A 57,671-nucleotide genomic window follows, 5' to 3' on the forward strand; every position below is an offset into this window, starting at 1 on the left:
AATATTAATTTGGCTAACATTAAAGATAGTAAAATCTTTAAAAGCATCAACCAAAAAAAATATTAAATTTTGAAAAGCAACAATTCTATTATTAAAACGGCAAAGCAGACCATTGAAATGGAAAGTCAGGCTATTTTAAATTTATCCAAATTGGTCAATGATGATTTTGCTGATGCTGTAAACCTTATATACCAGTCAAAAGGACGCGTAATCATTACCGGTATAGGAAAAAGTGCTGTTATTGCAACCAAAATTGTTGCAACTTTAAATTCCACAGGAACACCGGCCATTTTTATGCATGCAGCAGATGCCATTCACGGTGATTTAGGACTTATTCTTGAAGATGATGTGGTTATTTTTATCTCAAAAAGTGGCAATACCCCAGAAATAAAAGTGTTGGTGCCATTTATAAAAAGTTCAAAGAACAAAATGATTGCCATTACGGGCAATAAGGATTCGTATTTAGGTCAACAAGTAGATTATGTACTGAATGCGTATGTAGAAAAAGAGGCTTGCCCAAACAACCTGGCTCCTACCACAAGTACAACGGCACAGTTGGTAATAGGTGATGCACTGGCCGTTTGTTTATTGGAATTACGAGGTTTTTCAAGTACAGATTTTGCCAAATACCATCCCGGTGGCGCCTTGGGGAAAAAATTGTACTTGAGAGTTCACGATTTGTCTTCGGTGAACCAAAAACCACAGGTCACCGCAGATACATCCATAAAACAGGTCATTGTTGAAATCACCGAAAAAATGCTAGGTGTTACTGCAGTGGTTGAAAATGACAAAATAATCGGTATCATTACGGATGGTGATTTACGTAGAATGTTAAGTAAAGTGGATAATATTTCCACACTTACTGCAAAAGATATCATGAGTGCAAACCCAAAACGTATTGATGCCAATGCTATGGCCATTGATGCCATGGACATTATGGAATCACATGAGATTTCACAACTTTTGGTTGAAGAAGATGGAAAATACGCTGGCGTAGTTCATTTACACGATTTAATAAAAGAAGGTATTATATAATGGCAAAGAAAAAGAAGAATATCAGTGAGATGTCATTCTTGGATCATCTTGAGGAATTGAGATGGCACTTAATTAAATCGGTTGTAGCTATCACCATAGCGGCTACAGGAGCATTTATTGCTAAAGGATTTATTTTTGATGTACTGATTTTTGGGCCTTCAAAAGCAAGTTTTATCACTTACGAATTGTTGTGCAAAGCTTCAAAATACTTAGGCATGGAAAACTTTTGTTTTACTGAACTGCCTTTTGAAATCCAGAGTAGAACCATGTCCGGACAGTTTTCTGCTCATATCTGGACAGCTATAACTTCCGGATTTGTGATTGCGTTTCCATATGTACTATATCAATTATGGAAATTTATCAGCCCAGGCTTGCATGAAAATGAACGCAAACATTCCAGAGGATTTATCATTGTTTCTTCATTATTGTTTTTTATTGGCGTGCTGTTTGGATATTATGTGATATGCCCGTTATCCATCAACTTTCTTGGCACCTATCAAGTCAGTAGTGAAGTCCATAATGATTTTGATTTAAGTAGCTATATTGGTCTCATTAGGTCTTCGGTTTTAGCTTCAGGCTTAGTGTTTGAATTACCAATAATCATTTACTTTTTGACCAAAATAGGTCTGGTAACCCCTGAATTTTTGAGAACGTATAGAAAATATGCCTTGATAGTGGTTTTGGTTGTTTCTGCAGTTATTACACCACCAGATGTTGCCAGTCAAGTTATTGTGGCCATTCCAATTCTCATCTTATATGAAGCAAGTATTCTTATTTCAAGAATTGTAATTAGAAACCAAAAACGAAGAGAAAAAAAGCATGTCTGATATAGTTAGCGAATTTAATGAGTATCGTTCAAAAATGAACGATAAAATACTGTCTGATAATAACAAAATCATCAAACGTATTTTCAATTTAGATACCAATGCATATACAGAAGGCGCTTTGGATACCAAAACCAAAGAACTTTTAGGACTTGTTGCCTCTGCCGTACTGCGCTGTGATGACTGTATAAAGTACCATTTGGAAACCAGTTATAAATTAGGCTTGACCAAAGACCAAGTTGTTGAAGCATTAAGTATAGCTACCTTGGTGGGTGGCACCATAGTAATTCCTCATTTACGTCGGGCCTATGAGTTTTGGGATGCTTTGGAACAACAGGATTAAACCAATATTAAAAGATTGTTTTAAAATAGTCTATAGTAATTTACTATTTTTAGCGTTCATTATATAACATATGATTTTAAGAGCCGAAAATTTAATGAAGTCCTACAGTGGGCGTAAAGTTGTAAAAAACGTTTCCCTTGAAGTCAATCAAGGAGAGATTGTAGGTTTGCTTGGCCCAAATGGTGCTGGAAAAACAACCAGCTTTTATATGATTGTAGGCTTGATAAAACCCAATGGCGGCAATATATTCCTTGATAAAACCGAAATCACCAAATACCCCATGTACAAACGTGCGCAAAATGGTATTGGCTATTTGGCTCAAGAAGCATCCGTATTTAGAAAATTGAGTATTGAAGACAATATTTTAAGCGTTCTGCAGATGACCAAGCTGAGCAAAAAAGAGCAGCATGAAAAAATGGAATCGCTTATTGAGGAATTTGGATTGAGCCATATTAGAAAAAACCGTGGTGATTTACTTTCGGGAGGCGAACGCAGACGAACAGAAATAGCACGTGCCCTAGCAACCGACCCTAGTTTCATTTTGCTGGATGAGCCCTTTGCTGGTGTTGACCCAGTAGCTGTTGAAGATATTCAAAGGATTGTAGCCCAATTGACCAAAAAAAATATTGGCATCTTAATAACAGACCACAACGTTCAAGAAACCTTGGCTATTACAGACAGAACCTACTTAATGTTTGAAGGCAGTATTTTAAAAGCCGGTATTCCTGAAGAATTGGCCAATGATGAGTTGGTTAGAAAAGTCTATTTAGGTCAGAATTTTGAACTTCGCAAAAAGAAGATTAGACAATAATATAATCTTCCTATATTATTTTAATTGCACACTATCTAGTAATGACATACTTACATACACTAAAATAATGAGTGGGATGGCTGCAAACTGAAATACAATTAAAAACAGCACACACAATATGATAAACACATATCGTGTGGCGTTGGCTTTGAATCCCCAATCCTTAAACTTCAGGGCAAACAATTTAATGTTTGAATTCAATAGATAACAACTCAATAGTGTTAAACCAATTAAAAACCATTGATTCAAAATAATAGCATTCATCGCATCGCTGTTTTGAAATTCAATAATCAATGGCAATGAAATAATCAATAATGTATTTGCGGGTGTAGGAAGCCCTTTAAAATAGCTTTGTTGGTCTTCGTCAATATTAAATCTAGCAAGCCTAAAGGCAGACGCCAATATAATAAAAAAACCCATAAACGGAATGATTGAAAAAGGTATGCCTTCAAAATGTAATACGACATTCCACTCATCGGCCATGGATTGATACCCAGGGTCATGAATAGACAAAGACAATAGTTTAAACATAAAAATTCCAGGGACCACGCCACTGGTCACCATGTCAGCCAACGAATCAAGCTGAACACCCAATTCACCCTGAACATTAAATTTTCTGGCAAAAAAACCATCAAAAAAATCAAAAAATATTCCTAGAAAAACAAAAACAGAAGCCGCCACAAAATTATTGTTAACAGCAAAAATAATGGCGATACTTCCACAGAATAAATTTAAGAGCGTGAGTGTATTTGGGATATATTTCTTCATGTATTGATATTTGAATACTGTAAAAATAACAAACAATTTCCGTCTAATGCCAAATGAATTTTAAAATGATTGATAATAAATTTGAATTATATTTTCTTTAGATGAAACAGAAAATATAAGCATAGCCATAGTTATGGTTTTATTTTATGCTGAAAAATAAAGGAAATAGAAACAGATTTAATTAATCATTTTGAGGTTTATTTGGTATAAAACAAGTATCAAACAATATCTGTTCTTATTTCAAGTTTATAGCTAATAAATTATGTGCATATTTGTAAAAAATTTACAATTGAAAAGGGTCATTACCATTTTAATTTGCATTATAACCTCAACGGTGTTTTCGCAGACCGTGCGCAAATACTCCAATGAGTTTATGAATATTGGGGTTGATGCCGCAGCTTTAGGAATGAGCAGTGCGGTTACCGCCCAAACCGCTGATGTAAACTCTGGGTATTGGAATCCTGCCGGATTACTGAACCTTGAAGATAACCAGCTGGCCTTGATGCACTCCAGTTACTTTGCCAGTATTGCCAATTATGATTATGCTGCCTACGCTATGCCATTAGATGATAGAAGTGCTGTGGGTATTTCTTTGATCCGTTTTGCGGTTGATGATATTTTAAACACCACCCAACTTATAGATGACCAAGGAAACATTAATTATGACAGAATCAGTCTGTTCTCAACTGCCGATTACGGACTCACGTTTTCATACGCCAGAAAACTACCGGTTGAAGGGCTTAATTACGGTGTAAACGCTAAAGTGATTAGGCGCATTATTGGAAATTTTGCATCGTCATGGGGGTTTGGTTTAGATTTAGGTGTTCAATTTGAAAGCAGCAACAACTGGAAGTTTGGCGTGATGGCACGGGATATTACCACCACTTTTAATGCTTGGAGTATCAACAAGGATGAATTTGCAAAAGTACAGAATGCGGTAGAAGGACAAAACCAAGAACTGCCCGAAACTACCGAGATTACCATACCAAAGTTACAGATTGGGATTTCAAAAAAAATGACCTTCCATTATGACTATACTCTGGAAACAGCTCTGAACTTAAATGTGCGTTTTGAGCAGAACAATGATGTCTTTTCATCATCGTTTGCTAGTGTAAATCCTGCTTTGGGGTTTGAGTTTGGCTATATTGATATGGTTTATTTGCGCACGGGCGTTGGCAATTTCCAAAATGAACTACAAATTGACAATACCGAGCAATTGACGTTTCAGCCCAGTTTTGGCGTTGGTTTTAAATATAACGGTATCCAGATAGATTACGCCTTTACCGATATAGGTGACCAAAGTGTGGCCTTATATTCCAATGTGTTTTCATTAAAATTGGATTTTAGTATTTTTAGATAATTTATACAATATTCGTGCAAAAAAAACTACTTATCATTTTAAGTCTTTTGGTTGTTATAACAGCAAAGGCACAAACCTATACCTTGTCACATAACGCTACTGTCAGTGTTCTTACCATTGATCCTGGAAAGGATTTAAATGATGCTTTTGGGCATAACGCCTTCAGAATAAAAGATCCTTCCAGAAATCTGGATGCCGTATTTGATTATGGCCGTTTTGATTTTGAGGCACCTCACTTTTACTTGAATTTTGCCAGGGGCAAATTAAATTATTCCATTGGGAGCAGTCGCTTTTATGATTTTATAGATTTTTACAAATGGCAAAACAGAACGGTAAGGGAGCAAGTTTTGAACATAAACCAGGATGATAAACAAAAGCTTTTTAACTATTTGGTCAACAACCTAAAACCCGAAAACAAGTTCTATTTATACGATTTCTTTTATGATAATTGTGCCACCAAAATCAGGGATGTTCTAGAAACCACCTCAAATGAAAACATACAATTCAATACGCCTGAAGGGTTAAAAGCGCAAACATTCAGGCACCTTATTCAAGACAACCTGAACAGGAATTCATGGGGAAGTCTAGGTATTGATTTGGCTTTGGGTTCGGTCATCGATAAAACAGCAACACCTTATGAACACATGTTTTTGCCAAAATATATATTTGAATTCTTTGCAAATGCAACTTTTTCCAATTCTGGTGAAAAATTGGTGAAAGAAACCCATGTACTTTATAAAAAAACTAAAACTAAAGCAGACAATACTTTTTTAACCAGTCCTTTAGCTATTTTTGGTCTAATTGGTTTAATAATCCTTTTAGTTACTTACAATGATTATAAAAAACAACGAAGAACCAATTGGTTGGATGTCATTTTATTCAGCTTAACCGGAATCATAGGTGTTATGATCCTTTTGCTTTGGTTTGCAACCGACCACAAAGCGACGCATCAAAATTACAATTTGCTTTGGGCTTTTGCGCTAAACATCCTAGTTTTACGTCAACTGTTCAGAAAACAAGTCAAAGCTTGGTTTATTAAATATCTTAAGTTTTTGGTGATTATGCTATGCCTGTTAACACTGCATTGGATTATTGGCATTCAAGAATTTGCCATAGGATTGATTCCATTCTTAATAGCTTTGTTAATAAGATATATTTATTTAATAGGATATTTTAACAAAAAACTATTGTCCTCTAAAATAGAACATGGTGGTTAAGGTTTTTATAAGAATGTTGATGTCCATAAAAAAACCTCGGTGCTTGATATAGTACAAATCATACTGCAACTTCAATAAACTATCATCAATTGATGATCCGTAGCGTGTTTTAACTTGAGCCCACCCGGTTAATCCTGGTTTAATAATATGCCGTGTTTCATAAAAAGGTAATATTTTTGATAATTCCTTGACAAAAACAGGACGTTCTGGTCTAGGACCAATTAAGCTCATCTCACCTTTTAAAATATTGATGAATTGAGGAATTTCATCCAATCTGGTATGTCTTAAAAACCGCCCAAAAGAGGTGATTCTAATATCATTTTTTTTAGCCCATACGGCACCATTGGTTTCGGCATTTTTTATCATGGTTCTGTACTTGATCATTTTAAATAGAGCACCATTTTTTCCAACCCGTTCTTGTATATAAAAAAGAGGCCCTCGGTTTGCCATAAGATTACCTATTAAGATAAATGGCAGTAATAACAATCCTATCAAAATACCAATAAGAGAAATCACAATATCAAAAATACGGTGAAAAAACAAATACATTTTGTTGTGGTTGCTTCTACTAAATGGAAAGTATTTGTAAAAATCCCTACCAACAAATTGTACGGGAATCCGTTGTGTCATATCTTCATATACTTGCGTGTATTCCTTTATTGGAAATCCAGATTCCAATAAGGTGATTAAATCATTGTAAATTTCTGAGGTAATGCTTTCAGAATTATAACTGGCCACAACAATTTCTGAGATGCCTTTTTCCTTAATAATTGCATGAATATCTTGAGGTCTGTATTGCTCAACACCTGAAAATTCAACAGACTGATGTTGATCGCCCTCACAATTTATAAACCCAACAATTTTATAATTAGGGTCAGAATCCTTAAACGCATGAACAATGGATGCTATATTTGTGGTTTCCCCAACCAAGAGCACTTGTTTGTAAAACCGGGGCGACGCTATGAACGTTATGTAGGACCAACGCCATATAAAGATGGCCAACAGAATGGCAAAATAAAAAAATAGGATTTGCAATCGGTTATCAGGCAGAACTGGGGTGTAGAACGGTGTTAAAAAATAAAATAAAGCCGTTACTGAAACTGTAAGTACTATACTGGGAATAATCTTATCTAACTTACTGGATTTCTGCAGGTCATATAATTCAAAAATGGTCCCAAAGATTGTCAAGTAAACAACCAATACAAAAACCCATGTCCAATTTTCCTTATTGATAGTAAAATAATCAAAAGCAAAAATCATACTCACCAAGTACAACAAAGCAAGTGTAAACGTAATATCAAAAATACGAAGCAAGACTTTACGCTCAGAAATATTGAAGTGAATACTGTTATTAGACATTTTAAATGAATGTTTGAGAGGCTATAAAGATACTAAGTAAATTGGTATGAGATACATAATTATTGCAATAGTGTTGACCACTTGTGCTTAACAACATCCCAATCATACTGTTCAACTTTTTTTCTGGCGTTGATTGCCAATTCATTTGCGAAATTTGGATGGTCTATTAATTGTTTAATAGCTTTAACAAATTCGTTTTCAGAGTTGGGTGCAACCAAAATACCATCTGTCTCATGTGCTATTAAAAATGGCATTCCACCAACATTGGTTGAAATTACAGGCAATCCCAACGCCATAGCCTCAATAACACTTACAGGCATATTATCAAAATTAGTAGTATTGATAAATATATTGTAATTAACCGCTAAGTTTGTCCATTCTGCTTTTGACAATTGCCCAGTAAAGATCACATCAAAACCTAATGCTTTAGCTTCTTGTTTTGTAGTTTCTAAAGAACCGTCCTTATCTGGCCCAACCATACAAAGTGATGCACGGACACTTTGGTCTTTGAATACTTTTAAAATTTTTATGGCCAAAAGCGGATTGTATATTTTAGAAAAGGACCGCACCCACAGCAAATTTATAGAATCAAATACTTTAGTCTGATAGGGATATTGATTGATTTGAATAGCATTTGGTATACAAAACACATTTGAAAATCCTCTCTTATTAAATTCAAACTGGATGTATCGTGACGGTGCTACATTGTTATGGGCATGAGCAAAAACACACTGACTCATCTTTGGATTTTGATCTAATCGGTTGGGCAAATTACCACCATGTAATATCGGTATATATTTCAATTTCAAAAATCTACACAATTGACTTACTCCAAAAGCATACAAAAAATTCATGGTACTATAGACATCAATTAATACATAATCTATCTGATTTCTATACTTTAGTACAGCCATGAACATATCTAAAAACCTTAAAATTTTATTGGATTTAGACGAAGCATAATACATCTTGTGGCCTTCTGCTTCCAATAGAGGACCAAGTACATCAATTGAGGATGCTGTAAATCCTTTATTGACTAATTTGTTTCCTATGTACAGAAGTGTTTTCATATGAAATATTTAACAAACAAAGCCCATAAATAAAGGCTGGTGCCGCTATTCGCATGGCAGAATGATTAATTGTGAACAGCCAAAACAAGTAAAACGAGTAAAAAAATAGGTTTGTTTTATTGTTTAATCTAAAAACCAAAGGTGTTATCAATAATATCAAAAATGCTAATACCCCCAAAAGTCCATGTTCTGCAAAAATCCGGCTAATTTCATTATGAGAGGCAGCCACTACACCTGTTTCATCTAAGCGTTCTTCTTTCACTTTGCCAACGCCTATTCCTAAAAACGGATTGTCAATAAATTCAGCAAACTCAAATTCAACCAAATCAGTTCTACCTGTGGTTACATCGTCTTTCTCTCTTCCGGCTGCATCTTGATTGGCATAGCGCTTATCTATAAAACCTCCCGTTTTTACTGAGCTTATAAACCATGTAATGGCTATAAGCCCCAAAAAGACCAACAAATACCCTTTTAATTTAAGTTTTGTTTTAAGGTTAACTTTTAGATAATATAGAGCTATAAAAACCAAAATCATAAGCAAGGCTGTAAGTACACCACCTCTACTAAAGGTAATAATAGCCCTAAAAACAAATAAACCCAATAAAATCAAATCAGAAACCTTTATAAAAAAAGAGGTTTTATACATAAAAAAACGAACCGTTAAGATAAAAATACCGATTCCCAGAACTGTTGCTACTTGATTGGGTCCAAACCCTCCAGATGTTGCAAAATTAGACTCTGTTCCCGTAATAACAGATTCTAAATTTGGTGTATATAAAAACAAATAGCCCAACATGCTAACTAGTGGCCATAAAAAAGCATCCAAAACAGTTTGTATCTGTCTAAAGCTAATAGTGCGCTTATAGCAAAAAATAGCCGAAATGCCCAAACACACAGGTCCACTTAAATTAAAAGCGATAGCCTTTCTGATATTGGTATCAAACCCCATATCAGCAACCGCTACAAAAATACCGGGTATTAAAAGCAATAAATACAATACATAAACCAATGATTTATTGCTAAAGCTATTACTAACAAGACCCATACAAATAAACACAATCACCAAATATTTACTGGCCTCATAAAATATAGTCCCGCCGTTCATCCTCAAAAAAACTTCAACACCCACTATGTAGGCACAAGCAACCAATACGTAAAAAGACTTTCTTTTTTTAGAAACCATTAGTATTTTATAACTAAAAAAAGCAATTATGAAAAAAAAATATAAAGTAGCAAGTGGTTTAAATACAAAAATAGCTGCGCCCAAAACCAGATGAAAAACCAAGAGTTTATAGTACAAAGGCCATTTCATTTTAAATGCTGATTATAAATTTTAATTAGTTCTTCCATAATTTTGTTTTCAGAAAAGGATGTTGTAACCTTAAACTGAAGCCGCTTTCCAGTTTCACGCATCAATGCTTCATCATTTATGTATACTTGAAAGGCATCAACAAGTGCATTACTGTTTTCTGATGGAATTAATTGTCCCAAGTCACTATTGGAAACAACCTGCTTACAATCTCCAACATTGGTCACTATAACAGGCAATCCTGCCAAGCCATATTCTAGCAACGCCAAAGGTAAGCCTTCTGATTTTGATGACAACACCCCTATTGTGCTTTGGGTGAGAATATGATGGATATCTGAACTACTTCCATAAATAAAAACATGATTTTCTAAACGATGTTTGACAATATAGGCTTTTATTGTGTCTGAATAATCATCATTAAAATCCTTACCAACCAAATGCAAGCTCCAATGAGGATTTACATGATGAATTTGTTTAAAAGCTTTTAACAATGTAAAATGATCTTTTTGAGGCCTTAAGTTCGCCAGACACACTGTCCGTTTACCTTCTTGTCCCTTTAAGATTAATTTTGACGAAGTAGAATCCTTAACAGGAAAATTTGGCAAATAACTAATTGATTTTGCATACAAGTGTAATTTTGCCCATTTTTCTAATGTCGTATTTACACATAAAACCCTATCAAAAAATCTTGAACAGTATTTCAAAACCAACTTGGGACGTTCATGTAAAAACTCACTATTGCCATAATGATCATGCCAAACCAATACTATTCTAGGATTCAATATTTTTATAAGAGTTCCTAAAAAAAAAGACGAGCTATGGGCATGAATGATATCGATATCATTATTCTTCACAAACTGGTTAAGTGTTTTGATAGCCTTGAAATCCAAAGTTGATTTTTTCTTTAAAAACAAATACGTCACAGTCGTAGACAAACTTTCTTTTAATAAACCCTCCTCTCTGGTAGCGCACAGAAATGAACCATCAATCCGAGATGATAACGCGTTTGCATAATTGACCGCTACCCGTTCGGCACCACCAGCATGTAATGAGTCTATTAATTGCAAAACCTTCATAGTCACTTCAAGAGTTTATAAATTTCAGATTCAAAAACATCTAAAGTATAATTTTGGGACCAATTAGACGCATGCTTTGACATTAATTCCAATGTTTCAATATTGTTTATAGCTGTTTTAATTTGAAGGACAGCTTTATTTAAATCCGCATCAATTAAAATGCCTCGCTTTCCATAATCAAGCATAAAAGGTATACAGGATATTCTGGTGGAAATAGGAATGGCTCCAAAAAACATTGCTTCTGCAATAGCTTTGGGCCAACCTTCAGATTTTGATGGCAACAATGCAAAGTGGGCCTTTTTAAAGGCCTCTTTAACCGTTTCTTTTGATTGGTTTCCATGAAAAAAAAACACCTGTTCAAGATTGTGTTTGGTGACATACTGTTGTAATTCTTCTCTCAAAATGCCATCACCATAGATATCCAATCTCACTTTTAATCCCTCATCATGTAAAGCTTCAACAACTTGAATAGCCAACAACGGTCGCTTACCATTTACCAAACTACCTGTAAAAACAAATCGCAATTCCCCAGTATAATCCCGTGTTATAGCACTTTCTTTTTCAGAATTGTAATAACTCGCCGTAAAAAATGGTTTGATGTTCTTTGTTTGGTGTTCCCAATGGCCATATACCAAAACCTGCATGTTCTTGGTTAAAAATGTATGGCTCAATATCCACTTTTGCAATCTATAACTCCATGGCTGTTTGGCATTAGGATCCCAATTACCGGCATATTTGGCTGTTTTTGTTTTCTTTGGAAATAATATCTGAATGAAACATCCTAACAAACCCATGTTCCCAGGGCATCGCAAATGGATATGGTCGGCAGTTTTACAGGCTTTAAAAATTGTATAACATATTTTTGGAAGCTTAAATAAAGAGCGGATTATTTTTTTAAATGAGGTAAACTCAATGGAAGGGGTTTTTGAAATGGATATCGTTTCATGATGATATGCCGAATCTATTTGGGAAATAGAATCTGAAACCAGAGGCGCAACAATGTGAACGGTATCGACATATTTTAACCACACATTCATTTCATTGACATACGGAGCATAGGCAAAATATTGATTGCCTTGACTTTTATGCAACACATGTGTTATGATTAAAAATTTCATCGTTCTATCTTAGGCGCATTAAAGATAATGGAAAACCAACCAACAAGCCGACCTAAACCTTCTGTTAAAGCTTCTGTTCGTTTTGTAGTGGTCACTATATTTAGTAGTCGTATTTTAGTAAGTAAGATGATTGTAGCATGCCACTTAAATCGGGCTTTTAACGATGGATTGGAATATTTTACACGCCAAACATACCAACCATTTCTAACCACCATTTTACCATATAAAAAATTGTTAGGTCGTCCAGATTCCTCATGATAGTGAGCTAATTGAGCCTTTGTATTGATATATAACTTCCCCATTTTGGCTAGCCGTAATGAGAAATCAGCATCTTCATACAATCCGTATCCCGCAAAATAAGTAGAAAATTTCATCGTATCAAAAACGCTTATTTTATAGGAAGATACGCCTCCCATGAGTTGCTCAACTTGATAGGTTTTACCAGAAGGAGGCAAAAAACTAATGGAGCGCCCATGCGAAAAGGTTGGCATAAAACCTGGTTCAGCATCAGGCAACAAACCAAAAAATCGTCTAATTTTAAATCTCGATGGCTCGTTACGCATCCATCCATCATAATAAAACTTTGATGGATTATTCTTGTTATCGGACAATTCCCATACCACTTCATTTGTAATATAACCGCCAACCGCCAAGGCATCTGAATATTCTGAATAAGTTTTTATTAAGTTTTCAAAATAATAAGTGTCCAAAACAATATCGTCATCCAAAAAACAAATGATGTCACATGCTTTTGGAACTAGATTCAAGCCAAAATTGCGTTGCTTGGTAAGTCCTCTTTCATGGTCATCAACTTTATAATACTTTAAGTTTTCAAATGGATTATCGTTTAGAACGGCTTTAGTATCATCATTAGTTGAACCATCTATTATTAAAATCTCATTGGGATACAACGTTTGGTTTTCAACAGATTGCAACAACTTTAAAAGCGGATTTGGCCGCATATAAGTGCATACAACAAGTGCAAATGGCTTATGCATGATTCATCTTTTTATTTATAAAGAGATCATGAATTTTCAAAAAAAACATGTCTCTTCTCAAATGCGTCTCCCAAAGCATTCTATTAGCTTTTTGAATGGCTTCAAATGATTCTTCTGATTTTGAATTGTGGAAATTTAATATTTGCTGCTCAAAAGACACGTTGCTACTTTCAACTAATATAACACAATGTTCGCTCCAATCAATTAAGCCTTCCAACGGTAATCTACAATCTGTATCCAAAAGTATCGGAATTCTACCAACAGCCAAAGTTTCATAAAAACGAACGGAAAAATTCCCTACGCCACGGCTACAAAATGTATAAGCATTTTTAAACATATTGTTATAAAATTCTTTTGTTGATTGATGCCTTTCAATGTCATTTTTTACACCATCCCTATAATTATTCCTTAAAATAAAATTGGTTTTTAAGAGCCTACTCTTTTGTAATACAGACAAATACTTTTTACGTTTTATACTTGAAGGATAAAAGGATTGGAAATCAGCAATAATTAGTCCAAATGCCTTTTTAAACTTATATTTTAAATGATTAATTGATTCACTAATATATTTTTTTAATCCATCTTGAGCATGACCAACAAAACCAATAGTTGGCGCATTTCCTTTTTTTACTGTTGAAAATCCGCTTTTTAAATAATCTAAATAAGGGTCATTAATAAAAGATGGTAGAATAAATGTGTTTTGTGTGTGTTTGCTCTTAAAACCACCTAACCTAAAGGTATAACTATTCCTTATATAATTTGTAAAACCATAATCACCAGCTGTATAAATCCAAATAGGTTTATTGTGAATTTTTGATAGTTTTTGAAGCTTTTTCAAAGCTAATTTAAATTTTAAAAACTTAGCATAGTCAATTGGTAATATAATAAAATCACTTTTTAAAACATCATCAACTAATAGATAATGGTCTGCTAAGATTTCGCTATTTAAAAAGTACAAATCAAACAATAAAGGAAAAACATCTCGACGATATTTTTCTGTCAAAAAAGTTTTATCTGTAAAAAGGTTAAGCATTATTCTTCATTAATTTTTCACTCCAATATTCACTTTGTTTCCATTGTTTTTGCATAAGCTTAAAATAAGCTATCGGATTTTTAACTTTTTGCTTTTTATAGAATTTTAGAAACAAAGTATATTTATAACCAACTGTTTGAAAGGTATTATAGTGCTTTTTTATAAAAACCATTAATGTTGGTGATGGTTTTGGTTGTATACTCTCTGTTTCCCATCTTGTCATATGCTTGGTTCTAAATCCACCAATTGGTGCTTTTAAATGTGTTATCCTAATTGTTGGAATAAAAATAATATCAGCTCCTACTTTTCTTAATTGCATTCCAAAATCTGAATCTTCACCATAACCAAATTCAAAGCTAGTATCAAAAACAACTTTATCAAGAAAAGACGTTTTTACGATGCTAGAACCTGAACCAAATATATCGGTTTGGCTTACATAAAAATATGATTGTTTTTCATGAGGTTGCAAGCAAAGTAAATTCAAATTTTCCACACCTAAAACTTCAATGGTTTTAAAAATATTTTCAATAAGATTTGGTTCAATTCTTATATCGTCATCTGCAAAAAAACACCAATCACTATCGACAAATTTTAGTGCCATATTTCGAGCTTTACATACACCTGTGCTTTTTAAAAACTTGTGAATAATATTAAAAGGCCATGATTGGTTTTGTAAATAATCTAATTCAGATTTACTTCCTTTATCTGGATTTTGTTCAATGATAATGACATTATTTGGCAATAATGTTTGTTTTTCTAAATCCTTCAAGACATTGAATAAATGCTCTTTTCTACCAATAGTTGGAATTATAACATCTATTGTTTTATTAGTTATTGTAGGTTTAGTTGATGCAAATCTCAAAGGATCGAGATAAACTTTCTTTTTATTTCTTTTATAAAACAAAGCATTTAAAAAAGGAAAAACTGGCAATTGCTTTTCAAAAAGAATATAACATACAAATAAGTTGAATACCCAAACAGACTTATAATGCTGTTTCACAAACTTAAAAAGTAACAAAACTGAAGATCTTTCAATTGTTTTTTGCTCGGCATTCTGTTTTAAAAATTTTGGATTTGAATAACAAAACAAACCCAAAGGCATATTGTGTTTGGCTAAAGAAGTTAAAAAATAATCTGGATTTTTGTTGGAAGAAACTGTTTCTATAATTCTATTAAAAGTTTCTGTAAAAATACCACCAACATCTGTGCTCATTAACCAAGTTGGAAAGCTTACATCTCGAGAAACATTAGTAAAAGGCGTTTGTTCTACATAACCTATTCTAGAAGAAATACAATAATTTCCAGTAACAGAATATGATGCCATAATACATTTATGATAAAAAAAAGATTCTATTTCATTGTAATCCAATAGAGCTTTATAATCTCTTTTTACCCAAACCAATAACTCATCCGGATAAGTTATCGATACTTCTTTTAAAACAGAAATTATGGATTCATTAGGGTTGAAATCAATAGTAATATTATTAGTTACTAAACAAACTTCATCTACAGTAATACCATTATGCACCAATAAAATCATTTCAAAATAGAATTATAATATGCAATGTTTATGTCAGCAATTTTATTAATATCAAAAGTTTTTTCAACTTTTTTTCGAGCCTCTCTACCTATCTTTTCACACAAAAGTTCATCATTTAAAAGTTCTAAAACCCTCTGTGCATATAACTCAATATTGGCTGGATGCACCAAATAACCATTGATGCCATCATCTATCAACTCTTGTGCCCAACCAATACTGGTATTGACTACGGGTTTTTGCAGTGCCATAGACTCTATGGTTACCATACCTAAAGTTTCTGCAAATGATGGAAATACACAGACATGCGCTTTTTTAATATGTTCTTTTACTTGCGAATAAGGTATCTTTCCTAAATAATCCACATTGGTTTTTGCTGTTTCAGAAAACTCTTGTGCCATCAATTTATAAGTAGATGTATTACCTGTTTTGATATCAGGTGCATCACCACCAATTAAAATAAGTTTTGATTCTGGATTTTCTTCCACGATTTTATTGAATATTTTAGCCAACTCAAAAACACCTTTTTTCCTTATTATGGTACCAATGTAAAGTATGGTGTTTCTGTTATAAACTTCTGGAAACTCATTTACAAAGCTCTCCAATTGCAAACCATAATGAATGGTTCTTATTTTATCATTATGTACACCGAAAATTTTTCTGGTTTCCTCCCCTGCAAAGGTTGTTGGTGCAATGTAAGCTGATGCACTTTTTAATGCCAGCTTTTCAAAGAAAAAATTTTTAACCTTTTGTTGTCTGTTTTCCAACTTACAGAAATAAGCATCACTACCATGAAAACGAATAACCAATGGTACTTTAAATTTCATAAAAGCTGTAATTCCTGTCCAGTCTGGAGCTTCCAAAACATCAATATGATTTTTAGCAACTACTTCATTTACATAGTTTTGAATATGTTTTCTGTAAAAATACCAAGTAAATAATTTATATCTTTTCTTTTTAATTAAATGAATTTCAACGCCTTCATAGCAAAAAACAGCATCTTCATTTTGATGGTATACAAATACTGAAACGCCAATACCTTTTTTCTTTAAAGTAATGGCTAAATTTTTAATACTAGTACCTATACCAGCCGCATGGGATATTTTGGGATGAGGATATTCTGATGTGATGAAAGCTATTTTCATTAATCCAAAATCTTATCGATGGTTTCCCAAATATTTTCTGAAGCCCTTTTTGGTGTTTTTCCTGCTACTATTTCAAACCACTTTAAACCCTCAGCAACATTTGATAAATTCCCATCTAGTATTTGTTTAACCAAATCTTTTAAATCTTTTTTATTGGTGCAAAAAACCACAGCATTGTCACTTGGCATACTCCTAAAATGTACATATTTGTAATTCTGACCAATATCTCGAATACCCCTTTTCAATTGTGGTTGTTCATAATTATAATAAATACAGGGTTTATTATGAGCTACAAAATCAAAAACGGTTGAAGAACATACATTTGTTACAAATTCGCTATACTCACATACATTATAAAGCATCTTAAAATCTTCTTTCATTGGCAAAACCTCGTTCCACATGTTTCCAACTTGCCTCCAAACAGGATCTAAAACTGTAATAATATCTTTATTAGCTTCAATAACGGCATTATATCGTGGTGTGAAATCTACTGGGCATTTTCTATAAATAATACCCAGATTATAATCTTTAGCATTCAAACTTCTAACAGCATTAGCTAAATCTTGTAAATAATATTGATCTAAAGGAGACGTGGTTTCATCATCACCAGAAAAACAAATATATTTTTTGTTTAAATCTAAATTATATTGTTTAAAAAAGTCTTTCTTGGTTTGTTTCAAGGCTGTATTATAGTGTGGTTCAAATTGTGGCGTACCGGTAACAAAAACCTGTTCATCATTTATAAACGGATAATATTGTAGTATCTCTCTTTTCATTAAATCACTCCAAACACAATAATAATCGGTTTCAACCACCTGCATAGCTTTAGGCACATTATCCCATGAATACACAAAACAAACTGTAGGAATGCCTAAATCTTTAGCTACCAAAAGCGCACTTATGGCTTGAGTCGATCTTTGAGTGGTACAAAAAATTAAATCTGGTTTATGTTTTTCCAATTGGTTTTTGCAGTAAACATATTTTGGGTTTTTACGTTCTAAATTATTTATTTTTTTTCTAATAAATTCCAACCCCTTACCAGAGGAATACAACCCTATCAAAACCTTTATAAATAATACTTTAAATATGTTTTTTAATCCTTTATATGAAAACGGAAATTTATATGTGGAATAAACTTCATCATCGAATTTTTCCCCGTAAATATTTAGTTCAATATGCTTTCTGGCTCTGGAATATAATGGCGTTAACGGATGAATTTGATAGTTTTCAATCTTCAACTCTTTAAAACCTAAATTATCTTTTAATGAAAAAACGGTATTGTTCCAATATGTAATATCAAATCCTTTATTCTCGCCAATTTGTTTAAAATCTGTAAAAGCGAAATTCCGTAAACCAACACCATCAGGGAATAAAACAAATACTTTTTTCTTCATTTACATTAATTTTTAAACGGACAAACAGCCATTAAGCCTTTACAAAGGTCATCAATCCTCTCTGGTTTTGGAAGGGTTTCTTTATTATTGAACAAATTTTCAAAATCTTCAAAGGTCATCGTTTCATTTTTGATTTCTGGAATATAAAAACTCATTGAAACCGATTCAAAATAATCTTGAAATTTGATATCATCACCAAAAACATCATCCGAAAATTTTTCCCATACAGCAGGAATGCCATAAGCATGTGCTACAATAATACCGTGCAATGAAGATGATACAATTTTTTCACATTTTAAAAACTGATTTGTAGTTTCTTCAATATTATCGGTCATTAAATCAATTAACAAAATTGAGGCTTCGTTCTTGTATAAAGCCCTAACTAATTTATAATCTCTGTAATGTGGAACAATGCCTATTTTATATTCCTTTTTTATTATAGGATTGTAATATTTTGGCAATAATAAAGCTGGATCACCATAAACTTCAGGAATTTTATATCCAGAATCTAAAAGAAATTTTCTTGTTTGAGGACCACGGACTGCTAAAAATTTTGCTTTTTTTATTGGATACTCTCTTGAAACGATGCCACTTCCCCAAACAATACATTTATAATTGACATTTCCCAAAATACTACCAACAGTTACATAAATAGGTTCAAACCAATCAAAGATTGAAAACTTTTTGGGCCAAGCAAAAACCACTTTTTTACCTGATATTTTTTCTACCAAATATTTCCCAAGAAGATCCCCATAATTTTCTTTAGACTTGCCTTGTATCTTGATTTCATTCCACCAGAAAAGTCGTAAAGAATTACTTAGGAACATATTTAAGCTTTTTGGTTTTTTAATTTCTTTCGTTGCTCTTGCTCTATAGGCAATATATCTTGATTTTTGAATTTTAACGCTTTATAAACAGCATTTAAATCCCTTGTAAGTTTACGCAAACCCATGGGTTCTAATGACGCTGCATGATCGGTTCCTTTCCAAGTTCTATCCAAGGTATAATGACGTTCAATAATATTAGCCCCTAATGTATAGGCTGCAATATCAACAGCTATTCCCAAATGATGTCCAGAAAAACCAATGTGCTTTACATCATTTTTATACTTCTCTATTAATAAATTAATATCCAAAAGACAAACATATTCAAAAGGAACAGGATATCCAGACGTACAATTGTAAAGCACTAAATCTTTATTTCTTTTATGCTTTTTGAAAAGATTGACCAAGTCATCTATTTCATCCTTGGAAGTCATGCCCGTTGAAATATGTAGTTCACCATGATAGTTTTCACATAACCATTCAAGCATTTTGACGTTGTTATTACATGCCGATGGTATTTTGATGAAATTCGGGTTTAAAGATGTAATCTCTCTGGCTGATGTTAAATCCCAAACAGATGTTGAATAATCAATACCAATATCTTCACAAAAAGTTTTTAATTCTTGATGTTGACTAACATCAAACTCCAAATATTCTCTATGTTCCCCATACGTATTACCATAGGAATTCGCAGGATTTGGATGTGGTTGATTGTATTGTTCTTCAGTTAATAATTCCTTATTATTCCGCTTTTGGAACTTAACAGCATTGGCATTGCAAAAAATTTTGGCCACTTTGATCAGTTCTTTGGCAATATCCATATCTCCTTTATGGTTGCAACCAATTTCGGCAATTACATAAGGGGGCTTGTAAGTATCCATAAAAGTATTAGGCTTATTAAAACCGTTTATTATAATTAAAAATAAATTGACACGCTTCTCGAATAGCTCCTGCTCCAGAATTTTTAGAAAGCACAAAATCTGCATGCTGCCTTACAATATCCATTGCATTATTGGGAGCTAAAGACCAACCAACACTGCAAATATTGGTTAAGTCGTTTACATCGTCACCCATATAAGCCATATTATCCAAAGAAATATTTTTTTCTATAGCTATGTGATTTAAAAGAGCAAACTTATCTTTTACACCTAAAAACACATGTTCAATTTTGAGCTTTTGCATACGTTTTTCTACCAACTCTGATTGCTCAGAAGTCATCACTATTACCTCAACATTAAACTGACGTAAGATTTCAAGTCCCATACCATCTCGCATATCAAAAGTCTTTGAAAGTTCCCCATCTTTTGAATAAGCAATGGCACCATCTGTAAACACACCATCTACATCTAACACTAAATGGGTGATTTTTTTTGGACATTTGTTTCTTTTTTGGCGTTCAATAAGCAATTGTTCCACTGCTATCCAATCGCTTTCTGAATCTATTTCCAACAACGAGTCTTCAGGCATTTTTACAATACCTATTTTATCTCCTAATCTGTTCTTGCTCTTTTGTAAAGCCTCTTTTGTAATAGTATAAACAGCGCCATTCTCAACTAATAAACCTTCAAAATCCTGACGTCTTGGACGGTTTAAAGGATTATAATTTATGGGTGTTCCATTTTCATTCCACAAAAACCGATAAGTATTTACAACCGTCAAGGCCGAATCAAAATCTTCTACAACTTTTTCTAAACAAGCATTAATATCAGTTCTTGTTGTAAATGGTGAAGTAGCCTGCAATAAACAAAATACATCAAAATCATATTTTATTTTGTCACAGAACTCAAGTATAGTAAATTCTGTTGAAGCAGTATCTGAAGCGCTTTCAACACTACGGAACAAAACTTTAACTTTATCTGTCCAGTGATATTCGTTATTTACAAAATCAATAATATCTTGATCGTCAGTATAGACATAAACCACATCTAAATTAGAAAAAATAGCTTCACCTAATACCCATGTAAACAATGGTCTACCAACCATTTTTCGTTTATTTTTATTAATGACTCCTTTGGAACCTTTTCTGAGAGGTATAAAGCCTATTTTTTTTAACATGAATTTAATATTTTATGCAATATATTTATTTTAAAAATTCTTTGTAAAGATTCTTTAAAAAATAAGTTTTATAGTAGCTGCTTTTTTATTGAAAACAAATATTGTCTTGTTAATTTTATTGGGTTAATATTGGCTAGCAAACAAAAAAACATAATAAAAGCTTTCAAAAATTTTCGCTCATCATTCAACCTTTTCATATAATCAACTTCATGCTCTAAAATGCTTTTCTTAATTAGTGGCCTATTGTTTTTAAATATGCTATCATTATACAAATCCTTCAAAATATTTAAATTGTCAAGTACTACTTGAGATGCAGATTGCCTGATTTTTGCAGAAACTCCAATGTTTTTTCTATAGGTTGCTGTGATGGTATCCATAAATTTTATTTTACTACCATTATTAACAGTATATAAATACAAAACCCAATCACCATAAGGATATTTATTAAGCCATTTTAAAGGAAGTTGTCCTTGTACTTTATTCCTAAAAAGCGCCGTTACAGAAGGTATGTAATTTCTTTTAACTAAGTCGGAAAAACTAGAAACAACGGGGCTTACAGCTTGATAGATACTTATTTTTCCATCTGGAAGTAAATCGCGCTTTCTTGTAAAAACAATAGAATAATCTGGATTGCTTTCCAGGAAATCCACCTGCATTTGCAATTTGTTTTCGTCAGTCCAAAAATCGTCACCATCGCATATCGCTATATATTTCCCGTCACATTGATTTACAGTCCTAATAAAATTATTTATTAACCCAACGTTTTGACTTGAGGTTATTATCTTTATTTGTGAAGAAAGCTTTTTTTTATATTTTTCTAGGATTTCTTTAGTTCTATCTATACTACAATCTTCACCTATTACTAAATTAAATGGAAAATTTGTTTTTTGGTTTAAAATGGATTCTATGGTTTGTTCAATTAATTGTTCTTGGTTATAAACCAACATAAAAACACTTACCATGTGATTGTATTTTACCATTACTTATTTTTGAGCAATTAATTCTATTTTGTTGAAAATTTCATCAAAATTTCTATAAACTAAAACCTTTTGTTCTGTTAAACACTCTCTCGCCTTTTGGGAGTCCCAGTTTTTTATCTTGATATCGATGCTACTTAAATCTTTAAAATCAATACAACCTTCACTAATTTCCGAACACCAAGTTTTAAAATATGAATCTGCTTTTTTTATTTTTTTATTTAAAGAAAAAAAAGGGACATCATAACTTTGCGCTGTTAAAGCACCATGTAGACTTGTACCCATATATGCTTTTGAATTAGAAATAAGCCACATAATATCATATATATTTTTTGGCATTACAAACTGAAAAGAAGACGAATACTTTTCAATTTTCTGCAATTCTATATCATCTTGGTGTTTTAATGCCAAACCTATAGGGCACAATATAATTTTCACATCATGTTTTCTAGCCAATTCCTCCATTAACAATGCTGTTTCCTTAAAGTTTTCAGGAGATTTGTTAAATCCAAATTGCATTAAAAAATATTTTTTTGGAATAATATCAGTATCTATTACTATTCTTTTTTTGATATCTTCCATCGAGTAAAAGTCTGACATAATTACAGCAGAATCAGGTGATAAAACTGCATTTACATTAAATTTATTCAATGACTCCATAGTTCTATTATCCCTAACTGAAATGTGAATTGAAGAATTTAGTCTTTCTACAACTTGTTTGTTAAAATTTGAATTATCGTAATTGTTAAATGTGCCTCCAACAGAATTATAAACGACTTGAATTTTTTTAGATGCTTTAAACTCAAATACTCCAGGCACAAAAGGCAATAACACACCTTTTTTGTGCAATATATAATCGAGTATTTTTAATCTAGAGTTTACCTTTCTAATAAATTTGTGTGTCATTAATTTAACAAACACAGGATTTATATAAGAATATAATGTTTCCCACCCCGCAAAAAAAACATCACCACCGCCAATCACAATGGTCCCTCCCCATTTTTTCAAGTTACTATGCAATTCTCCGTAAGATTTTGTTGGGTAACCACCAAAATAACTAAGGTCACTTTTAATTATACCATAATTATATATTTGTGCATCAACTGATTTTTTTTCTGCGACTCTACTAAATATAATTGGAAATAACAAATCCCCGTAATTAACCCTGTCTGAAGCTGCTAAAAAATGAACGACATTTTTATTTGTCATATATTTATTAAATTAATTATTTAAAACTTTATTGTAAGCTTCCTTTACTTGATTTTCAACCAATGCTCTTTCAAATTGGGGTTTCAACTCCTTTTGGTTTATTTGAAAAGCATTTTTTAATAATTCAACATTTGAAATTGCCGTCTTTATGTGTTGCGCTATTTCTTTGGGATTCTCACAGTCTTCAATTAGCAAACCATTTTTATGATGTTCAATGACTTCGGCAGAAGCACCTCCAGGATTTGATTGTATGGGGAATGCCCCTTGAATAATTGCTTCTAATAATGAATTTGGTATACCATCAGAGTTGCTGTTGCCAATATAAACAAGAGCATTTCCCATTAGTTCTAATATCTTTTGATGAGGTAAAAAATCTCTTTTTGGAAAACTTTTTATGGTTAACAGACTGGATATATTTTCTTCTTGTAAATAATTTTCAACTTCTTTGTCTGTACCAAAAACAACTATTTTATATTCTTCTATCAAATCAGAAATCAACTTTAAAGCGTTTAAAATTTCTATGGCACGTCCAGAACGTCCTTGATATCCTTTAACAAGAATTGTTTGTCTTTCAGAAACTGGTTTTATATACTTATTAGCTTCATCATAATTAAAACCACCACCGCCGGGAAAAGTTCCCAACACTTTACCATTAAATCCTAATTCCTTAGCAATTTTTATATCTCTTTTACAATCTGTGATTAAATAATTGACATGCGTCAAAACTTTTAGAATGTCTCTTTTAAATTTTGGTATATTTTTAAAATAATACAAATCGCTTCCCCAAGAAGAATACACCCAAGGTAAGTTATGATGCTTTTTCATGACTTCCAAAATAGGTGTGCATGAAATATACAGCACAAAACTATGGACCAAATCGGGTTTAATTTCATGCAATATTTCCTCAAATTTAACTGTTATACTATTCTCAATTAAAAACCCGAGTTTTTTATATAAAACCGGTAAATGCTTTTTAATAAAATGTCTTCCTTTAAAGTAAGGATACTTCTGTTTCCAACCCGTAATTTGATTTACCCAAGGCAACCTATCGGTTTTTCCACCATCTAAAATATCAAACCAAAAAACCTCATGACCTGAATCTTTTAGTTGGTCTGTCCATCTAACAAAATGAATGGAATTCATAGCTACTAAAAGAATCCTCATAGCTTGATAATTAGATGAATTGTCTGTTTATTTGAATTGTATTGAAATCGATAGGCGTTAGTTCTTAAATTATCAATTATACATTCCAAAAGCAAATTATTGATAGTTGACATCTTTAAAAATGCCACCGTTTTTTTTTGAAAGATTTTTTTAGTCTTTTGTTTAATGGACTTATAATTTTTGTCTGTTATTATTGAAACTGAAATGACTTTGTTTCTTTCACTCAAAAGAACATTACTAACAAACGATTTCACCTCTGCTTCTTTATTGGTTATGCTACAGCTGAAATCTACTTTATTTAAAGAGTCATAATCAGACTGATTGTAAGCTCCCCAATCGAATCTTAAATTAGCTTTGCATTTTTTCGTTTGTCTTGTAAATTCTAAATATTGATGATTAATTTGTTCTAATTGCGAATGAAATGGCTCTTTACTTTCTATTGACCTATAGGTTTTTGGATGCCATTGGTGCAAAATCAAAATATTTTCTTTATGGAAATCAACATTATATCCTGCATTTTTTAAGCGGACATGCACATCTGTATCTTCACTTCCCCAACCATGGTAAAACTCGTCATAACCGTTAATAGACTTTAGCAGTTCCGTATCATACAGAGTCATGCCCGTTGCTTCATGATTCGACTGAAATTTAATTTCATAATCACCAAAAGCTTTGCTTTTCTTTGATTCGGTTTCACTTAAGAACCCAACCTGAAAATAAGTAGCTCCTTGATTGTCATTTAAGTTATGTAATGTTTCAACAAAATTAGGGTGGTAAATCATATCAACGTCACCCACAAAGCAATAAGGTGTGTCTATTTGTTTGAGTGAAATATTAATGGCTCTGGACTTACACCAAAGTTGACGTGTAGTTTCACATCTGATTAATTTAATAAAATCATAATTGACAACACATTTCTTCAGTTTTTCTTTAAATGTTTCTTCACTCCCATAGTCAACCAAAACAACATAAAAATCTTTGCTTGTTTGAACCAATAAGCTATCCAAACATTTTTTTACAATGCTTAAATCCCGGTTTCTATATGTTAATATTATTGTTGTCAAACAAGACCTACTTTTTTACTGATCTAAAATTAAATTTAGTTTTAAAAACAGGCACGTTCTTATAGCTAAGTGCCTTTCGCTCTATTAAGTGCCAAGAAAAATATCCAAATATTATTGAGATGATAACTGAATAAAACATTAAAAACAAGGTGTCCATTTTGAAATAATACATTAACGTTTGCTGTATTGGAAAACTATAAATATAAATCCCGTAAGACATATCTCCAATTTTTCCAAAGTTACTCATAAAAGGAATAGGCATGAAGCCAATCAACAAAACTATTATTGTTAATAATATATGTTTCATTGAAGAGTAAAAATCAAAATAAATTGATAAAAACAAAACCAATGTAGCTATTAGCAATAAGATTTTTTTATTATTTATTTTTTCAAATTCAATTGATGCCAAAAAACTTCCAAAAATAAAAAAAGTACCCAAATTAAGGGTATCAAAAATATTCATCCCTAAAAATGAAGACCCGTCAAATCTTGTTCTGTAAAACACAAACGTAACATTAATGGTAATGAATAACATTAGAAGTAACCATTGAACATACTTTTTGTGATTTTTAAAAAAAAACAAAACTGACAACCCAATATATAGGGTAAACTCATGCCTTATAGTCCATAAAGAACCATTAATGGCATGATATGGATTATTATCAAAAACCCCTTTAATACCAGATTGAAAACCGTACAGACTTAAGTTATATGGAAGATATGTGTAAACCTCCTTGTTTTTAAATAATGGCACTTCTCCTTGGTACATAAAAGGAGTAATAATTAGACAAATTAATAGAACAACTGCTAAAGCTGGAAAAAGCCTTAAGAACCTCTTTTTGTAATAATCTAAAAGATTTTTGCTGCGTGATAAGCTTTGAAAAATAAAATAGCCGCTTATTATAAAAAAGCCACTTAACCCAATTTGCGCAATAACAATTTGACCATTTGTAATTTGATAAATCCATTGAGAACTTTCATGACTGCCCGATAGAGGGTACGCATGAGATACAACTACTAAAACAGCAAATAAAAATCTTAAAAAATCAAAATTATTATTTTTATGCATCCTTAAGATTTTCTGTTAAAATTTTTTAGGTTTATTGCTTATGAATTTTAAAAGAAACAAGAACCTTAATATCGCATACCAAACATCAAAAAATAGATTTTTAATGGCATTCCAAAGGTTAAAAGCCAACCCTTTCAATACATTAGCTAATCCAATATCTTGATGCCATAATTGGTAATTGCCAACAACATCTTTTTTAAATCTGAAAAATAGTTGCTTTTTGGTTCTATTTATTTCGTAATTGAAAATTGAAGGCACAAAATCAATATCATAACCTGCCTTTAAAACCCTTACGGTCCATTCTTTATCCTCAAAAGTGGCAACATCTTCTTTAAAGGGATGTTTTTCCCAAACTTTTTTGTTAAAAACTGAGCCAGAAAAAATCAATCCTGATTTGTTTGGATCTTGTACTGCTGAAATATTGTTTATATAATTTTTATAATCATTGGAATTATGTAAACATCTTAGTCCGGCCAAATTGGGGTTTTCAACAAATTTGTTCTTTATCAACTTAAAAAAATCATGGCTCACCGGATAGGAATGGGCACTAAAAATGACCACTATAGGATTTTTGGCTTTGCTGGCCGCAAAATTGGCGCTGCCCCCATAAGAGAATTGTGTGATGGTTTCAAATCGGGCTTCATAGGTTTTGGCAACTTGTTCACTGGCATCAGTAGATAAATTATCGATTACCACCACCTCATCAATGTCATCGGCATAGCGTTCTGTTAAGTTTTTCAACAAAAAAGACAAAGCGCCTGCTTGGTTTTTATTCCTGATGACTACTGATATCATTATGATTTATTTGAAGTAAACTTGCCCAATAACCTTAAAGGCTTGCTTAGTATTTTGGCTATTTTGAATTCTATGGTTGATTTTGCTTTTAATTCATTACTCCTATACAAATTAACCAAAAAGAAAAGATACGCCTTGGTATTATCAAAATGCTTTATGTAAAGGTCTTTGTGCTTATGAATCACGTATTCCAAATTGGCTATCCTATGTTTTTCTAACGTTTCGGTCAACATAGACTTTTTAGATTTTCTATAAAAAAACAAAAATTCCTCAACAACTTTATAGGTTTTTCCGTTTTCCAATAAAGAAATCCAAAATTCCCAATCTTCAAAACCCTGTTTCATGCTTTCGTCATAGCCTCCCACTTCTTGCCAACTCGATTTTCGGTATAGTGACGTTGCTACGATACAATTTTCAAAAAGTAGGGCATGATAGGTGGTCCCTCGTGGTTTTAGCTTATGAACCACATTTTTAATATGTTCCTCAAAAAACTTACTGTAACAAGTAACTATGGCTAATGAATCATTTTGTTCCAGTTCTGGAACAAGTTTTTCAAGAAACATTTCATGTAAAATATCATCAGCATCCAAAGGGAGAATCAAAGATCCTACAGCTACCTTAATTCCCGTATTTCTAGCATGACTCAATCCTCCATTTGATTGGGCTATGTATTTAAAACGCGTATCTTTTTGGGTCCAGGTTTTAGCAATGACTTCGATATTGTCTGGACTGCCATCATTTACGATGATACATTCCCAATGGGGATAGGTTTGGGCTAAAACAGAAGTTAAGGACTCCTCTAAAAAATGAGCCTGATTGTAACAAGGCACTATGATGGATACCAATGTGTTCATCTAAAATTTATTTAAGAACCCTAACCGTACCAGCCATTGTATGATTCTTGATTTTTTTAAACCTGTTAAAATGTCTTTATATGTTATTACGTCTTCAATATCTTGTAAAAAAGGCTCATAGCTTGATCTTAACACCTGTTGTTTTTCCTTGAAAATGATACTGGCATTTGTAGCATCTGAGCTTACACCATCCAGATAAAACACTGATAAGGTTTTGTTTACATGCTTGTAGGAGGCTTGGTGTTTACAAACGGCATCCAAAAAAAACTTCCAATCTGATACAATTTTAAAATCCTCCTTAAACATCCCAACACTGTTGAACAGGTCTTTTTTTATAAAAGTGCCTGGATGTGGCAGCGTATCTTTCACAAAATAAGAAAAAGACAAGGTGTCTGGATAGTTTTTTATGAAGGTTTTTGAGGCTTCAACGACCTTGATGTTAAAATAAACCAGATCTTGGCCCGTTAGTTCCTTTTGATGGATTGCTAAAGTGTCGTCATTATAAAAATGGTCCCCGCTGTTCAAAAACAATATATAATCACCCGAAGCTTTTTGTATGCCCTTGTTCATTGCTTGATAAACACCACTATCAAGCTCACTAATCCAAAATGCAAACAATTCCTTGTTTTTTTCTATATATTCAAAACTTCCATCAGTAGATCCTCCATCAATAATTATATATTCAAACTCTTGGAAGGTTTGATTTATCACACTTTCCACAGTACTTTTTAAACCTTCAAGATTGTTATAGTTTATCGTTATTATAGAAATAGTTGTTCTCAAATTTTGTGTTTAACAAATAAAATAGTCAGATTAATTTTCTTTTTCAACTTCTTTAATAAACTCATCAATAGAAAAAAAATATTTTTCTATCAAATATAAATTCCCGCTATCAAAATTCCACCATTTAATTTTTAACAATTTGGTTATAGTGCTTTCATCAAACCTGTATTTAATAATTTTAATGGGGTTTCCAACGGCAATAGCATAAGGAGGTATATCTTTTGACACTAATGCTCCAGCACCAATAACGGCTCCATCCCCAATAGTAACGCCATCTAAAACCGTCACATTCATTCCGATAAATACATCATTTCCTATTGTTATCTGTTTAAATTCATCAATCTTATTATTTAGACAAAGAGTTTGTCCGTTTTGTTTTGCTGTTGAGTAAAACATTGGATGGGTTGATATACCTTGTGTTGGATGTATTCCTCTGCCAGACATAAAGTTTGCTCCGATAGAACAAAACTTTCCAATTACAGTATTGTTAATAACTGAATTGTCTGAAATATATGTATAATTTCCAATTATTGAATTTGACAATCTAAATGGAGCATATACTTTAGTGTTTTTTCCCAAATAAGTTTTTATTTTGTCGCTATGGATACTTTTTTTTAAAACGATCTTTAATTCTGGAAAACCTTTAAAAACAATACTTCTGACTAACTTTTTTAAATTTCCTTTTAAGCTTCTTTTAAATGGTTTTTGTTTGATCCCTTTGTAGAAATCCTTTATAATTTTTTCTCCCTTTTTGCTTTCAACAAAATCAATTTTTTCTATCTCAATACTACTTGCTAAAGAGTTATGGTTAAATTCATTGTTTACTCCATTGTGAACGCCAGAATTATCAAACCCAATATTATTAACCAAAGATTTGCTGGGAAAAAGTGTGAAACCATTTTTCAACAAAACTGATGCATGCCATTTTATGAACCAAGTATTCAATGAACCAGATATATTATTGGCCAATTGACTACTTAGATAATCTTCTCCAAACTTATCTAAATTAACTAAAAGATTTTTATTGTTGATTTCTTTCCATAAAGTTAAAGCATCATTATTAAAATGTTTCCAAGACCTTTCCCAAGTTGCCCAACCCCAACATAAAGGCACATTATAAAAAAATGTTCCTTTTAATTGTTCCTTGTGTGGATACATATATCCTGAAATGTGCATCACCTTATCTTCATTTTCATAAAAAGTCAAAGCATCATTCATATAACTAAGAAAACCTATAGAAGTTACTATATCATCTTCCAGAACTATAACTTTATGGTATTTCTTAATAATTTCAGTAACACCGTCTATTATCGAATTAGCTAGCCCTTTGTTTTCTTTGTGAATAGTTACAACAACTTTTTTAAACCTATGTTCTTTCTTTGCTACTTCTGCAACTTGATAATTTTTTTTTAAATCATCAGGACTAATTTCTAATTTTGGTCCATCACAAAAAATGAATAACTCAGTCTCTTTTGCTTCTGGATTTAATGACAATGCATCCAACGTTTTTTTAATGTGATTAGGCCTGTTGTAGGCAAAAAGAATTACTGGTGATAAGGTCATAAAAGATATTATTTACACTAAAATTAAAAAAGTTTCTTTCTAAGCCTAACCAAAGGAAAGTATTTTATACAAAGTTTTGATAACAAAAGCCTTGGATTTTTAAAAAAAACAGACATCCAATAGGATATGTTCTTAAACAAGCTTGCTTCTTGATTATACCTTAAAGTCCATAAATAATTCAACAATGTATCAATTTTATGATTGGATATCCCATTAGCCACACACCAAAACAAAAGTGATTCATAACATTTAAGCTTATTTTTTTTATACAATTCTTCATTATTGAAAACATTAGTATGATGAACCCCCCGCATTGCTAAAGGTTGGTTTATAATACCTGCTTGCAAACAACATTTCAAGGACATTCGTAAAATAAGATTAGTGTCCTCAGCAACCTCTAACGACTCATCAAAATAACCAACTTTATTGAAAATGTTTTTTTTAACGGTTAAGCCGTCTATGGAGAAGTGTCCGTTTTTGTAATAAAGCAAATCTTCAAAAAGATTATTGGATTTAATGCTTTTATTAACAGAGGTTAACTTTAAACTTTCTTTTTCTGAGATTGAAGCATCTCTATAAAAATGAACCCCAATAGCATTGTAAACCCCTTCTATTGAATCATCTGATTCAAAAATAATTTTATCGTTAGAAAATCTATTTTCCAAATAAAAATCATCAGCATCTATAAAGGCAATATAATTTCCGGTTGTTTTTTTAATCCCTAAATTTCTACTGGCAGAACGCCCTTTATTGCTTTTGTTTTCGTGGTGGTATACTTTTATTTTTGGGTTAGTCTCTTGAAGGCCTTCGAGAATCTGTTCGGTTGCATCGGTACTTCCATCATTTACAACAACAATTTCTATAACATCAGGTTGCTGCAAAACAGACATGACAGCTTTTTCTATGTAGCTTTCACAATTATAAACAGGTATGATTACAGAGACCGAAAACTTCATTTCACAGATTTATAGGCATATATTATCCCTGAAATAGATGAAAATCGTTTAGAAAAATATTCAAAACCAGACTCCTCAAGAATTTTTTCAATCATTTCGGTTCCTTTATCATGCCATTCCATCAACAAAACATCAATTTCATCAATAACACCAGTCTCCTTTAAGCTCTCTAAAATCTCATATTCCGCCCCTTCACAATCCATTTTTACTATCACTTTCAATGGGCTATTTTGGTTTATGATTTCTAAAATCTCTGAAGAAGCTTCATTTATATTAACAGATATTTCTTTTGCAGATTTGTTTTTAGAATAACTAGGGCTCAGTTTGCCTCTAATTCCAGTGTTACCTTTTACGTTTCGGTCAAATAAAAATTTTTCCTCTCTTTTGTGCTTTCCTAATCCAACATTTTTAATGGCATCTACTTTACATATTTTGGTATTGAGTTGAAAATTAAGCTTGGCTTGTTCATAGGTTATTGTTACGGGTTCAAAAGCGATTATCTTTTCTATGTAACTAAATGTTGAAAAAAATAACGATGTTATGCCAATGTTACATCCAATGTCTATTAAAATGGATTTTTTTGTAGTTGTGTAATGATAATCATCATTGATGAAAACTTCGTTTAAAATATGGAATTCCTCCAAGCTTTCTATGTAAATATTCAAATTTGAAAAACTAACCATGAAGCCCTGCTCATGGTTTTTAATTTCAAAGTCTCGGTACTTGTTCTCTAAATTTAAAATATAGTTTTGGGCCAATATGATTATGTTGAAATTATTTAAATGACTGTACTTTGTTAAAGGCCTCAACAGTTCCTCACGCTTGGTCTTTTTACTTTGAATATTATACCCTAATTTATTGATGATCTTGTATAAAATGCGTTTCATGATAAGGGTTTTTCTGAAATTTTTACGTTGGGAACAATAGGCGACTTAAGAGAGGTATTTGCCAACAACTCGTTATTTAAGTTTGAAATTTGAAACCTGGCACAATTTTCCATCCAAAATAACACCTGTCTCATCTTGTTATGGATATAGATGATCATGGTATATTCTCCCAAAACCAATCGTGGGTTCTCTATTGAAATGTTTATATGTGATTTGTTCTTTTTTATTATGAGTGCGGGTTTATCAAAATTCATTTTGTAATGTAAGACAAAATCCTCCATTTGATTAACCACCGCCAAATCAATATAAACTTCTTGTTCACAATCTGATAAATTATCAAAATCAATATCTAAGCGTAACGTTTCTCCGAATGCGTATACATTTTTTTGACTAACATTTACTTTAAAATCTGGATTGTTTTTTTTTAAAACAAAATCGGTTTTATTATTCTTTAAGTAAAACTCAACAGATGCATTGGCGCTGCCTTCAAAAATTACGTTCCCTTGATCTAAAACCATTGCTCTGGTACACAAACTTTGTACCGCCGCCATATTATGGCTCACAAACAAAACCGTACGACCGTCTCCCCTGCTAATATCCTGCATCTTGCCAATGGCCTTTTTTTGAAATTCGGCATCCCCAACCGCCAACACCTCATCAATCACCAAAATTTCGGGTTCTAAAAAAGCAGCTACTGCAAAAGCCAATCGTACCGTCATTCCTGAACTATAACGTTTTACGGGTGTATCAATATAACGTTCACAGCCCGAAAAATCAATAATCTCATCAATTTTTGAGGCAATTTCCTTTTTGGTCATCCCCAAAATGGCACCATTTAAATAAATGTTTTCCCGTCCAGTCATTTCCCCGTGAAAGCCTGTCCCCACTTCCAACAAGGACGCAATGCGACCTCTGGTTTTAATGTTTCCCGTTGTGGGACTGGTAACTCTTGACAATATTTTCAAAAGGGTTGATTTACCGGCTCCATTCTTTCCAATAATACCCAAAACCTCACCTCGCTGAACTTCAAAATTAATATCCTGCAGCGCCCATACATAGTCTGAAGTCCCCTTTTTACTTCTGTCATTGACTTCGCCTATCTTTAAATAAGGATCTTCTTTGCCACGTATGTTATGCCACCAACGGTTTAAGTCATGACTAAGGGTACCTGTGCCAACCAAACCCAATCGGTATTGTTTGCTAATATTTTCGGCTTTTAAAATGATATCTTTCATGGTTAAACCGTATCTATAAATTGCTTCTCTGTCTTGTTAAATACAACTAAACCAAATAAAAAAACAATAACAGCAATGGCAGATGCATATAATAGTTTTGAAATGGAAAACGAACCTGCTCCCAAGGTCATATTTCTAAATAATTCTATAACGCTGGTCATGGGGTTGTATTCTATAACAGAACCAACCCAATTGGGCAACCTACCTTGATTTACCTTGTCTTGGATCAAAGTTAACGGATACATGACTGCAGACCCATACATCAATAATTGCACACCAAACCCTACCAAAAAGCTTAAGTCGCGATATTTAGTGGTCATGGATGATATGATCATGCCAAATCCCAATCCTAACAAGGCCATGATTAAAACCACCAAAGGCAGCCAAACAATTGCCAATGTTGGCGCAGTGTTAAATGCTGTAGTAGTAAAAAAAACAAAATAGACATAGAAACACACAAAAACCAATAATTGGATACCAAACTTGATTAGGTTTGACAAAACAGTAGACATTGGCATAATAACCCTGGGAAAATACACTTTCCCAAAAATACCTTGATTTTTTTTAAATGTATCACTAGTGCCATTCAGACAATTACTAAAATAATTCCAAGAGGTAATACCTGCTAAATTGAACAAAAAAGAAGGAATTCCGTTGCCCGTCTCAATATTGGCGATATTATTAAATACCAATGTAAAAATAACCGAAGTAAATAACGGTTGAATAAAGTACCACAAAGGTCCTAAAATGGTTTGCTTGTACATGGTAATGACATCTCGTTTTACAAACAACAACAACAAATCACGGTAGTACCAAATCTCCTTAAAATTAAGATTGATAGCCCGCCTTTTTGGGGAAATTGTGTAAAGCCAATTGGATTCTTCCGATGAATTGCTCAAGATACTGATGTCAATAAAATTACTTATACAAATAAAAGCATTTTAGATAGCTTTTCATAAAAACCATCACGCAAAGGCAATAAAAATTTACAGTTAAAGAATTGATACAGCATAGATACTACGTAGATACAGTATACATACAGTATGGAACTGTTAAATATACAGATATAGCAAAATGTAACAAAAAGCTACAAAAACAGCAAATACAGCAAATACAGCAAATACAGCAAATACAAGGATATTATAACTAATCCGCTTAGGAAATCATTATTTCTAAAAAAATCAAGATATCAAGATTGCTTAAACCGAGAAGAATTAAAACCTAAAAAGGATTTTACACGTTTTAAAAAACCTTTGTTTTTTCTATCATCATCATGATAACCATTGGCATAATTACCGTAGCCATATCCGTAGCCGTAGCCGTAGCCGTAGCCATATCCGTATTTGGCCTTTTGGTCATAACCATTATAAATTAAACTGATATTTTTAATTTGCTTGGTTTTATATTTTTCATTGATGAAATTCAGCATCCCCTTTTTGGTATAATCCTGTCGTATCACATAAAGAGAGGCATCTACATAATCCAAAAGTTCCAAGGCATCAGCAACCAACCCTATGGGCGGCGTATCCAACACAATATAATCGTATTGCGTTTTTAAGATTGTTAACAGCTGGCCTAGTCGTTCATTGATTAACAGCTCCGAAGGGTTTGGTGGAACTGGCCCTGATGTAATCACATCCAAATGCTCAATATGCGTGTGCTGAATAACGCTTTCCAGTGATTCTTGGCCTATTAAATAATTGACCACACCAATATCATTTTTAATATTAAAATCACCAAAAATCTTGGGTTTTCTTAAATCCAGTCCCAATAACATGGTTTTTTTACCACTCAAAGCAAAAACAGTTGCTACATTGATTGAACAAAATGTTTTTCCCTCACCACTAACTGAAGACGTTACCATCAAGGTTTTTGCACCTTCTAAATCTTGGGTTTTATAATAATACTGTAAATTGGAACGAATAGCCCTAAATGATTCTGCAACGGCAGATTTTGGCTTTCTGTGAACCACTAAATTGTCATCCAGATTATTTTTGCCAATAACGCCCAGCAAAGGTATGGTTGACAATTGCTCCACATCAACCGGACTGTGAATGTTGTTATCCAAAAATGTCAACACAAATGCTACCAACAAAGGAATGAGCAAGGCAGCAAAAAAGGCAAACACATAACGGATGTTTAAATTTCTGCCCAATACGGTGGCACCTGTGTTTTTTGCAGGATCTATAACCAGGATATCAGACACATTGGACGCCTTGATAATCTCTGCTTCTCCGCGTTTTGCCAAAAACACATTGTAGGTTTGCTCACTTAAGGAATATTGACGCTCTATGGTTATGAGTTGTTGTTGATCCTCGGGCAGTTTACTAAACTGTGATTCTACTTTGCTCAATGAACTGTTGACTGTTTCTAGTTCTCGTCTCAAGGCATTCGTAGCCGAACTGATGTTTTCTTGCAAAACGTTTTTCAACCCTTCAATCTGTCGATTCAAATCATTAAAAACAGAAGCATCACTCCGTACTGAATATTGCAATTTGGATTTTTGAACCGATAGGTCATTTATTTTGGCGACGTTATTTAAAATATTAGCATCACTAATTCCTGCTATGGAAGGTGCAGGTATCTCAGTAAAGGTGCTACTGGTCAATAAATAATTTTTTAGGTTTGAATAGTAGCTAAGCTGTCTGTTTATGGATTCTTTCTCGCCATCCAGTTTGGTCAGCTTTTCATTAAGTGTTTCACTTTCACTATCCAGACTGTAAATTTTTGTCTTTTTTCGGTAATCATTTAAGGCTTCTGCATTGTCAGATAATTCATTTTTAACCCTAGAAATCTGCTCATCAATAAATGCAATGGCATTTGTGGCATATTGGTTTTTTCTGTTGAGCTGGTCTTCGCTCAGAACCGCTACCAACGTATTTAAATAATCTACAATTTTTTCGGTATTTTTATCAATGAGTGAAATATCAAGTATGGGTGAATTATTGGTATTGGCCACAGACGTCCTGCCTTGGTAACTGGACACCACATTATCAAAATTACTAAATTGAAGGAAATAGGTATCACCGGCAATGGCCTTGCGGTTTTCTGCCAATCTTAGGACACCTTTTAAAAACGGGAGCTCAACTAAGTCACCAAATTTAAACTGCTTTTTAAAAACACCTACCGGAACATCAACATTTGAAATTTCTTTGGTCAAGTAACTTTGTACTTGTACTGTAGGATTTAAAAATTCCACTTGGAGCTCATACGAATCCGCATCCAAAAAGGTGATTTTTATAGGAATATTGATTAATTGAGGCGAATCATAGTCATGATCAAATCGAAAAGGAGCTGCTTTATAAATATCCTGTTTCCTAAAACGCCCCTGTTTTAAATAGCTTTTATAAAACTCCAATCTATCAACCACTTTTTCATGATGGGAACGTGATTTAAGCGTTACGATCATGGTCTGTATTTTTGAAGTAACACCGCCCCAATTGAATGTTAAGCTGGCATTGGAAGTGAACAACGGATTGCTATCATCTTCAACCGATATTTTGGTACCCAAACGATATGAAAACTCTTCCCTAATATTTTTTTGGTAAACCAAGAAGCAACCAACAACCAACAACACCAAAAAAATCTTCCAATAGCTTAACGCCCTGAATAAAAACTTTTTGATGTCAAAACTGGCAGATGACGACTCAGATACTTCAAATTCATCTAGCATAGCTTAAATTATAGGTTTTTGGTTAAAAAATAAGTTGACACCAACACAGACAAAATAGAGGCAACCGTTGTCAGGTTTTGAAAAGCCGTCTGTCCAGCACCAATGGCTTTGCGTTTTAATGGCTTCACCAATATCATATCATTTGGCTGGATGTAATAATAGGGCGATTGCATAGCAACTTTATCAGTTAAATCTATATGGTGAATTTTTTGCCCTTGTGGATATTGCCTAATGACCAAAACATCTTTTCTATTACCCGTAGGTCCAATATCTCCAGCATTGGCCAAAGCCTCAATAATATTAACACGATCTTGATATAAGGTGTACACACCAGTACTACCAACTTCCCCTGTAACGGTATAACGCAATCCTGCTAATTTAACGGTTACAAACAGTTCGGCAGTGTCTTTAAAGTATTGTTTTAAAAGCTCGTTCTTCACTTTTGTTTCTATCTCATCAATGGTAAAACCCAAAACATTAATATTGCCCAGAATAGGAAATTTGATGTTGCCATGTAAATCTACCGTAAAGCCACTGAAATAAAGCGACGACTGACCTTGGTTAGCCGTATTGGCAGGCGTTTCAACAGGATTGAAAATAGATGTCAATTCTTCATCTAAAGCTTTTACCCGAATGCTCAATATATCATTCACTTGAACACGATAGGGTTTTGAGGTTTCACGTAACGCTAAGGAATCATTAACAACCGTACCTTTATCTTGTAAATAAACTAAATCTTTATTGGTGATACATGAAGAAAAAAATATGCTAATTGCCAAACAAATAAATAAAATTAATCGTTTCATTACAAGGATATGGTTTGTAGACAAATATAGCTTTTCAGTAGGAATATAAAAACTAATGTGGTAAATTTTGGTAATTTGTACGTTCTTTGCAAAAAAACAAATCTTGAACTACTTAACTGTTGAAAATATATCAAAATCTTATGGCGAGCTTTCGTTATTTGAAAACATCTCGTTTAGTGTCCATAAAGATCAAAAAATAGCCTTTGTGGCCAAAAATGGTACGGGCAAAACCTCTATTTTAAATATCCTTGCTGGTGATGATGTTCCAGATTCTGGAACCATAACGTACAGAAAAGGCATTGCTGTGTCATTTTTGCCCCAGGACCCTAAACTGAATCCTGATTTAACGGTTGAAGAAACCATTTTTGCCAGTGACAACCCCATTCTAAAGGTTATTTCAAATTACGAAAAATCGCTGTTAAATCCAGAGGATTCAGAAGCCTATCAAAAAGCTTTTGAAGCCATGGAACGGCATCAGGCCTGGGATTTTGAAACCTTGTACAAACAAATCCTCTTCAAATTAAAGCTTGATAATCTAGACCAGAAAGTGAGTACATTGTCCGGTGGACAAAAAAAACGCTTGTCGCTGGCCAATGCCTTGATCAATAAACCCGATTTATTGATTCTTGACGAACCGACCAACCATCTGGATTTGGAAATGATTGAATGGCTGGAGGCTTTTTTTGCCAAAGAAAACATTACCTTGTTTATGGTTACCCATGACCGCTATTTTTTGGAGCGCGTGTGCAACGAGATTATTGAATTGGACGAAGGCGAACTCTACAGCTATAAAGGAAACTATTCCTATTACCTTGAAAAACGGGAGGCCCGCATTGAACGTGATGAAGTGGAAACAGGTAAAGCCAAGCAACTGTTTAAAAAAGAATTGGAATGGATGCGGCGCCAACCCAAAGCACGAACCACCAAATCGAAATCCAGAATAGATGATTTTCAAGACATCAAGCACCGCGCCAGCCAACGCAGAAATGACCACCAAGTGCAACTGGAACTAAACATGGAGCGTTTGGGAAACAAGATTGTTGAATTGCATAACGTATCTAAATCCTATCAAGACAAAACCATTCTTGACAAGTTTAATTATACCTTTCAAAATGGAGAACGCACTGGGATTATTGGCAAAAATGGCACCGGTAAGACAACCTTTCTAAACCTGATAACACAGACCATCAAACCCGATTCCGGAAAAATTGTACTAGGAGACACGGTCAAGTTTGGCTATTATACCCAAAACGGCATCACTATCAAACCTGAGCAGAAAGTGATTGATGTTATTAGGGAATTTGGGGATTACATTCCATTAAAAAAAGGGCGTCAAATCAGTGCGCAACAATTACTGGAACGGTTTCTGTTCAGTAGAAAAAAACAATATGACTTTGTTGAAAAATTGAGTGGCGGCGAACGCAAACGCCTATATTTATGCACGGTATTGATTCAAAACCCTAATTTTTTAATTTTGGATGAGCCTACCAACGATTTGGATATTGTAACCCTGAACGTGCTGGAAAGCTTTTTAATGGATTTTCCGGGCTGTGTAATCGTGGTATCGCATGACCGTTATTTTATGGATAAGGTTGTGGACCATCTCTTTGTTTTTAGAGGTGATGGCGTTGTTGAGGATTTCCCAGGCAACTATACCGACTTTAGGGTGTATGACGATAGCCAACCCATTATTTCAGAACCAAACGAAGATAAAAAAGAAAAGAATCCCTGGAAAAAAACAGATAGCAATAAGCTGTCCTACAATGAAGACAAAGAGCTCAAAAACATTGAAAGCAAATTAAAGTCGTTGGCATTTGATAAAAAAGAACTGGAAAACAAGTTTAACAATCCAAACCTATCGCAAGACGAGATTTTAAAATTGTCTGAGGAACTCCAGACTATCATAGATGAGATAGATGCCAAGGAAGAACGCTGGTTTGAATTATCGTCAAAACTGGAAGATTAAAAATATTTTTAATATAAAACGTCTTAATACAATTCCGACATGTCGAAATCACTCGAAGGGACAGCTTATAAAGTTTATTACTAGTCAGTTCGAGTGAAACACTAGGAACGAAGTATTTAGTATCGAGAACCACTAAGAAAATGCTCTACCAAATCCTTCAATACATAAAATTCCTTTTTAAATCCACCAATCAACATGGGATACATTCCCCTTTTGTATACAATTTGGTAATCCAATGCCTTTATGACAAAACCCACTACCCAGCCTATAAAGCAATAGCGGCGTACCGTAAAGACCTGTTGAACAATCAATCTAAAATCAAGATTAAGGATTTAGGCTTTGGGTCTCATAAAACCAAGTCCAATAACAGGTCTGTTTCTAGTATGGCAAAGCATGCTGGCTCAACATTTAAAAGGGCTAAGCTTATGTATAGAATCACCCATTATTTCAACAGCAACCCAATCCTTGAATTGGGAACCTCATTAGGAATTGCCACCCAAGCTATGCATTTAGGAAACCCCAATGCATCAATTACAACTGTTGAAGGCTGCCCGAATCTATCCGAATTTTCAAAAGCTAATTTTGAAAAACTGGGATATCAAAATATTTCGGTAATAAATAAGGATTTCAAATCGGCCATTTCCGAGTTTAAATCTAAAACGTACGACCTTATCTTTTTTGATGGCAATCATCAAAAAGAAAGCACCTTACAGTATTTTAATACACTTTTAACAACAACACATAATGATTCCCTCTTTATTTTTGACGATATTTACTGGTCAAAAGAAATGACCGAAGCTTGGGAAATTATTAAGCAACATCCTAAAGTAACCGTTACCATTGATACCTTTTTTTGGGGATTGGTGTTTTTTAGGCAAGAGCAACACAAAGAACATTTTAAAATTAGAGTGTAACAACACGATAAAAAAAACGTCAAATTACACAGAATAGCATCTTATGGGAAATGTCATAAAAATCAGAAATATTGTTAGAGACTTTACACTAGGACAAGAAATCGTTCATGTATTAAAAGGCATCGATTTAGATATTGACCGCGGAGAATATGTGGCTATCATGGGTCCTTCGGGCTCTGGTAAATCCACACTCATGAATATCATTGGATGTTTAGACACCGCTACCTCTGGCACCTACGTGCTTAACGGTAAGGATGTGAGTAAAATGTCTGATGACGAATTAGCTGACATTAGAAATACTGAGATTGGCTTTGTCTTTCAAACATTTAATCTGTTACCCAGAACCACTGCACTTGAAAATGTAGCTCTACCTATGGTATATGCGGGCGTTTCAAAAAGTGAACGTACCAAACGGGCCGAAGATGTATTGATAAGCGTTGGTTTGGAAGACCGAATGGATCACAAGCCCAATCAACTTTCTGGTGGTCAACGCCAACGTGTCGCTGTTGGCCGTGCATTGGTGAATCATCCATCCATCATTTTGGCTGACGAACCAACTGGAAATCTAGATTCAAAAACCTCATTGGAAATTTTAAATCTTTTTGAAGACATACACAAAGCCGGTAACACAGTTATCATGGTAACCCATGAAGAAGATGTGGCAGCTAGGGCAAAACGCATTATTCGGTTGATTGATGGCATGATTTATTCTGATACGTTGAACAAGTAGCAATTACTGAAAATTGCAAATCTGCTTTTATCCATAACTTCCAACTTCGTACTTACAACTTTGTACTTTTAACTTTTAACTTTGTACTTTTAACCTTTAATTTTTGATTTATGAAAATCTATACAAAGACTGGTGATAAGGGTACAACGGCGTTATTTGGCGGCACTCGTGTTCCCAAACACCATATTCGTATTGACAGTTATGGCACGATAGACGAACTGAACTCTCATTTGGGCTTAATTCGCGACCAAGATATTGATCAACATTACAAAGATATCATCATTCATATACAGGACAGGCTTTTTACTGTTGGGGCTATTTTAGCCACTGACCCTGAAAAACAAATCCTAAAATCGGGGAAAGAGCGTTTAAACATACCCAAAATTTCTTCAGATGATATTGAACGATTGGAACACGAAATGGATGCCATGAACGAAGCCTTACCACCCATGACACACTTTGTGTTGCCCGGTGGGCATCAAACGGTGTCATTCTGTCATATAGCACGCTGTGTCTGCCGTAGAGCCGAGCGTTTAACCACGGCACTGAATGACATATCACCTATTGATCCGCACACACTCATGTACATTAACCGCCTTTCTGACTACCTTTTTGTATTGGCACGGAAGTTGTCAAATGATTTGCATGCACAAGAAATTAAGTGGGTCCCAAAAAAGGACTAATCCCATTTTAGTTTTAGCAAACTTGTGTAAAAAAATACGTTCATTAAAATAATAATTAAATAATTCATTTTTTTCTTGTCTGTTTAAACTAAAAATTTATTTTTGCAAAAAATTAAAACGACACACAATGTATTGGACATTAGAATTAGCATCTTATTTAAGTGATGCACCTTGGCCTGCTACTAAAGACGAGTTAATAGATTACGCCATTAGAACTGGTGCGCCATTAGAAGTTGTAGAAAACTTACAATCAATTGAGGATGAAGGCGATTCATACGATTCAATTGAAGAGATTTGGTCAGACTACCCTACTGACGATGATTACCTTTGGAATGAAGATGAATATTAATAAAGCATAAAGAAACGTTAAAAAGTCTCGATAAGAGACTTTTTTTGTGCCCTATATTTACAAAACAGCATAACAAAATGTATCTTTGAATGCTTTTTAAATTAATATAAAATAAATCGCACAGAGTGCAAGCCCTGTGATAACATAACATATATATTACCCATGAGTTTTTTAAATTCTGTACTTAAAGTATTTGTTGGCGATAAATCAAAACAAGATGTCAAAGCCATCATGCCAATTGTCAATCAAATAAAAACATTTGAAAAGGCCTTAGAAGCCTTGTCTCATGACGAACTAAGAGCTAAAACTGCAGCCTTTAAAGCAGCCATAGCCGAGGCCAACAAACCTATTGACGAAAAAATAGAAGCATTGCTGGCAGAAGCAGAAGCCACCGAGGACATTGATAAACGTGAAGATATTTATCAGGAAATTGACAAACTTAACGACGAAGCCTACGAAATAACCGAAGGCGTATTGAACGATATTTTACCTGAAGCCTTTGCAGTGGTCAAGGAAACAGCCAAACGTTTTGTTAGCAATACCGAAATTAAGGTGAAGGCCAATACATTTGACAGGGAAATATCAGGAAGCAAAGACTATGTCTCCCTTGAGGACGATTATGCCATTTGGGCCAATTCCTGGGATGCTGCCGGAAAGGCCATCACTTGGGACATGGTTCATTACGATGTACAGCTTATTGGTGGTATTGCCATGCACCAGGGTAAAATTGCCGAGATGCAAACTGGTGAAGGTAAAACCTTGGTCGCAACACTTCCTGTTTATTTAAATGCCTTGTCCGGCAAAGGCGTGCATCTGGTAACCGTGAATGATTACCTGGCCAAACGTGATAGCGCGTGGATGGCTCCTATTTTTGAATTCCATGGTTTAAGTGTGGATTGTATTGACCACCATCAACCCAATTCCGCTGCCCGTAAAAAAGCCTATAATGCTGATATTACATATGGAACCAATAATGAGTTTGGGTTTGACTACTTACGTGATAATATGGCACATTCGCCAAACGATTTGGTACAAAGACCACACCACTACGCCATTGTGGATGAGGTGGATTCTGTATTAGTAGACGATGCCCGTACACCGTTGATTATCTCTGGTCCCATTCCGCAAGGCGAACGCCATGAGTTCAATGAGCTAAAGCCTAAGGTTGACGATATTGTTAGTGTACAACGCAAATATTTAACCAGTGTTTTGGCCGAAGCCAAAAAATTGATTTCAGAAGGTGATACCAAAGAAGGCGGATTAAAATTACTTCGCGTGTATCGTGGTATTCCTAAAAATAAAGCGCTTATTAAGTTTTTAAGTGAGGAGGGCGTAAAGCAACTGCTTCAAAAAACCGAAAACTACTACATGCAAGACAACAACCGGGAAATGCCTAAGGTTGATGAAGAATTGTATTACGTCATTGACGAAAAAAACAATCAAGTAGAATTGACCGATAAAGGTGTTGAATACTTGTCTGGTAAAGATGATCCTAACTTTTTCGTCATGCCCGAAATTGGTCTGGAGATTGCAAAAATTGAAAAACAAGGCCTTCCGGTAGAAGAAGAAGCCAACTTAAAAGAAGAATTGTTCAAGGATTTTGGTGTAAAATCAGAACGCATCCATACACTTAATCAGCTGTTAAAAGCCTATGCCCTATTTGAAAAGGACACGCAATATGTGGTTATTGACAATAAGGTTATGATTGTTGATGAGCAAACCGGACGTATTATGGATGGCCGTCGCTATAGTGATGGTTTGCACCAAGCCATTGAAGCCAAGGAGAATGTAAAGATTGAAGATGCTACGCAAACTTTTGCGACCATTACGCTTCAAAATTACTTTAGGATGTACCGAAAACTATCTGGTATGACAGGTACAGCCGTTACCGAAGCCGGGGAATTCTGGGAAATCTACAAATTGGATGTTGTTGAAATCCCTACCAACAGACCTATTGCACGTGACGATAGAGAGGATTTGGTTTACAAAACCAAACGTGAAAAATACAATGCCGTTATTGAAGAAGTCACCCAATTGTCACAAGCAGGCCGCCCGGTTTTGATTGGTACCACCTCGGTAGAAATCAGTGAACTCTTGGCAAAAATGTTGACTATCCGTAAAATCCCCCATAATGTATTGAATGCCAAGCTTCATAAAAAAGAAGCTGATATTGTTGCGGAAGCCGGACAGTCTGGCCAGGTAACCATTGCTACCAATATGGCAGGTCGTGGTACGGATATCAAGCTGTCAGAGGAAGTTAAAAAAGCGGGCGGTTTGGCCATTGTAGGTACAGAACGCCATGATTCACGCCGTGTGGACAGACAGTTGCGTGGTCGTGCCGGTCGTCAAGGAGATCCAGGAAGTTCACAGTTTTATGTATCTCTTGAAGATAACTTAATGCGATTATTTGGTAGTGAACGTATCGCTAAAATGATGGATAGAATGGGCTTGAAGGAAGGTGAAGTCATTCAACATTCCATGATTTCAAAATCCATAGAACGCGCCCAGAAAAAAGTTGAGGAAAATAACTTTGGAGTACGTAAACGACTCTTGGAATATGATGACGTGATGAATGCACAACGTGAAGTGGTTTACAAACGTCGTCACCACGCTTTATTTGGAGAACGTCTTCGTGTGGATTTGGCCAACATGATTTTTGATACATCTGAAATCATTACAGACACCAATAAAGGCGCTAATGATTTTAAAAACTTCGAGTTTGAGCTAATCCGTTATTTCTCCATGCCATCCCCTGTTTCAGAAGATGAGTTTGGAAAACTATCCGCTCAAGAGATTACTTCAAAAATATACAAAGCCGCATTTGACCATTACAAGGATAAAATGCTTAGAAATGCTGAAATGGCATATCCAGTCATTAAAAATGTGTATGAAACGCAACGTGATAAATTTAAACGCATCGTCGTACCGTTTACAGATGGCATCAAAACCTTGCAAGTGGTCACAGATCTTGAAAAAGCATACGAGACCCAAGGTAAACAGTTGATTACCGACTTTGAAAAAAATATCACATTAGCCATTATTGACGATGCTTGGAAAACCCATCTTCGTAAAATGGATGAATTAAAACAATCCGTACAATTGGCGGTTCATGAGCAAAAAGATCCTTTGTTAATTTACAAGTTTGAAGCGTTTGAGCTGTTTAAAAGCATGATAGACCAAGTAAATAAAGATGTGATTTCATTCTTGTTTAAAGGTGAATTGCCTACTGAAACCCAAGACACCATTCAAGAAGCAAAAGCCAGAAAGCAAGAAAAGTTAAAAACCCAAAAAGACGAAATCCCCAATATGGATGAGCGCTCAGCCCAAAGCAGAGCTGCTGGCAATACACAGCGTCAGCCAGAGGTTGTTGAAACCATTGTAAGAGATCATCCAAAAATAGGTCGTAATGATCGGGTTACCATTAAACACGTCATGAGTGGTGAAAACAAAACCATTAAATACAAGCAAGCCGAACCCTTGATCAGTAAAGGAGATTGGGTATTGGTGGAAGACTAAAAATCTTATAGATTTGATGAAAAGTAATATACATAGAAATCCTGATACAAGCTATCAGGATTTTTTGTTATAAAAAGCATAATCAGGTTTGGAAACAATCATATTGTTAGTAAGTATAGGAATTATTGTAGGAACTCTTGGTACTTTAATTGGGGCTGGAGGTGGCTTTATTTTGGTTCCTGTTTTAATGTTTTTATATCCAAACTACAGCACCGAAACCATTACCGCTATATCCATTGCTGCTGTAGCCTGTAATGCCATATCGGGGAGCTCAGCCTACATGGTTGCAAAACGGGTGGACTATAAAGCGGGGATTATTTTTGCGTTATGCACCATTCCTGGTTCTGTATTGGGGGTTTATTCAACAAAGCTTATTTCGCGAACCTTATTTGATACTGTTTTTGGTATTTTATTATGTGGTTTGGGTATTTATCTTTTCTTAAAAGGAGGACAAAGAATAATATCAGAAAATCACTTAAAACCACAAAAAGGGTTGACATATCAAAAAATAACTGATAAATCCGGACATACTTATGAATACTCATATAGTATGAAAAAGGGTGGTATTTTTAGTGTCTTTGTTGGATATTTTTCACCTCTACTAGGAATTGGCGGTGGTATCATCCATGTACCTTTTATTTCGGAATGGCTTAAATTTCCTGTCCATATTGCAACAGCAACTTCCCATTTTATATTAGCCATTATGGCAACCGTCAGTGTGATTGTACACTATTACAATGGCGTGTATGATTCGCCCATTATTGCCAATACCGTTATTTCAATATCCGCGGGCATTGTTGTTGGTGCTCAAATAGGCGCTTATTTATCAAAACTGATTAAAGGGAAAATGATTATAAAAGCCTTATCTATTTGTTTGGCCATTGTTGGTTTGCGCATTTTACTCTTGCAAGTAACCTAATTGAAATACTAAAAGATATAAATCCAGGTCAATCGGTTACATTATTCATTTTAATTGCGAAAAATAATTATATTTATCACATTATCAACTATGTTTTAATAACAAACAACTATGGAACAAACTAAACCAACTCTCCAAAGTGCTCTAGCAAACCCAGGTCCGTTAGGCCTTTTAGCCTTTGGTATGACAACCGTTTTATTAAACCTGCACAATGCTGGATTTTTTGAAATGAATTCAATGATTTTAGCGATGGGGCTTTTTTACGGTGGATCTGCCCAAATTGTAGCTGGGATTTTAGAATACAAGAAAAACAACAGCTTTGGCTTGACCGCATTTGTTTCCTACGGTTTTTTTTGGTTGACCTTAGTGGCATTGATATTGCTTCCAAAGTGGGATTTAATCCCAGCACCATCAACTAATGGCATGGTAGCCTATTTGATTATGTGGGGCATCTTTACAGGATTGATGTTTATCGGCACTTTAAAAATCAACAAAGCACTGCAATTTGTTTTTGCCACGTTAACCATTCTGTTCTTTTTATTGGCCATAGGTGATATCACCGGTAACGCCACCATCAAAACAATTACAGGCTTTGAAGGTATTATTTGCGGAGCTTCTGCTATTTATACAGGTATTGCCACATTAATGAACGAGGTATATGGCAAGGTTATTATGCCTGTTGGAACTGTCAACAAATAGTTATTTAAAACATTTCGTCTTATGGAATTTATTTATTTTTAAATGTACAAAGAGCATCCAGAAATTAAAACCCCAAATCGAGAAACTGTGATTTGGCGTTATTTAGATTTATGGAAATTTTTAGATCTACTAGATAGTAACAAACTCTATTTATCAAGAGCTGATAAATTTGAAGACGATGTATTTGAAGGTCGAGTACCTAAAAGAGAAGTAAGTGAATTGGAAAAGAATCATCCTCTAAAGAGAGTTGATAATTTTTCGGAAAGGACACTCAAGAAATGCCACTATATCTCATCATGGTCCAAAGAGGAAAATGAAACATACCCTCTTTGGAAAGTATACTCTGATTATCGTTCAGCAATTGCTATTAAATCTACAATTGGAAGTTTAATTGATAGCATAGAACATAGTGAAGGAGATCAGTATATAGGACTAGTAAAATATATTAACCCAAAAGCTCCTTATTTTTTTAAAGGTAATATGTTTCAACTATTTTTAGAAAAAAGGGAATACTTTAAATTTGAAAATGAAGTTCGTTTAATAACAATATTAGATTATAAAAATACTGAGGAGTTGTTATTATTGCCTGAAGGAATCAGAATTAAAACAAACATAAATACTTTAATTGAGGAAATCTATTTAGCTCCTAAGGCAAATCAAAACTTTAAGTCTTTAATAGAACTAAAATTAAAATCAATAGATCTAATGAAAAAAGTTAACTACTCTGATATATAATTCTAATTTAAACAAAATCCTACGTTTTCAACTTTAACAACAATTCAGGGTTTGGGCAATTATCTAAATAAAAGTCTAAATCTTTTTTATTACAAACACCGAGATAATCTCCTATAAAACCTTGGATATCCTTGATGATTTGAAAATGTAAATGTGGCGGATAATCACCATTAACTGATCTGCCGCCCAAAGTTCCTATACAATCACCTTGCTTAAATGACTGTCCTATCTTTAGGTTAGTAATAGACTGTAAGCTTAAATGTCCATAAAGTGTATAAAATACTATATTGTTCATACTGTGTTTCAATATGATTGTTGGACCATAATCACCAAAATGGGTATTGTTCTTAAAACTATGTACTGTTGCATCCAAAGGCGTAAAAATAGATGCTCCTGCTTCTGTCCATAAATCAATCCCTAAATGGATATTCCTTTCATTTTCAGCTTTAAAATGAGTACTGCGCTGATAAATAGATCGTGTTTCATTATATCCTCCAAAGCCAACCAGACCTTGTTTGTTTTTGATTTGTTTGTCTATAAAAGCTCCCAATGCCAAACTTGAAGACACATCAATATTACGGAGTACTTTGTTATTAGATGATAAATCTATGGACACATAACTTGTAGCAGGAATGTTTTTATCAAGTACATAAAGCCTATTGGAACTTATTCCTTTTAAAAATTCTGAAAATGTAGCCATACTTATTTAAGTAAATCCTCCAAGGCAGGTTTTAAATGATGGAACTTAAATTCAAACCCAGCATCTTCTATCTTTTTCGAACTCACACGCTGGCTCAAAAATAACAAAACGTGCATATTTCCTAACACAAGTTTCATAAACCACCTAGGAATATTTGGTAAAAAAAGAGGCCTGTCCAAAACTTGGGCGCAGGATTTTGTGAATTCTAGATTAGTTACCGGGTTTGGTGCTACCGCATTAAAGACACCACTCAAATGAAACTTTAAAACATACATAAATAGTCGAGCTAAATCTGAAATATGTATCCAAGATTGCCAATGCTCACCCGAACCAAAGGCAGCACCTAAACCAAACTTTATGGGTTTAATAATTTTAGGCAAAGCACCGCCATGATCTGATAACACCAAGCCGATTCGTATTTTTGTAATTTTTATATGCAACGCTGAAAAGCCATCAACAGCTGATTCCCATTGTTTTACAACGTGACTTAAAAAGGTTTGATCTCCATCAGAATTTGCTTCATCATAATAATTTGAAAGCGAATCCGGATAAATACCTACGGCACTAGCCGAAATAACATGTTTCACCTGATGATCTCTTTTAATCAAGGTGTTTATCAAAAGCTGTGTGGTATTTATTCTGCTGGACAATATTTCTTTTTTGTAACGTGGCGTCCATCGTTTGGAAACGGTAGCGCCCGCTAGATGAATAATGGTATCAACCCCATCAAAGCATCCAGCATCAATCTGATTGATTTTGGGATTCCAATAATACCCTTGATACAATTTATCACTAGAAATTTTAGATTGACTTGTTGTTAGAAAATTAACGACAATATTGTTCTTATGGCAACGTTTTACAATCTCTTTACCTATCAGTCCCGTGGCACCTGTAATCAAAACCTTCATAAGAAATTTTTATATAAAGTTACAAAAAGCTAAGAGCATTTACTATTGATTTATGCTAGGTTTAACATTACAAAATTTGTGATTTTTTAGGATTTTTTTGTACGGAAGCATTTGGCTATGCCGAATATTTAGAGCTATTTGAAAGCTCTTAACATTTCACGTTTACCAGGTGGTCCAGGTAATTTTTCAACCACAAAACCAACCGCTTGCATGGCCCTGCGAACACTGCCTTTTGCCGAATAGGTCACCAAAACACCGTTTGGTTTTAAAGCATCATACATTTTTTGAAATATAGCTTCAGTCCATAGTTCTGGTTGAACACGCGCTCCAAAGGCATCAAAGTAAATAAGGTTATACTTGCTATCATCATTGATGTCATAAAAGAATTTCTTCTGCTTCTCTAATGAAAAATATGTTGAAATCCGCTGGACAGATTCCCAAGTCGATTTATGCAAATCATTAAAAAGATTACTTTGGTCCTCTACTTTTAAAACCGATGAATAATTCAACTGATTGATTTCATCCATACTTACTGGGTATGCTTCAACCCCTGTATAACGAATTGGTATTTCTTTTTTTTCAGATTCCAATAAGGTGATAAATGCATTCAGACCGGTTCCAAAGCCAATTTCCAAAATAGACATTGGCTGTTCATTATCTACATTAGAATCCAAAAAATGATGTAATCCATGCGTAATGAACACATGATAGGCTTCCTGTATTGCTCCGTGTTTGGAATGGTATTGCTCATCCCATTCAGGTATATGAATGGTAGAAGAACCATCACCCGTTATGACAATTTTACGTTCCAAATCAGATTTTAAGCATTTTGTTGTAAAAGTACCCTTTTTTTGAGAATGATTTTACTTAAATTTGCTTCATAAAGACAATGAGTTATGAATACGTTAACTAGTGAGATAGAAATAATAAAGTCAAAGACTTCAAAAATCAATGAGGTTGATTTTGAAAACCTGAGTTTTGGTAAAACATTTTCAGATCACATGCTGGAATGTCATTATAAAAATGGGAAATGGGAAGCTCCAAAAGTGGTGCCCTACCACCCTATTACTTTAGACCCTTCGGCCAAGATTTTTCATTATGGCCAATCGGTTTTTGAGGGCATGAAAGCCTATAAAGATGCTAATGATGACATCTTTTTGTTCAGACCATTGGACAATTGCAAACGCTTGAACATTTCATCAAAACGTTTGGCAATTCCAGAGCTTCCTGAAAGCTATTTTATGGAAGGTTTAAAAGCCTTGCTAAAAGTTGATAGCGATTGGATTCCAAAAAAAGATGGTAGTTCCTTATATATTCGCCCATTTGTTTTTGCCTCTGGAAATGGATTTCATGCCTCTCCAGCTGATGAATACACCTTCTTGATTGCCTGTGCGCCTTCAGGCTCCTATTTTTCTGGAAAAGTTAAGGTTTTAATTGAAGAAAAATATTCGCGTTCTGCCAATGGCGGTGTTGGTTTTGCAAAAGCTGGCGGTAATTATGCCGGTCAATTTTACCCAACCCAATTGGCTATTGAAAAAGGCTACCAACAAGTGATTTGGACCGACGACAACACCCATGAATACATTGAGGAAGCAGGTGCCATGAATATTTTTATTAGAATCAATGATACGTTGATTACAGGCCCAACAAGTGACCGTATTTTGGATGGTATTACGCGTAAAAGTATTATTGAGTTGGCCAAAGCTGAAGGCATTCCTGTTGAAGTTAGAAAAATAACGGTTCATGAAGTGGTTGCAGCTGCCAAAAATGGATCACTAAAAGAAATGTTCGGGGCCGGAACGGCTGCTGTTATTTCGCCGATTTCTGGATTTGGTTATCACGGTGAGGATTTTGATTTACCCGAACTCGAGAATACCTATGCCAGTTCTTTGAAAAAACGCATTACCGATATCCAAACCAATAAATGTGACGATCCGTTTGGATGGCGATATAAAGTTGAATGATTTTAGACAATATAAATAAAAAAGAGAAGCAATTGCTTCTCTTTTTTTGGTTTTATAATGATTATATGATTCTGAAACAAGTTCAGAATGACAATAATAATTGACTAATTATCCAAAATGCTTTCAATGTCTGGTTTAAAATAATTGGGGCCTTTCATAACTTTTCCGTCTTCTCTATAAATAGGCTCACCGTTTTCACCTAGTTTACTCATATTGCTTCGTTGTATTTCATCAAAAACCTCTTCTATTTTATGTTGCATACCATGTTCTATAATGGTTCCACATAAGATATACAACATATCCCCCAACGCATCAGCTACCTCAACCAAATCGTCATTATTGGCAGCTTCTAAATACTCTTCATTCTCCTCTTTCATCAAATTGAATCGAAGCAGGTTTTTGCTTTTGCCCAAATCTGCCTTTGGTGTTTCGCGATGGCCTAATTTAAATGCGCTGTGAAATGCCTTAACGGCATCGATTTTATCTTTCATCTCTATTTTTTTTTAATGATTGGTCAGATGAAATGCCTTGAGATAATTTCTATTGGTTAAAGGTTGTTGTTAATTGGCATTTCATAAAAAAATATTCGTCCTTTTAATTAAATTTGCATAAAAATAAACATATGTTCAGTAAAGGTCAAATCATTTTTGCAGTTATTTTTTTTGTTGTATTTGCGGGCGTAATCGCTTATACCTACAGAAAAGATTTAAAACTCCATAAACGCTTTTACGCTGGGAGCATATGGGTGCTCTTAGCGTTTATCATGTTCATCTTATTTATTTGGGCTATTAAATTTTTCTTTAAATAATTTTTTTAGGATTGGTTCATTGTAGGGTGGGAACTTTTAAAGTTGACCTGTTTTATAAATAAATTAGATTTTGCACGCAACCTTTTTAAAGCTTCTGCATCTGATAGTTAACTAATCAATTTAAAAAAAATGAATATTTTAATCATTATTGCCGTTCTTATTGCAGTTAATATTCTTCTTTTAACGTTTAGTGTAAATAAAAAAACAGAACCTTGATTTAGGTTCTGTTTTTTTATTTACAATCTATTTTACCTTAATTGACTTCAGGTAAATAATTGTAGTGTTTACTATAATACAGCATTTGTTCTGCAAATGTTTTTGGTTGTGTTATTTTAAATGAAACCGTATCGCCCGCCTCATTTGTTTCTGGAACCAATACCGGATTTACAAAACCTGAATAAGGTGCTGATGTAAACTGTTTATTGCGTTCTAAAACTTCAGCATGTAATTTTTGGTCAACCTTAACACCGTAGGTTTCCACTAATTTTTCAACCGCTGCATAATCACCTTCAGATTTTATGCGTTGTGTTTCACGCAATAACTGTCCAAACAAGTCATGCAGTTTTGCATAATCTGTAATGTTGAAATAGGTTTTTCCATTACGTGTTACTTTTTCAATCACATTATCAGCTTTGCCTTTTTCATAAGCCCAAGCAGAAACCCATTGTCTGTTTCTCATGTGAGCCTCCTCAACATCATCCCCTAAATTCAAACGAATTAACTGTGTCATTAAGCCATTACGGATATAATCATCGTAAGCGGCCATACCGACTTGTTTCCAATCATCAACCAAACCTAGTTCTTGTAGCTTAGGATCATACAAATAATACAAGGCTACTAAATCTGCACGGCCTTCTTCAAGCGTTGAAGCATAATTTTTTAAAGTTTCTTTGGTTTCACCCACGCCAGGATTTAATTTCCCAGAAGCATGACCAATAACTTCATGTAAGGCTGTGTGCAATTTATCTGCTAATTCAGAATATTTTTCGTGTATTTGAAACTCTTCATCATCATTAACAAATTCTTTAAGACGATCTGTATTTCCAGCTTTATTGTATGATTCTATTATATTTCCTAAAGAAACCGATTTGCTTCCCACAGCAGCTCTAATCCAATTGGCATTTGGTAAATTAACACCTATTGGTGTGCTTGGAGAGGCATCGCCAGATTCTCCTGCAACATTGACTACTTTGTAAGTAACGCCGACAACATTTTTCTTTTTGTGCTCATCCATAATAGGAGAATGGTCTTCAAACCATTGCGCGTTATCTGATACCACTTTCATTTTTTCGGACATATCAAAATCATTGATTTGAATGATTGACTCATAAGAACCTGTATAACCTAATGGGTCATTATACACTTCAATAAAACTGTTGATGTAATCAACATTGCCTTTGGTAGCCTTACACCAAGCCACATTGTAGTCATCCCAAGTTTGCAGATCACCAGTTTTGTAATAGTCTATAAGAAGTCCCAAAGCATTGGCTTGCTCGTCATTTTCTGCAACACCTTTTGCTTTTTCAAGCCATTTAATAATCTCGTCGATAGCCGAACCGTACAATCCTCCAGATTTATAAACACGTTCTTTTAAAACACCATTGTCTTTAACCAATTGGGAGTTTAGCCCAAATGAGAGCGGTTTAGTAGGATCTGGTGATATTTTGTTTTTGTAAAAACCAATAACATCATCATTGGTAACATTAGGTCCATACATGTTAACTGCCGAAAGCGCTACATTATCAACTCCTTTTGCTTGGTTTACTTTTTTAACATCCTTATCATTAAATATCACATCAAAGGCTTCTCCCTCTAATGTTGTATTGGTATCAGCTAATAATTGCTTTAAATAGTCTGCTGAAAATCCAGGCTTGATTTTATCTTTTGAATAATGGTGGTGAATGCCATTACTGAACCAAACGCGTTTTAAATAGGTTTCAAAAGCGGCCCAATCGTCAGTAGATTTATCACCATTGTAATTTGTATAAACAGATTCCAACGCTTTTCTAATGGTGAGATTGTATCGATAGTTTTGGTCCCACATAATATCACGTCCAGCCAAACCGGCTTGGGTAAGGTAGTAAACTAATTTTTGTTCCTTTAAGGTCAATCGTTCCCAACCCGGAATTTGATATCGTAAAATTTTGATGTCGGCAAATTGCTCAACATTGTAATTAAAGTCTGTAGAATCTTTTACGGACATGGGTTCTGATGTTTTATCAGAAACGTCTTTTCCACAGGATGCCATAAATAAAGCTATTACAGACAACCCTAGTACTGATTTTAGTGTCATTAAATATATTTTAATTTGTTTGAAATTGATGTTTAAAAACCATATTCAGCAAGGAAAATTTATTGAATAATTTCAATAAAGCCATTTTTATTATTGAATATGTATTTTTAGTATGACAAATATAAGGATTTATTAAACAATGAATAAATTTGATTACCTTTGATTTATAACTTTTTTAATTGTAAAGAAGCTCATGAAAACGGTTAAATATTTTCTTTTTTTATTCCTTATCATCATCATTGGATTTTGTGTTTATGTAGCCGTTCAACCTAACTCCTTTAAAGTAAGCAGAACCAGAACCATTCATGCACCAGCTTCTGTTGTTTACAAGCATGTAATCGATTTTAAAAATTGGCAAAATTGGTGGTCGTGGACTGATTCAAATCCGGATATGAAAATTTACATGTCTGAACAGACAACCGGTGTTGGTGGCTCTTTTTCTTGGGATGATACTAACGGTGTAGGAATGATAAAAACCACGCAAACAATGCCAAACATGAGCATTGAACAAGATATGCAAATAGCTGATTTTCCACCTTTAACCGCTCAATGGAATTTTAAGGATAACGATGATTATTTAACGGATGTCACTTGGAGCATATCTGCTGACAACCTGCCGTTTACATTTAAAATGATGTCTGTTTTAAAAGGAAATATGGAAACCCAACTAGGTCCCCATTTAGAACGTAGTCTTGAAAAACTTGATAGTGTTGTCATTGCCGATATGAGCGCTTACACCATAACTGTTGATGGCATTACGGAACATAGCGGAGGCTATTATATATTCAATTCCACCTCATGTAAAATAAGTGATCTGGAGAATACAACTGCCGAATTATTTTCAAAAGTAAAACAATACGCTGAAGCAAACCATATTTCTATGGCTGGTTCGCCTTTTGTGTATTATCATTTTCTTGATAGGGAGAACAATGCAGCCATGATTTCATGCTGCATTCCTACAACATCTCGCGTCATCACTACAGAAAATGATATATTAACAGGACAGTTAATCCCTTTTAAAACGCTAAAAACAACCTTGCTGGGTGACCATAAAAATTTACAAGAAGCTTGGAAAACCAGTATGAAATACATCACAGAAAACAATTTGTTATTGGATGAAAATGGCCCCAAGCTTGAAACATACGTTGTAGACTCATCTGGTTCCCCAAATCCTGCCGATTGGAAAACAGAAATTTATATTGCTTTAAAAGACTAGCAAAGCCTTTTGAATCTGAATTTTTATCCTATTTTTGAATTCACAAAACACATAAAACGATTTAGATGAAAAATCTACTGCTTGTTTTTTTGGGTGGCGGTTTTGGAAGTGTGCTGCGTTATATCATTGGCAAATATCTTAACAACCCACAATCTGGTATTCCCTTTGGCACCTTTACAGCCAATATTTTAGGCAGTTTGCTTATCGGGGTTTTTCTTGGTTTAGCGGCCAAAAACAATACATTGTCACAAAACCAAACCTTATTGTTGGCAACGGGTTTTTGTGGAGGTTTCACGACCTTTTCAACCTTTGCCTATGAAAACCATGTGTTTTTAAAAGCCGGCGACTTTACAAGTTTTGCGGTGTACACCATTGGAAGTTTTATTATCGGTTTTCTTGCTGTGTTCTTGGGTATGTTTTTGGCAAGAAGTTTTTAATGATTTTTAAACTTCTTCACTCCTGCTTCAATCCTTGTTTTTAAGTAATTTTCCCTAGGCACTAGCGGACAAGAATATTTATGGTTGTAAGCACAATATGGGTTATAAGCCGAATTGAAATCAATGGTTATGGTATTACCAGTAGGAATTCTTAAATCAATATAACGCCCGCCGCCATAACTTTCCAAGCCATTTGTTTCATCCAAAAATGGCAAAAACAAATAGTCTTCGTAGCCATCTTCAGTCTTTAAATCCAAACCTTGGTATACGTTCAGTTGATAAATCTCTCCTTTAAGAAAAAACTCAACAACACCATATTTAACGTATTCCGGTTGTCTATCGGTTGTTGTTTTCATTTTAAAAGGTCGTTCATTTTCTGTTCGGGTAAAAAGCGCCTGGACCACATATGTTGAATCATATTTAAAAAAATCCAATCCTTCAAATTCCTTTCTGTCTGCTTCTGTTAAAGGTGATTTCGAAGCATCTTTAAACTCCGCATTCAAGCTTCTTTGAAAATCAGTTT

53 protein-coding genes (1 of these 53 cut by a window edge) are annotated in these 57,671 nt (G+C 34.0%); 18 read left to right on the top strand and 35 right to left on the bottom strand.

What is annotated here, in order from left to right; genetic code table 11:
• Positions 1-117 precede the first annotated feature (117 nt).
• From IEW94_RS04755 to lptB, 4 genes are all read left to right on the top strand, one after another.
• A complete protein-coding gene (locus tag IEW94_RS04755; RefSeq protein ID WP_373286594.1) occupies positions 118-1,035 on the top strand; it encodes a KpsF/GutQ family sugar-phosphate isomerase in 918 nt (305 codons plus the stop codon).
• Positions 1,035-1,862 carry a twin-arginine translocase subunit TatC gene (gene tatC / locus IEW94_RS04760; RefSeq protein ID WP_188650549.1) on the top strand — a complete coding sequence of 276 codons (828 nt, stop codon included), beginning with the start codon at positions 1,035-1,037 and terminating at the stop codon, positions 1,860-1,862. The genes IEW94_RS04755 and tatC overlap by 1 nt, the downstream gene beginning before the upstream one ends.
• Positions 1,855-2,202: a carboxymuconolactone decarboxylase family protein gene (locus IEW94_RS04765; protein ID WP_188650550.1), complete on the top strand. Its 348-nt coding sequence runs from the start codon at positions 1,855-1,857 to the stop codon at positions 2,200-2,202. The genes tatC and IEW94_RS04765 overlap by 8 nt, the downstream gene beginning before the upstream one ends.
• A gap of 70 nt (positions 2,203-2,272) precedes the next feature.
• The gene (lptB, locus tag IEW94_RS04770; RefSeq protein WP_188650552.1) at positions 2,273-3,013 is read left to right on the top strand and encodes an LPS export ABC transporter ATP-binding protein; all 741 of its coding nucleotides are present in this window, start codon (positions 2,273-2,275) and stop codon (positions 3,011-3,013) included.
• A gap of 15 nt (positions 3,014-3,028) precedes the next feature.
• Here the strand turns inward: lptB and IEW94_RS04775 are convergent, their stop codons facing one another.
• Complete coding sequence (locus tag IEW94_RS04775; RefSeq protein WP_188650554.1) at positions 3,029-3,781, bottom strand: CDP-alcohol phosphatidyltransferase family protein; 753 nt, start codon at positions 3,779-3,781, stop codon at positions 3,029-3,031.
• A gap of 289 nt (positions 3,782-4,070) precedes the next feature.
• Here IEW94_RS04775 and IEW94_RS04780 point away from each other — a divergent pair, with 289 nt between their 5' ends.
• Together IEW94_RS04780 and IEW94_RS04785 are read left to right on the top strand one after the other, a co-directional pair.
• Positions 4,071-5,141, top strand: coding sequence for a putative type IX sorting system protein PorV2 (locus IEW94_RS04780; RefSeq protein ID WP_444545771.1), 1,071 nt, complete (start codon positions 4,071-4,073; stop codon positions 5,139-5,141).
• 14 nt (positions 5,142-5,155) lie between these two features.
• On the top strand, positions 5,156-6,358 hold the full coding sequence (locus IEW94_RS04785) for a lipoprotein N-acyltransferase Lnb domain-containing protein (RefSeq protein WP_188650559.1): 1,203 nt from the start codon (positions 5,156-5,158) through the stop codon (positions 6,356-6,358).
• Here IEW94_RS04785 and IEW94_RS04790 read toward each other — a convergent pair.
• The 28 genes from IEW94_RS04790 to IEW94_RS04925 all read right to left on the bottom strand — a co-directional run bounded on the left by IEW94_RS04790 (position 6,326) and on the right by IEW94_RS04925 (position 38,311).
• Positions 6,326-7,717, bottom strand: a complete 1,392-nt coding sequence (locus tag IEW94_RS04790; RefSeq protein ID WP_188650561.1) for an exopolysaccharide biosynthesis polyprenyl glycosylphosphotransferase — start codon at positions 7,715-7,717, stop codon at positions 6,326-6,328. The two genes, IEW94_RS04785 and IEW94_RS04790, sit on opposite strands and share 33 nt — an antisense overlap.
• Positions 7,718-7,776: 59 nt before the next feature.
• The gene (locus IEW94_RS04795) at positions 7,777-8,787 is read right to left on the bottom strand and encodes a glycosyltransferase family 4 protein (protein WP_188650563.1); all 1,011 of its coding nucleotides are present in this window, start codon (positions 8,785-8,787) and stop codon (positions 7,777-7,779) included.
• Entirely contained in the window at positions 8,747-9,970 is a 1,224-nt protein-coding gene (locus IEW94_RS04800) for an O-antigen ligase family protein (RefSeq protein WP_229669451.1), read from the bottom strand. Before IEW94_RS04800 ends, IEW94_RS04795 begins: the two co-directional genes overlap by 41 nt.
• 125 nt (positions 9,971-10,095) lie before the next feature.
• A complete protein-coding gene (locus tag IEW94_RS04805; RefSeq protein WP_188650567.1) occupies positions 10,096-11,172 on the bottom strand; it encodes a glycosyltransferase family 4 protein in 1,077 nt (358 codons plus the stop codon).
• A gap of 2 nt (positions 11,173-11,174) precedes the next feature.
• Positions 11,175-12,290 carry a glycosyltransferase family 4 protein gene (locus tag IEW94_RS04810; RefSeq protein ID WP_188650569.1) on the bottom strand — a complete coding sequence of 372 codons (1,116 nt, stop codon included), beginning with the start codon at positions 12,288-12,290 and terminating at the stop codon, positions 11,175-11,177.
• Positions 12,287-13,288 (bottom strand): glycosyltransferase family 2 protein, encoded by a 1,002-nt coding sequence (locus IEW94_RS04815; protein WP_188650571.1) that lies wholly within the window; start codon positions 13,286-13,288, stop codon positions 12,287-12,289. Before IEW94_RS04815 ends, IEW94_RS04810 begins: the two co-directional genes overlap by 4 nt.
• Positions 13,281-14,291, bottom strand: a complete 1,011-nt coding sequence (locus IEW94_RS04820) for an exostosin domain-containing protein (RefSeq protein ID WP_188650573.1) — start codon at positions 14,289-14,291, stop codon at positions 13,281-13,283. The genes IEW94_RS04815 and IEW94_RS04820 overlap by 8 nt, the downstream gene beginning before the upstream one ends.
• Before the next feature lie 22 nt (positions 14,292-14,313).
• Positions 14,314-15,861, bottom strand: coding sequence for a glycosyltransferase family 2 protein (locus IEW94_RS04825; RefSeq protein ID WP_188650575.1), 1,548 nt, complete (start codon positions 15,859-15,861; stop codon positions 14,314-14,316).
• Entirely contained in the window at positions 15,858-17,003 is a 1,146-nt protein-coding gene (locus IEW94_RS04830; RefSeq protein ID WP_188650577.1) for a glycosyltransferase family 4 protein, read from the bottom strand. The genes IEW94_RS04825 and IEW94_RS04830 overlap by 4 nt, the downstream gene beginning before the upstream one ends.
• Entirely contained in the window at positions 17,003-18,397 is a 1,395-nt protein-coding gene (locus IEW94_RS04835; RefSeq protein ID WP_188650579.1) for a glycosyltransferase family 28 protein, read from the bottom strand. Before IEW94_RS04835 ends, IEW94_RS04830 begins: the two co-directional genes overlap by 1 nt.
• 5 nt (positions 18,398-18,402) lie before the next feature.
• A complete protein-coding gene (locus tag IEW94_RS04840) occupies positions 18,403-19,224 on the bottom strand; it encodes a polysaccharide pyruvyl transferase family protein (RefSeq protein WP_188650581.1) in 822 nt (273 codons plus the stop codon).
• Between the two features lie 2 nt (positions 19,225-19,226).
• Positions 19,227-20,102, bottom strand: coding sequence for an N-acetylneuraminate synthase family protein (locus IEW94_RS04845; RefSeq protein WP_188650583.1), 876 nt, complete (start codon positions 20,100-20,102; stop codon positions 19,227-19,229).
• Between the two features lie 16 nt (positions 20,103-20,118).
• On the bottom strand, positions 20,119-21,276 hold the full coding sequence (locus IEW94_RS04850) for an acylneuraminate cytidylyltransferase (protein WP_188650585.1): 1,158 nt from the start codon (positions 21,274-21,276) through the stop codon (positions 20,119-20,121).
• Between the two features lie 68 nt (positions 21,277-21,344).
• Positions 21,345-22,238, bottom strand: a complete 894-nt coding sequence (locus tag IEW94_RS04855; RefSeq protein ID WP_229669452.1) for a glycosyltransferase — start codon at positions 22,236-22,238, stop codon at positions 21,345-21,347.
• A gap of 21 nt (positions 22,239-22,259) precedes the next feature.
• A complete protein-coding gene (locus tag IEW94_RS04860; protein ID WP_188650589.1) occupies positions 22,260-23,462 on the bottom strand; it encodes a polysaccharide pyruvyl transferase family protein in 1,203 nt (400 codons plus the stop codon).
• Positions 23,463-23,474: 12 nt separating this feature from the next.
• Complete coding sequence (locus IEW94_RS04865; protein ID WP_188650591.1) at positions 23,475-24,626, bottom strand: glycosyltransferase; 1,152 nt, start codon at positions 24,624-24,626, stop codon at positions 23,475-23,477.
• Complete coding sequence (locus IEW94_RS04870; protein ID WP_188650593.1) at positions 24,623-25,690, bottom strand: glycosyltransferase family 2 protein; 1,068 nt, start codon at positions 25,688-25,690, stop codon at positions 24,623-24,625. The genes IEW94_RS04865 and IEW94_RS04870 overlap by 4 nt, the downstream gene beginning before the upstream one ends.
• Before the next feature lie 7 nt (positions 25,691-25,697).
• Complete coding sequence (locus tag IEW94_RS04875; protein WP_188650595.1) at positions 25,698-26,759, bottom strand: acyltransferase family protein; 1,062 nt, start codon at positions 26,757-26,759, stop codon at positions 25,698-25,700.
• Positions 26,760-26,774: 15 nt separating this feature from the next.
• Entirely contained in the window at positions 26,775-27,554 is a 780-nt protein-coding gene (locus IEW94_RS04880) for a glycosyltransferase family 2 protein (RefSeq protein WP_188650597.1), read from the bottom strand.
• Positions 27,554-28,408, bottom strand: a complete 855-nt coding sequence (locus IEW94_RS04885; protein ID WP_188650599.1) for a glycosyltransferase family 2 protein — start codon at positions 28,406-28,408, stop codon at positions 27,554-27,556. The genes IEW94_RS04880 and IEW94_RS04885 overlap by 1 nt, the downstream gene beginning before the upstream one ends.
• A complete protein-coding gene (locus IEW94_RS04890) occupies positions 28,409-29,191 on the bottom strand; it encodes a glycosyltransferase family 2 protein (protein ID WP_188650601.1) in 783 nt (260 codons plus the stop codon).
• Positions 29,192-29,221: 30 nt separating this feature from the next.
• Positions 29,222-30,754 carry a DapH/DapD/GlmU-related protein gene (locus tag IEW94_RS04895; protein WP_229669453.1) on the bottom strand — a complete coding sequence of 511 codons (1,533 nt, stop codon included), beginning with the start codon at positions 30,752-30,754 and terminating at the stop codon, positions 29,222-29,224.
• Between the two features lie 23 nt (positions 30,755-30,777).
• The gene (locus IEW94_RS04900) at positions 30,778-31,710 is read right to left on the bottom strand and encodes a glycosyltransferase family 2 protein (protein ID WP_188650603.1); all 933 of its coding nucleotides are present in this window, start codon (positions 31,708-31,710) and stop codon (positions 30,778-30,780) included.
• Positions 31,707-32,597 carry an FkbM family methyltransferase gene (locus tag IEW94_RS04905; RefSeq protein WP_188650605.1) on the bottom strand — a complete coding sequence of 297 codons (891 nt, stop codon included), beginning with the start codon at positions 32,595-32,597 and terminating at the stop codon, positions 31,707-31,709. Before IEW94_RS04905 ends, IEW94_RS04900 begins: the two co-directional genes overlap by 4 nt.
• A complete protein-coding gene (locus IEW94_RS04910; RefSeq protein ID WP_188650607.1) occupies positions 32,594-33,832 on the bottom strand; it encodes an ABC transporter ATP-binding protein in 1,239 nt (412 codons plus the stop codon). Before IEW94_RS04910 ends, IEW94_RS04905 begins: the two co-directional genes overlap by 4 nt.
• A 2-nt stretch (positions 33,833-33,834) precedes the next feature.
• Positions 33,835-34,731, bottom strand: a complete 897-nt coding sequence (locus IEW94_RS04915; protein ID WP_188650609.1) for an ABC transporter permease — start codon at positions 34,729-34,731, stop codon at positions 33,835-33,837.
• Positions 34,732-35,021: 290 nt separating this feature from the next.
• Entirely contained in the window at positions 35,022-37,505 is a 2,484-nt protein-coding gene (locus IEW94_RS04920; RefSeq protein ID WP_188650611.1) for an exopolysaccharide transport family protein, read from the bottom strand.
• 8 nt (positions 37,506-37,513) lie between these two features.
• Complete coding sequence (locus tag IEW94_RS04925; protein WP_188650613.1) at positions 37,514-38,311, bottom strand: polysaccharide biosynthesis/export family protein; 798 nt, start codon at positions 38,309-38,311, stop codon at positions 37,514-37,516.
• A gap of 103 nt (positions 38,312-38,414) precedes the next feature.
• Here IEW94_RS04925 and IEW94_RS04930 point away from each other — a divergent pair, with 103 nt between their 5' ends.
• The 9 genes from IEW94_RS04930 (at position 38,415) to IEW94_RS04970 (ending at position 48,822) form a co-directional block, all read left to right on the top strand.
• On the top strand, positions 38,415-40,277 hold the full coding sequence (locus tag IEW94_RS04930) for an ABC-F family ATP-binding cassette domain-containing protein (protein WP_188650615.1): 1,863 nt from the start codon (positions 38,415-38,417) through the stop codon (positions 40,275-40,277).
• A 140-nt stretch (positions 40,278-40,417) separates the two neighbouring features.
• Positions 40,418-41,191, top strand: coding sequence for an O-methyltransferase (locus tag IEW94_RS04935; RefSeq protein ID WP_188650617.1), 774 nt, complete (start codon positions 40,418-40,420; stop codon positions 41,189-41,191).
• A gap of 43 nt (positions 41,192-41,234) precedes the next feature.
• Positions 41,235-41,921 carry an ABC transporter ATP-binding protein gene (locus IEW94_RS04940; RefSeq protein WP_188650619.1) on the top strand — a complete coding sequence of 229 codons (687 nt, stop codon included), beginning with the start codon at positions 41,235-41,237 and terminating at the stop codon, positions 41,919-41,921.
• 110 nt (positions 41,922-42,031) lie between these two features.
• Positions 42,032-42,604, top strand: coding sequence for a cob(I)yrinic acid a,c-diamide adenosyltransferase (locus IEW94_RS04945; RefSeq protein ID WP_188650620.1), 573 nt, complete (start codon positions 42,032-42,034; stop codon positions 42,602-42,604).
• 127 nt (positions 42,605-42,731) lie between these two features.
• Positions 42,732-42,953 carry a DUF2795 domain-containing protein gene (locus IEW94_RS04950; protein ID WP_166963690.1) on the top strand — a complete coding sequence of 74 codons (222 nt, stop codon included), beginning with the start codon at positions 42,732-42,734 and terminating at the stop codon, positions 42,951-42,953.
• 162 nt (positions 42,954-43,115) lie between these two features.
• Positions 43,116-46,469 (top strand): preprotein translocase subunit SecA, encoded by a 3,354-nt coding sequence (gene secA / locus IEW94_RS04955; protein WP_188650622.1) that lies wholly within the window; start codon positions 43,116-43,118, stop codon positions 46,467-46,469.
• An 88-nt stretch (positions 46,470-46,557) separates the two neighbouring features.
• Positions 46,558-47,388, top strand: a complete 831-nt coding sequence (locus IEW94_RS04960; protein ID WP_188650625.1) for a sulfite exporter TauE/SafE family protein — start codon at positions 46,558-46,560, stop codon at positions 47,386-47,388.
• A 111-nt stretch (positions 47,389-47,499) separates the two neighbouring features.
• Positions 47,500-48,087: an acetate uptake transporter gene (locus tag IEW94_RS04965; RefSeq protein ID WP_188650627.1), complete on the top strand. Its 588-nt coding sequence runs from the start codon at positions 47,500-47,502 to the stop codon at positions 48,085-48,087.
• 42 nt (positions 48,088-48,129) lie between these two features.
• On the top strand, positions 48,130-48,822 hold the full coding sequence (locus IEW94_RS04970) for a hypothetical protein (RefSeq protein ID WP_188650628.1): 693 nt from the start codon (positions 48,130-48,132) through the stop codon (positions 48,820-48,822).
• 19 nt (positions 48,823-48,841) lie between these two features.
• Here the strand turns inward: IEW94_RS04970 and IEW94_RS04975 are convergent, their stop codons facing one another.
• From IEW94_RS04975 to mnmC2, 3 genes are all read right to left on the bottom strand, one after another.
• Positions 48,842-49,522, bottom strand: a complete 681-nt coding sequence (locus tag IEW94_RS04975; protein WP_188650630.1) for a peptidoglycan DD-metalloendopeptidase family protein — start codon at positions 49,520-49,522, stop codon at positions 48,842-48,844.
• A 2-nt stretch (positions 49,523-49,524) separates the two neighbouring features.
• On the bottom strand, positions 49,525-50,430 hold the full coding sequence (locus IEW94_RS04980; RefSeq protein ID WP_188650633.1) for a TIGR01777 family oxidoreductase: 906 nt from the start codon (positions 50,428-50,430) through the stop codon (positions 49,525-49,527).
• A 134-nt stretch (positions 50,431-50,564) separates the two neighbouring features.
• Positions 50,565-51,242 (bottom strand): tRNA (5-methylaminomethyl-2-thiouridine)(34)-methyltransferase MnmC2, encoded by a 678-nt coding sequence (mnmC2, locus tag IEW94_RS04985; RefSeq protein WP_188650635.1) that lies wholly within the window; start codon positions 51,240-51,242, stop codon positions 50,565-50,567.
• A gap of 84 nt (positions 51,243-51,326) precedes the next feature.
• Here mnmC2 and IEW94_RS04990 point away from each other — a divergent pair, with 84 nt between their 5' ends.
• Positions 51,327-52,394 (top strand): branched-chain amino acid aminotransferase, encoded by a 1,068-nt coding sequence (locus tag IEW94_RS04990; RefSeq protein WP_188650637.1) that lies wholly within the window; start codon positions 51,327-51,329, stop codon positions 52,392-52,394.
• 104 nt (positions 52,395-52,498) lie between these two features.
• Here IEW94_RS04990 and IEW94_RS04995 read toward each other — a convergent pair whose 3' ends face one another.
• Both IEW94_RS04995 and IEW94_RS05000 read right to left on the bottom strand, forming a co-directional pair.
• The gene (locus IEW94_RS04995) at positions 52,499-52,885 is read right to left on the bottom strand and encodes a pyrophosphohydrolase domain-containing protein (RefSeq protein WP_188650639.1); all 387 of its coding nucleotides are present in this window, start codon (positions 52,883-52,885) and stop codon (positions 52,499-52,501) included.
• Between the two features lie 570 nt (positions 52,886-53,455).
• A complete protein-coding gene (locus IEW94_RS05000; protein ID WP_188650641.1) occupies positions 53,456-55,495 on the bottom strand; it encodes a dipeptidyl-peptidase 3 family protein in 2,040 nt (679 codons plus the stop codon).
• 193 nt (positions 55,496-55,688) lie between these two features.
• Here IEW94_RS05000 and IEW94_RS05005 point away from each other — a divergent pair, with 193 nt between their 5' ends.
• Together IEW94_RS05005 and crcB are read left to right on the top strand one after the other, a co-directional pair.
• Positions 55,689-56,711 (top strand): SRPBCC family protein, encoded by a 1,023-nt coding sequence (locus IEW94_RS05005; RefSeq protein ID WP_188650643.1) that lies wholly within the window; start codon positions 55,689-55,691, stop codon positions 56,709-56,711.
• Positions 56,712-56,776: 65 nt separating this feature from the next.
• Positions 56,777-57,148: a fluoride efflux transporter CrcB gene (gene crcB, locus IEW94_RS05010; RefSeq protein WP_188650645.1), complete on the top strand. Its 372-nt coding sequence runs from the start codon at positions 56,777-56,779 to the stop codon at positions 57,146-57,148.
• Here crcB and IEW94_RS05015 read toward each other — a convergent pair.
• On the bottom strand, positions 57,145-57,671 hold the 3' portion of the coding sequence (locus tag IEW94_RS05015) for a DUF1684 domain-containing protein (protein ID WP_188650647.1). Its footprint extends 79 nt past the window's final position; the window shows 527 of its 606 coding nt (coding positions 80-606); its start codon lies beyond the right edge, outside the window; it ends in the stop codon at positions 57,145-57,147. The two genes, crcB and IEW94_RS05015, sit on opposite strands and share 4 nt — an antisense overlap.

The organism is Yeosuana aromativorans (assembly GCF_014646655.1).
In the GTDB taxonomy this organism is placed as follows: Bacteria; Bacteroidota; Bacteroidia; order Flavobacteriales; family Flavobacteriaceae; genus Yeosuana; species Yeosuana aromativorans.

Bases quoted from the DNA above. Each gene is read 5' to 3' on its own strand.
- IEW94_RS04755 (WP_373286594.1), top strand. From the start codon at position 118: ATGGAAAGTCAGGCTATTTTAAATTTATCCAAATTGGTCAATGATGAT.
- tatC (WP_188650549.1), top strand. From the start codon at position 1,035: ATGGCAAAGAAAAAGAAGAATATCAGTGAGATGTCATTCTTGGATCAT.
- IEW94_RS04765 (WP_188650550.1), top strand. From the start codon at position 1,855: ATGTCTGATATAGTTAGCGAATTTAATGAGTATCGTTCAAAAATGAAC.
- lptB (WP_188650552.1), top strand. From the start codon at position 2,273: ATGATTTTAAGAGCCGAAAATTTAATGAAGTCCTACAGTGGGCGTAAA.
- IEW94_RS04775 (WP_188650554.1), bottom strand. From the start codon at position 3,781: ATGAAGAAATATATCCCAAATACACTCACGCTCTTAAATTTATTCTGT.
- IEW94_RS04790 (WP_188650561.1), bottom strand. From the start codon at position 7,717: ATGTCTAATAACAGTATTCACTTCAATATTTCTGAGCGTAAAGTCTTG.
- IEW94_RS04795 (WP_188650563.1), bottom strand. From the start codon at position 8,787: ATGAAAACACTTCTGTACATAGGAAACAAATTAGTCAATAAAGGATTT.
- IEW94_RS04800 (WP_229669451.1), bottom strand. From the start codon at position 9,970: ATGGTTTCTAAAAAAAGAAAGTCTTTTTACGTATTGGTTGCTTGTGCC.
- IEW94_RS04805 (WP_188650567.1), bottom strand. From the start codon at position 11,172: ATGAAGGTTTTGCAATTAATAGACTCATTACATGCTGGTGGTGCCGAA.
- IEW94_RS04810 (WP_188650569.1), bottom strand. From the start codon at position 12,290: ATGAAATTTTTAATCATAACACATGTGTTGCATAAAAGTCAAGGCAAT.
- IEW94_RS04815 (WP_188650571.1), bottom strand. From the start codon at position 13,288: ATGCATAAGCCATTTGCACTTGTTGTATGCACTTATATGCGGCCAAAT.
- IEW94_RS04825 (WP_188650575.1), bottom strand. From the start codon at position 15,861: ATGATTTTATTGGTGCATAATGGTATTACTGTAGATGAAGTTTGTTTA.
- IEW94_RS04830 (WP_188650577.1), bottom strand. From the start codon at position 17,003: ATGAAAATAGCTTTCATCACATCAGAATATCCTCATCCCAAAATATCC.
- IEW94_RS04835 (WP_188650579.1), bottom strand. From the start codon at position 18,397: ATGAAGAAAAAAGTATTTGTTTTATTCCCTGATGGTGTTGGTTTACGG.
- IEW94_RS04840 (WP_188650581.1), bottom strand. From the start codon at position 19,224: ATGTTCCTAAGTAATTCTTTACGACTTTTCTGGTGGAATGAAATCAAG.
- IEW94_RS04845 (WP_188650583.1), bottom strand. From the start codon at position 20,102: ATGGATACTTACAAGCCCCCTTATGTAATTGCCGAAATTGGTTGCAAC.
- IEW94_RS04850 (WP_188650585.1), bottom strand. From the start codon at position 21,276: ATGTTAAAAAAAATAGGCTTTATACCTCTCAGAAAAGGTTCCAAAGGA.
- IEW94_RS04855 (WP_229669452.1), bottom strand. From the start codon at position 22,238: ATGGTAAGTGTTTTTATGTTGGTTTATAACCAAGAACAATTAATTGAA.
- IEW94_RS04860 (WP_188650589.1), bottom strand. From the start codon at position 23,462: ATGACAAATAAAAATGTCGTTCATTTTTTAGCAGCTTCAGACAGGGTT.
- IEW94_RS04865 (WP_188650591.1), bottom strand. From the start codon at position 24,626: ATGAGGATTCTTTTAGTAGCTATGAATTCCATTCATTTTGTTAGATGG.
- IEW94_RS04875 (WP_188650595.1), bottom strand. From the start codon at position 26,759: ATGCATAAAAATAATAATTTTGATTTTTTAAGATTTTTATTTGCTGTT.
- IEW94_RS04880 (WP_188650597.1), bottom strand. From the start codon at position 27,554: ATGATATCAGTAGTCATCAGGAATAAAAACCAAGCAGGCGCTTTGTCT.
- IEW94_RS04885 (WP_188650599.1), bottom strand. From the start codon at position 28,408: ATGAACACATTGGTATCCATCATAGTGCCTTGTTACAATCAGGCTCAT.
- IEW94_RS04895 (WP_229669453.1), bottom strand. From the start codon at position 30,754: ATGACCTTATCACCAGTAATTCTTTTTGCCTACAACAGGCCTAATCAC.
- IEW94_RS04900 (WP_188650603.1), bottom strand. From the start codon at position 31,710: ATGAAGTTTTCGGTCTCTGTAATCATACCTGTTTATAATTGTGAAAGC.
- IEW94_RS04905 (WP_188650605.1), bottom strand. From the start codon at position 32,597: ATGAAACGCATTTTATACAAGATCATCAATAAATTAGGGTATAATATT.
- IEW94_RS04910 (WP_188650607.1), bottom strand. From the start codon at position 33,832: ATGAAAGATATCATTTTAAAAGCCGAAAATATTAGCAAACAATACCGA.
- IEW94_RS04920 (WP_188650611.1), bottom strand. From the start codon at position 37,505: ATGCTAGATGAATTTGAAGTATCTGAGTCGTCATCTGCCAGTTTTGAC.
- IEW94_RS04925 (WP_188650613.1), bottom strand. From the start codon at position 38,311: ATGAAACGATTAATTTTATTTATTTGTTTGGCAATTAGCATATTTTTT.
- IEW94_RS04935 (WP_188650617.1), top strand. From the start codon at position 40,418: ATGCTCTACCAAATCCTTCAATACATAAAATTCCTTTTTAAATCCACC.
- IEW94_RS04940 (WP_188650619.1), top strand. From the start codon at position 41,235: ATGGGAAATGTCATAAAAATCAGAAATATTGTTAGAGACTTTACACTA.
- IEW94_RS04945 (WP_188650620.1), top strand. From the start codon at position 42,032: ATGAAAATCTATACAAAGACTGGTGATAAGGGTACAACGGCGTTATTT.
- IEW94_RS04950 (WP_166963690.1), top strand. From the start codon at position 42,732: ATGTATTGGACATTAGAATTAGCATCTTATTTAAGTGATGCACCTTGG.
- secA (WP_188650622.1), top strand. From the start codon at position 43,116: ATGAGTTTTTTAAATTCTGTACTTAAAGTATTTGTTGGCGATAAATCA.
- IEW94_RS04965 (WP_188650627.1), top strand. From the start codon at position 47,500: ATGGAACAAACTAAACCAACTCTCCAAAGTGCTCTAGCAAACCCAGGT.
- IEW94_RS04970 (WP_188650628.1), top strand. From the start codon at position 48,130: ATGTACAAAGAGCATCCAGAAATTAAAACCCCAAATCGAGAAACTGTG.
- IEW94_RS04975 (WP_188650630.1), bottom strand. From the start codon at position 49,522: ATGGCTACATTTTCAGAATTTTTAAAAGGAATAAGTTCCAATAGGCTT.
- IEW94_RS04980 (WP_188650633.1), bottom strand. From the start codon at position 50,430: ATGAAGGTTTTGATTACAGGTGCCACGGGACTGATAGGTAAAGAGATT.
- IEW94_RS04990 (WP_188650637.1), top strand. From the start codon at position 51,327: ATGAATACGTTAACTAGTGAGATAGAAATAATAAAGTCAAAGACTTCA.
- IEW94_RS04995 (WP_188650639.1), bottom strand. From the start codon at position 52,885: ATGAAAGATAAAATCGATGCCGTTAAGGCATTTCACAGCGCATTTAAA.
- IEW94_RS05000 (WP_188650641.1), bottom strand. From the start codon at position 55,495: ATGACACTAAAATCAGTACTAGGGTTGTCTGTAATAGCTTTATTTATG.
- IEW94_RS05005 (WP_188650643.1), top strand. From the start codon at position 55,689: ATGAAAACGGTTAAATATTTTCTTTTTTTATTCCTTATCATCATCATT.
- crcB (WP_188650645.1), top strand. From the start codon at position 56,777: ATGAAAAATCTACTGCTTGTTTTTTTGGGTGGCGGTTTTGGAAGTGTG.